The following is a 57,671-nucleotide window of genomic DNA, read 5'->3' on the forward strand; positions in this document are numbered from 1 at the left end:
AGGAGGCCCCCGAGGTCGACGCCGCCGCCGGAGCCACCCGAGCCCGAACCGCCGCCGAGGAGCCCGCCCAGCAGGTCGCCGATGCCGCCGCCGCTCTGCGCCTCGTCGCCGGCCGACTTCTTCGTGAACTGCTGGGCGAGGAAGCTCAGCACGATGGGCGCGAGGATCGGCAGGAGCTTGCCGATGAGGTCACCGGCGCCGCCGCCCTGCTTCTGGTCGAGGGCCTGCACGACCTGGTCGGTGTTCTGGCCGAAGACGTTCTTCACGATCTTCTTGCCGTCCTCCTCGTCGACGTCGGCGAGGTTCACGCCGCCCTCGACGAGCGACGGGTCGTGCTTCGCGACGGCCTTCTGCAGCGAGGCGGCACCGGCCTGGTCCTGGGCGTTCGCGCCCATGCCGGCGAGGAGCGCGGGGAGCGCCTGCTCGACGGCCTGCGTCGCGGTCGCCTCGTCGACGCCGAGCTTCTTCGCGATGTCGCCGATGGGAAGGCTGCTCATGAGCTCGTCGAGTGCTGCCATTGGTGCGTCTCCTTCTGGCGCCCGCGTGCGGGGCGTCCCGCGTTCACGGTAGCCGGACGGATGCCGCGGGCGGAAGGGGACAAACTCCGTCGGAGGACGCCGTCAGCCGCCGGCGAGGCGGGCGAGGCGCACGTGCAGCGAGTCCATCAGCAGCTCCAACCCGACCTCGAACACCCGGTCGCTGCGCGCGGCGCCGGTGGGTCCGGTCTCGACCAGCCGGCCGAGGGTGCGCGTGGGCTGCTGCGGCAGCCAGACCACCTCGGGCCCGGCGAGATCGAGGCCGAACCCCAGGGCGAAGCCGTCGAGCACGGCGACGATCGTGAGCACCTCGTCCTCGGGGAAGCCGGCCTCCAGGAGCGCGGTCGCCACCCGGTCGTACGACGCGATGACCCGGTCGGAGGTGATCGTCTTACCGACGAGCAGCGGGACGATCAGCGGATGCGCCGCATACATGCGGCGCTGGGCGCGCATGACCGAGACCACGACGTCCTCCCAGTCGCCCTCCGGAGGTTCCGCGAGGTATCGCACGGTGAGCCGGTCGCGGACCGCCTCGACGATCGCGTCCTTGCCGTCGACGTGGTTGTAGAGCGACGACGGGGTCACCCCGAGGCGGCGGGCGAGCGCGTTCACGCCGAAGCCGTCGCCGGAGTCGATGAGCTCGATCGCGGCGTCGGCGATGCGGTCCTCGGACAGCAACGGCACTCTGGGGCGGGCCACCTCGCCCTCCTCTCGGCGTCGCGGGCGATCCGAACGAGGCTACACGGTCGGATCGTGGACTCCCCCTTCCCATCGGGGACGTCCATCTGCATAATAAACGAACGCCATTCATTTATGGTCGCGGCCGAGCCGCTCCCCCCACCCAGCACACCGCCGTGCCCGACTCCCCCGGAGACCCAATGTCGAACTCCGACCTCGCCTCGCGAGTCCCGCTCCGCCTGCCCAGCGCCAGCGCGACCTTCGCCATCGCCATCGCCGGCTACCTCGGCGTGAACCTCTCGCCGTACATGATTGGCGCACTGCAGAGCGCTCTCGGCACCGACGTCCTCACCGCGAGCTGGATCGTCACGGGCGCCCTCCTCGCCACCGCCATCGTCGGCCTGGCCATCGCGCCGCTCTGCGCCGGCCCCCGGCGGAGGCTCGTCGCCCGGGCCGGGCTCGCCCTCGGCGTCCTCGGCTTCGGCGCGGCCGCTCTGCTCCCCGTACCCGGGGTCGTCGTCGGCGGACTGCTGCTCGGCGGCGCCGGCGCCGGCGGTGCCGTCGCCGCGGCGGGCGCCGCCCTCGCCGCCTTCCGCAACCCGGACCGGGTGGCCGGCTTCAACGGCCTCGCGAACCGCGGCATCATCACGGTCGTGCTCGCCGTGCTGCCGGTCATCGGGCTCGCCCCGCTCGAGGTGTTCGGCGCGCTGGCGCTGTTCTCGCTGATCGGACTCGTCCTCAGCGCCTGGCTGCCCGCCGCGCCGGTGCATGGTCCGCAGGCCGGTGCCGCCGTCGCCGAGGCAATGCCGGTCGAGATCCCGCCGACCGGCGCGATCCGCGAGGTGCCGCGGCGCACTCCCGCGACCGCGAAGGCGGTCACCATCGCGGGCTTCACGCTCCTCGTCACCTTCGCCCTCTGGGCCGCGAGCGAGGACTCGCTCTGGGCCATGGCCGGGTTCATGGGCACCGAGCAGGCCGGACTCACTCCCGAGGGGCTCGGCATCGCGCTCAGCGGCGCGACCGCGGGCGGCCTCGTCGGTTCCCTCGTGCTCACGATCGTGGGCGACCGGCTCGGCCGTGCGGCCCCCCTCGGCATCCTGCTCGTCGCCGGCGGCGCGCTCAAGATCGCCGAGGGCTTCGCCAGCGACCCGACGACCTTCATCGTGATCTTCGTCGCCTGGAACACGATCTACGCCCTCGCCTTCATGTACTTCGTCTCGACGTCCGCCGCGCTCGACGCCGACGGGCGCTGGTCGGGCCCGCTCCTCGCCGTCTATCTCGTCGGCTCGAGCCTCACCCCCGTGATCGGCGCCGCGCTCGTCGAGCTGCTCGGCTTCCAGGGCTTCGCCGTGGCGCTCGGCATCGCGAGCTTCGTGCTCGCCGTGCCGACCGTCGTCGTCGCCCGCCTGTCCACCCGGCTCCAGCGCGAGGAACGCCTCGCCATCCCCACCGCCACCACCACCGAGGAGGTCCCCGCGTGACTCGCACGCTCTACACCGACGGCCGCATCTTCACCGCCGCAGACGATTCGAACTGGGCGGAGGCCATCGTCGTCGACGGCGACACCATCGCCTACGTCGGCGACGCCGCGACGGCGCGGGCGGAGGCCGGTCCGGACGCGCAGCTCGTCGACCTCGGCGGCCGACTCGTCGTGCCCGGGTTCGTCGACGCGCACACCCACCTCGTGATGATGGGCGACGCGCTCGGCCGGGTCGGGCTCACCGACGCCCGGAGCGTCGCGAGCATCCAGGACCGCCTCCGCTCCGCCCGCGCCGCCGCGCCCGACGCCCCCCGCCTGCTCGGCCGGGGCTGGCTGTTCGACTCGGCGCCCGAGGGAAAGCCGACCGCCGCGATGATCGACGCCGCCGTCGCCGACGTGCCCGTCTACCTCGACGCGAACGACTACCACTCCTGCTGGGTGAACACCGCTGCCCTCGCCGAGCTCGGCATCACCCGGGACACCCCCGACCCGATCGGCGGGCGCATCGGCCGCGACGCCGACGGGGAACCGAACGGCATGCTCTACGAGACCGCCGCCCAGCAGCACGTCTGGTCCTTCCTCGCCGAGGCGACGACGGATGCCGATCGCGACGCGGCCGTCGAACGCACGATCTCCGCCTACCTCGCCGCCGGCGTGACCGCCGCCGTCGACATGGCGTTCGACGAGCTCGGCCTCGCCGCGTTCGAGCGCGCGGCCGCCCGGCGCGGCGGCACCCTCCCGCTCACGGTCATCGGGCACTGGTTCATCGAGAACACCGGCGACGACGAGCAGAACCTCGCCCAGGTGGCGCGCGCGGCCGAGCTCGCGGCCCGGCCGTCGAACCCGACGCTGCGGGTCGGCGGCATCAAGCTCGTGCTCGACGGCGTCATCGACGCCTGCACCGCCGCGCTGCGCCTGCCCTACGCCGACGGCTCGAACGCCGAGCCGATCTGGCCGCTCGAGCGGGCGAAGCCCGTCGTCGCCGCCGCCGACGCCGCCGGCCTGCAGATCGCGCTGCACGCGATCGGGGATGCCGCGAGCGACCTCGCCCTCGACGCGATCGAGCACGCCGTCGCCGTGAACGGCGAGCGCCCGCGGCGGCACCGCATCGAGCACCTGGAGTACGCCGCCCCCGAGACGCCGGCGCGGATGGCGCGACTCGGGGTGACCGCATCGATGCAGCCGGTGCACACCGACCCGGCGATTTGGGACAACTGGGCCGCGATGCTCGGCGACGAGCGGGCCGACCGCGGCTGCGCCTGGCCCGAGTACGTCGCCGCCGGCGTGCGCCTGGCGTTCTCGACCGACGCGCCGACGGCCCCCTACGAGGCGCTGCCGAACATGTACATCGCCGCCACGCGCCGCTCCGCCCTCGACGACTCGTTCCCGCCGAATCATCCGGAGTTCGCGGTGCCGCTCGACGAGGCGATCGTGCACGCCACCCGCGACGCGGCGGCATCCTGTCTCGAGGAGCACCGCCGGGGCACCCTCGCCGCCGGCCTCGCCGCCGACTTCGCGATCGTCGACCGCGACCCGTTCGCCCTCGGCGAGGCCGCCCTGCTCGAGGCCCGCGTCCTGCGCACCGTCGTCGCCGGCCGCACCGAGTTCGAGGCCTGACGCTCCCCTCCCCTCGCACAACTCAGGAACATCCCGGGGTTATGCCCCTCGAGGCATCCGCCGATCCGCGGAATCCCGGGCGTCACCGCGCGGGTGTTCCTGAGTTGTGCGAGTGAGGCGACGACGAGGGCGCCGCCTATCCTGGTATTCCAAGCGAGGGGTTCGTGATGCCAGGCATGCCAGATGGATCTCCCGAACGGACCGCACCAGACGGGCTGCTCGAACGGTTGCTCGACCTGCCACGGCCCGATCGCCTCGTCGCCGATGCCACGTCCCAGTCCGGTTCGACGACGACCTTCTCGCACATCGAACTGGATCGGTCGCATGAGTTCTGGACGCTGAGCGATGCCGATTCCCGGCGACTCATCGCGTCCTACTCGGGCGGGGTCTACCGCTCTCCGGATTCCGCCCGGGCCACCACGCTGACCGGCTCGCTTCCTTCCATCGCGCTGAAGATGCTCTTTATCGAGCACCTTCCCCTGTGGGGCCGGTCATGGGACGACTGGCGGCCGCTCGCGGTGGACGACCACGAGCCCGACGCGCTGCTCATCACCATCGAGCACCGGAACGACCGCGAACTGCGTGGCACAGTCACGATCGACCGATCGCTCGGCATCGCCAGGAGCCTCGTGAGGCCCAGCGGCGTCACCCGGATCGAGGCCCGCGAGTGGTGACCGGATCACCGCACGGGCGCGCCTGAGTCGTCACGAAACGGAACCCGCGCACGAACGGAGCCGCCCCGCCGAGTGTCGTCGGCGGGGCGGCTCCAGTCTGCGGGGCCCTAGCTGTCGCGGGCCGCGACGCCGCGGGCGAGGTGCTCGCTGCGGAAGAACTCCGGCCGCTTCACCCGCTGCCAGATCATCACGATGACGCCGGCGAGCAGGATCACGACGCCGAGGATGAACACGAGGCCCACCCCGCCGATGTTCGAGCCCGAGCCGTAGGAGGGGTCCATGCTGTCGATGAGCGTCGTGAAGAACAGCACCGCGAGGATGCCGCCGCCGACGAGCGGCGCGATGAGGCGGAAGAAGAGGTTCCGGCCGCTGCGGAACCAGGTCTTGCGGAAGTACCAGACGCACGCGAACGCCGTGAGTCCGTAGTAGAAGCAGATCATCATGCCGAGCGTCGTGATCGTGTCCCAGAGCACGTCCTCGCTGACGAAGCGCATCACGGTGTAGAACACCGCAGCGACGATCGCCGAGACGACGGTCGCGTAGCCCGGGGTGAAGAAGCGCGGGCTCACCTTCGAGAACTTCTGCGGCAGCGCCCCGTAGTGCCCCATCGCGAGCAGCGTGCGCGCGGGCGACACGAAGGTCGACTGCAGCGAGGCCGCCGAGCTCGACAGCACCGCGATCGACATCAGGATCGCGAGGGGCCCGAGGATGGGCCCCGCGAGGTAGAAGAACGCGTTCTCCTGGATCGCCGGGTTGCCGAGGCCGACGCCCGACTCGCCCGTCCCGGCGAACGCGAGCGCCCCCATCGCGACGAAGAGGTAGATCGCGACGACGATGGTGACCGTGAGGGTCGCCGCCCGACCCGGGGTCGAGTTCGAGCCCTTCGTCTCCTCGTTCATCGTGAGCGTCACGTCCCAGCCCCAGAACACGAAGAGCGACACCGAGAGCCCCGCGACGATCGCCGAGAACGAGCCGACCTCGAGCGGGTTGAACCAGCTGAGCTCGATCTGCGTCGGGTCGAACGCCGTGCCGTTCGCGACGTGCCAGAACGCGGCGACGCCGAAGCCGATCATCACGAGCAGCTGGAAGCCGACGAGCCAGTACTGCAGCTTCTGCGTCGTCTGCATGTCCCGGTACGAGATGAAAGTCGCGCCCAGGATGAACACGAGGCACGTCGCGACGTTCACGAAGGGGTTGCCGACGAGGTTCGCGATGTCGGGGTTGTTGAACGCCTGCGCGAGCGCCAGGTAGAAGAACTCCACCGCGATTCCCGCGAGGTTCGACAGCACCACGACGGTCGCGGCGATGAGCCCCCAGCCGGCCATCCAGCCGATCCACGGGCCGAAGGCCCGCGTCGCCCAGGTGAAGGAGGTGCCCGAGTCCGGCATCGCGCTGTTCAGCTCACGGTAGCCGAAGGCGACGAGGAGCATCGGGATGAACCCGATGAGGAAGATCGCCGGCAGCTGCGTGCCGACCTCCGCCACGGTCGGCCCGAGCGCGCCCGTCAGCGTGTACGCCGGGGCGATGCAGGAGATGCCGATGACGATCGCGCCGATGAGGCCGACCGATCCGGCCGAGAGGCCCTTCTTGGAGAGGCCGGGGTCGCCGCCGTCGACCGTCGCGCTCGCGGTGGTGAGCGGGGCGTGCGGCTGCGTGTGGGCCTCGTGGGCCTGGTGCTGGTTCGCGGGGTCGTGCGTCATTGCAGAGGTCTTTCGGGTGGGGTCAGGAGGTCTGGGCGGCGCGGGGCACCACGATGAGCGGGACGGGGAGCTCCCGCAGCATCTTCGTGGCGGTGCCGCCGAGGAAGAGCCGCGACGGCGCCGCGAGCCGGCTGGAGCCGACGAGCACGAGCTCGCCCGGCTCCCAGTCGAGCGCGCCGACCGATTCTTCGATCGTCTGGCCGGTGGCGACGACGGCGCTCGCCTCGACGCCGGCGGGCAGCTCGCGGCGGGCGCCCTCGAGCGCCTGCTCGGCGGCGACGGTGCTCGTGAGGTTCACGAGTCCCGTGTCGACGCCCGCTGGCAGATCGATCGGCACGAGCGAGAGCAGCCGCAGCGGCGCGTGCGCGCGGCGGGAGAGGGCGACGGATGCCTCGAGCACCACGCCGGGCGTGCCGCCGACGGCCGCCGTCACCCGGGTGAGCCCCGCCGACACGGGCAGCTTCCGGGCGCCGACGGGCGCGAGCGCGACCGGCACGTCGGCCGAGTGCAGCAGCTCGGATGCGACCGAACCGATGCGGGTGCGACCGAACAGCCCGCCGCGGGCGGGCCCGACGACGACGAGACGCGCGCCGAACTCGTGCGCCGCGGCCACGAGGCCCTCGGCGAAGGAGTCGGCGTAACGGATGTGCAGCGCCTGCGCGACGTCGCCGCCGAGCCCGGCGGAGGCGTCGGCGAGCCAGGCCTGGGCCTGCTCCTTGACCCGGCGCTCGTGGCCCGGGTCGCGGGGCACGACGCCGCCGCGCGCCTCGATCGGCAGCACCATGACGACCTCGAGCGAGGCATCCGTGGCCCCGGCGACCCGGGCGCCGAGCGCGAGCGCGTCGGCGCCCGAGTCGTCCGCCGTGTAGCCGACGACGATCCGGTACGCTGATCCGGTCCGATCGGTCATCGGGGCGCCTCAGCCCTCGAGGATCTGCGCGGCGACGAGGCGTCCCATGCGGATCGCGCCGTCGACGTGCTGGTAGCCCTTGCCGGCCATGTCGGAGCAGGCGAAGGAGATCGGGCCGACCGGCTCGCGGAGGTCGGCGCCGTACCGGGCGAGGCCGCCCATGTCGAAGCTCGCGGCGTAGGCGCCGCGGGTCCACTCCTCGCTGCCCCAGTCGCTCTCGTAGTAGAGCACCGGGTTCTTCGCCTGCTCGCCGTAGTAGTGCGAGAGCGACTCGAGGATCTTCGCCTGGCGCTCCTCGGCGGAGAGCGAGAAGACGCCGTCGGCCTCCTCGTCGGAGACGAAGCCGACGAGGGTGCCGCGGGTGTCGCCGTGGTTCGTGTTGTCGTACGCCTCGTGGCAGAGCTCGTACGGGCTGAACGCGGTGCCCGAGAGCCCCTGCTCGCGCCAGAACGGCGTCTCGTAGACCGCGTGCACCTTGATGACGAAGCCCATGGAGAGGTGCTGGTGCAGCTGGTGCTGGCGGCGCGGCAGCGGCGGGTCGTAGCTGATCCGCGAGTAGAGGATCGGCGCGAGCGCGAGGATGACGCGGTCGGCGGCGACCTCGAGCGAGTCGGTGACGACGGTGACGCCCGCCGCCGGGTCCTCCGGCGACCAGCGGATGGTGCGCACGGGCTGCTCGAGCTTCACGACGTCGTCGCCGAGGCGCTCGGCGAGGCGGAGCGGCACCTGCTGCAGTCCGCCGACGACGCGCTTGTCGAGGATGAAGTCGGCGTCGACGAGGTGCGAGAACGAGCCCGCGGAGGCGGCCATGAGGAGCGCCTGCAGCGCCGAGAAGGCGTGGGTCGGCTTCGTCAGCATCGCGCCGGCGATGAACATGCCGATGTTGAGCTTCGCCTCCTCGTCGTCGGTCTGGGTGCCGAGCCACTCGGCGAAGGAGATCTCGTCGAGCTCCTTCGCGCGGGGGTGCGCCCAGGGGGCGTCGGGGTCGATCTCGGCGACGAGCACGTCGAGCTTCTCGATGAGGCCGAGGATCTCGCCCTCCGTCTTCGCCGGGACCGGGAAGATCTCGCCCTCGAAGAGACGCCGCTCGCCGTCCTCCGCGATGTAGACGTTCTCGCCCTCGCGGTAGCGCGAGTAGGTCTCGAGGCCGAGCTCGGCGAGGGTCTCGATCAGGGCGTCCTGGTCGGGCGAGACCCACTGGCCGCCGATCTCGAGGAGGTGCCCGTCGAAGTCGCCGTTCCAGAGGCGGCCGCCGACGCGGTCGCGCGCCTCGAGCACGACGACGCGCTTGCCCGCGGCCCTCAGCTCGGTCGCGGCGGTGAGGCCGGCCGCGCCGGCTCCGATCACGACGACGTCGGTTTCGATGCGTTCCATGGTCCTGGTTCCTGCTTCTGTTCGTTCGGAGAAACACGAAGGCGGATGCCGCAGGCGTGCGCCCGCGGCATCCGCCCGCGCGCTCAGCTCACCGGGATGAGCGTGTACTTGGTGTCGAGGTACTCGTGGATGCCCTCTGCGCCGCCCTCGCGGCCGATGCCGGACTGCTTGATGCCGCCGAAGGGCGCCGCCGCGTTCGAGACGAGGCCGGTGTTCAGGCCCATCATGCCCGTGGCGAGGCGCTCGATCATGCGGTGGCCGCGCGCCAGGTCCTCGGTGAAGACGTACGAGACGAGCCCGTACTCGGTGTCGTTCGCGAGGCGCACGGCCTCGTCCTCGTCGGCGAAGGTGGTGATGCCGAGGACCGGCCCGAAGATCTCCTCGCGGAGCAGGCGCGCGTCGGGCGACACGTCGCCGAGCACGGTCGGCGCGTAGAACGAGCCGGCGCCGTCGATGACTGTGCCGCCGGTGAGGACCTTCGCGCCCTTCGACACGGCGTCCTGCACGAGCTCGTCGGTCGAGGCCACGGCCTTGGCGTCGATGAGCGGCCCGATGTTCACGTCGTCCGCGGTGCCGCGGCCGACCTTGAACGAGGCGACGCGCTCGGCGACGCGCTTCGAGAACTCGGCGGCGACCTTCTCGTGCACGATGAAGCGGTTCGCCGCGGTGCACGCCTGGCCGATGTTGCGGAACTTCGCGAGCATCGCGCCGTCGACCGCCTTGTCGAGGTCGGCGTCCTCGAACACGACGAAGGGGGCGTTGCCGCCGAGCTCCATCGAGGTGCGCAGGATGCCGGTGGCGGCCTGCTTCATGAGGGCGCGACCGACCTCGGTCGAGCCGGTGAAGCTGAGCTTGCGCAGGCGCGGGTCCTCGATGATCGGGCCCGAGACCTTCGACGAGGTCGAGGTCGGGATGACGTTCACGACGCCCTTGGGCAGGCCGACCTCCTCGAGCAGCTGCACGAAGGCGATCGTCGTGAGCGGCGTGAGGGCCGGGGGCTTGATGACGACGGTGCAGCCGGCGGCGAGCGCGGGCGCGATCTTGCGGGTCGCCATCGCGAGCGGGAAGTTCCACGGCGTGATGAAGAACGACGGGCCGACCGGGCGCTGCGAGACGACCATGTGGCCGGTGCCCTCGGGGTTCAGGCCGTAGCGGCCGGAGATGCGCACGGCCTCCTCGCTGAACCAGCGGAGGAATTCGCCGCCGTAGACGACCTCGCCGCGGGCCTCGGCGATCGGCTTGCCCATCTCGAGCGTCATGAGGAGCGCGAACTCCTCCTTGCGCTCGGTGAGCAGGTCGAAGGCGCGGCGCAGCAGCTCGCCGCGCTGGCGCGGGGCGACCTTGGCCCACTCGTCCTGCGCGGCCACGGCCGCGTCGAGGGCCGCGATGCCGTCGGCCGGCGAGGCGTCGGCGATGACCTTGATGGTCTCGCCCGTCGAGGGGTCGGCGACCTCCAGGGTCTTGCCGCCCTCGGCGTCGACCCAGGCTCCCCCGATGAACAGCCGGCCCTCGACCTTGTCGAGCACCGAGGATTCAAGCGTTGCGTTCGTCATGTGTGACTTCCGTTTCGATGGATGTTCGTGCCGTGCACCCCCGGCTCGCCCGATTCCGACGGAAGTCGGGCGAGCCGGGAGGAAGCGGGCCTGATCAGGGGTACAGGCCGCGCAGCTTGTGCGCCTCGGCGACGCGTTCGACCGCGAGCGCCGTGGCGGCGGTGCGGAGCGAGAGGTCGCGCGACCGGGCGTAGCCCAGGACGTGCTCCCATGCGCTCAGCATCCGCTCCTCCAGTCTGGACTCCACCTCGTCGGCGCGCCACCAGTAGGCCTGGTTCGCCTGCACCCACTCGAAGTAGGAGACGATCACGCCGCCGGCGTTCGCGAGGATGTCGGGGACGACGAGGATGCCGCGTTCGCGGAGGATCCGGTCGGCGTCGGGCGTCGTCGGGCCGTTCGCGCCCTCGACGATCACCTTCGCGCCGACCCGGCCGGCGTTGCCCTCGTGGAGCACGCCCTCGACGGCGGCCGGCACGAGCAGGTCGACGTCGAGCTCGAGCAGGGCGGCGCCGTCGAGCGCCTCGCCGCCGGCGAAGCCGACGACCGCGCCGGTGCGCTGCACGTGGTCGCCGAGCGCCTCGATGTCGAGGCCCGCGGCGTTGAACACGGCGCCGTACTGGTCGCTGACCGCCTGCACCGTGACGCCGGCCTCGGCGAGGAAGCGGGCCGCGTCGGCGCCGACCTTGCCGAAGCCCTGCACGGCCGCGGTGGCCTGCGACTGGGTGATGCCGGCGTGACGGAGCGCCGCGAGCGCGATGTGCGTGACGCCCCGCGAGGTGGCGCTCGCGCGCCCCTGCGAGCCGCCGAGCGCGATCGGCTTGCCGGTGACGATGCCGGGAACGGTGTACCCGGAGTTCACCGAGTAGGTGTCCATGATCCAGGCCATGGTGCGCTCGTCGGTGCCGATGTCGGGCGCGGGGATGTCGCGCTCCGGCCCGATGATCGGCAGGATCTCGCTCGTGTAGCGGCGGGTGACGCGCTCGAGCTCGGCCTGCGAGTGCTCGCGCGGGTCGATCGCGATGCCGCCCTTCGCGCCGCCGTACGGCACGTCGAGCAGGGCGCACTTCCAGGTCATCCACATCGCGAGCGCGCGGACCTCGTCGAGGTTCACGTTCGGCGCGTAGCGGAGGCCGCCCTTGGCCGGGCCGCGGCTGAAGTTGTGCTGCACGCGGTAGCCGGTGAACAGGCGGGTCTCGCCGGCGTCGGTGCGGAGCGGCACGGCGACGGTGAGCTCGCGGCGCGGGGTCGCGAGCATCAGCCGGGTGCCGTCGCTGTAGCCGAGCAGCGCGATGGCCTCGGCGAGCTGCGCCCGGGCGTCCTCGAGGGGCGTCGCGACGGGCGCGGCGATGGTCGCCGCGCCGTCGATCACGGTGCTCATGCCTGCTTGAGCCCCTCGGCCACGACCCCGAGGCCCTCGATGAGGAGCTCGTCGGAGATCGTGAGCGGCGGGAGGAAGCGGATCACGTTGCCGTAGGTGCCGCAGGTGAGGAGGATGACGCCCTGCTCGTGGGCGTACTTCGCGACCTTGCCGGTGAGGGCGGCGTCGGGGGCGCCGGTCTCGGGGTCGACGAGCTCGATCGCGACCATGGCGCCGCGGCCGCGGACGTCGCCGATACGGGCGTCTGCGGTGCGGAGGGCGTTCAGGCGGCCGATGAGGACCGAGCCGATCTCCTTCGCGCGCTCGACGAGGCCGTCCTCGGCGTAGGTCTCGATGGTCGCGAGCGCCGCGGCGCAGGCGAGCGGGCTGCCCGTGTAGGTGCCGCCGAGGCCGCCGACCTGGGCGGCGTCCATGATCTCGGCGCGGCCGGTGACCGCCGAGAGCGGAAGGCCGCCGGCGATGCCCTTCGCGGTGACGATGAGGTCGGGCACGATGCCCTCGTGCTCGCTCGCGAACCAGGCGCCGGTGCGGGCGAAGCCGGTCTGCACCTCGTCGGCGATGAAGACCACGTCGTTCGCGGTCGCCCACTCGACGAGTGCGGCGAGGAAGCCGGGCGCCGGGACGATGAAGCCGCCCTCGCCCTGGATCGGCTCGATGATGATCGCGGCGAGGTTCTCGGCGCCGATCTGCTTCTCGATGCCGAGGATGGCGCGGGCCGCCGCCTCGCGGCCGTCGAGGCCGCCGTCACGGAAGGGGTAGCTGAGCGGGGCGCGGTAGATCTCGGGGGCGAACGGGCCGAAGCCGTTCTTGTACGGCTGGTTCTTCGCCGTGAGGCCCATGGTGAGGTTGGTGCGGCCGTGGTAGGCGTGGTCGAAGGCGACGACGGCCTGCTTCTTCGTGTAGTGGCGCGCGATCTTCACGGCGTTCTCGACCGCCTCGGCGCCCGAGTTGAACAGCGCGGTGCGCTTCACGTGGTCGCCGGGGGTGAGCTCGTTGAGCTTCTCGGCGACGGCGACGTAGCCCTCGTACGGCGCGACGGTGAAGCAGGTGTGGGTGAAGGCGTTCAGTTGCGCGGTGACGGCCTCGACGACGCGGGGGGCCGAGTTGCCGACGCCGGTGACGGCGATGCCGGAGCCGAGGTCGATGAGCGAGTTGCCGTCGGCGTCGACGACGACGCCGCCGCCGGCCGCGACGACCGAGATCGGCAGGGTGTGGCCGACGCCCGCGGCGACGGCGCTCGCCTTGCGGGCGAGGAGCTCCTGCGAGCGGGGGCCGGGGATGGCGGTGACGAGGCGGCGCTCCTGTGCGAGCGCGGGGCCTCCGGTGGCGGTGGCCGGGGTGTCGACGAGGGTCATTGGTTGCTCCGATGCAAGTGACGACGGGGGAGGATGACCGCAATGCTAGGTCGGCTCCCCAGCGCCCCGCGACGCCCTGATGTACATCGGACACCACCGCACTGGCCGCGGTGTACAACGTCGGGGCGGCCGGCATCCCACCGCCCGCCGCCCCGGCGTCGCCCGGTCAGCTCCGGCTGACCGAGCGCGCGCTGCCGGCTGCGTCCGGCGCGCGGCGCTTCTTCTGCGCCCGGTGCTCCTCGTGCTCCTGCGCGGCGATCGAGATGGTGTCCGGCGCCGGCGCCACCGGGGGCCGGCCGCTGCGCCCGCCGCTCCGGCCGCTGCCGGGCAGGCCCGGGCGGCGCTTCGCCCGGCCGATGGCCCGGAGCGACACCGCCCACTGCAGGCCGTAGCCGATGAGGAACACGAGCAGCGTGAAGATGAGGGCCATCGCGGCGCCCTGGTCGGGCGCGTAGAGCTGCGCCGAGCGGGGATTGATCATGGCGTAGACGTACATCGACAGCGGCCGGGACTCGGGCGTCGCGAGGAACGCGGGCAGCGTGAACTCGTTCGTGCCGAGGATGAACACCTGGATCCACACCGCGAGCACAGTCGGCAGCAGCAGCGGCGCGATCACCCGGCGGAAGGTCGCGAGCCGGCTCGCCCCGCTCGTGAGCGCCGCCTCCTCGAGCTCGGTGCGGATCTGCAACGTCGCGCTGTAGGAGGCGCGATAGGCGATCGACACCCGGTACGAGTAGGCGATCACGAGCGCGAGCACCGTGCCGGCGATCGGGATGACGGGGTTGATCACCATGAAGAGGAGGAACATCGCGAAGCCCGCGATCGTCGCCGGGATCGCCACCGAGGAGGAGGCGAAGAGGTCGACCGCGCGCGTCCACCACGTCGAGGGGCTCCGGGCGATGCCGTACGCGAGCACCGTCGCCGCGACGCAGGCGATCGTGGCGCTGCCGCCCGCGATGACCAGCGTGCGGCCGAGCGAGGCCCAGAACTCGCCGTCGGCGAGCACCGCGAGGAACGAGCCGAACTGCGTCTGCTCGGCGAGCGCGGTGAAGCTGAAGGCGATGGGGTACGGCGTGATCGCCGCCCAGAACAGGGCGAAGAGCGGCAGCACCGCCGTGAGCAGGATGAAGATCGCGACGCCGATCGCGACGGGGATGCGCCAGACGCCGAGCTTCATCGTGGTGGGGCGGAAGCCCTTGCCGGAGACGGAGGCGCGGCGCTCGGCGTTCCTGGTGGCCCGGAGGTACACCGCGAACGCGATCGTCGTGATGACGAGGAACACGAGGCCCCACGCGGCGGCGAGCCCGTACTGCGGCAGCTCGCCGGCGTTCGAGCTGATCAGCGTCCACAGTTTCAGCGCGAAGATCGAGCGGCCGGACTCCTGGCCGAAGAGGAGCGGCACCTCGAGGCTGCCGAGGCCGAGGATGAAGGTGAGCACGGCCACACCGAGGAGGCCGGGCCAGAGCATCGGCAGGGTGACCCGGCGGAGCGTCTCGCCCCAGCTCGCGCCCGAGGCGCGGGCGGACTCCTCGAGCGATCCGTCCATGTTCGTGAGGATCGGCACGATCATCAGGTAGGGGAACGTCACGTTGGTGAGCGCCTGGATGAGGATCAGGGTGCCGAAGGCGTAGGGGTCGATCGGCACGTCGCCGGTCCACGGCAGGAGCCGGAGCAACTGGTTCAGCACGCCCGTCTCCGGCGAGACCATGAGCAGGTACGCCTGGGCCTTCACGATCGGCGGGATGATGTACGGCACGATCACGAGCACGCCGATCACCCGTCGGAACGGGAAGTCGGTGCGCACGGTGACCCAGGCCAGTCCGAAGGCCATGAGGAGCGAGAGCAGCGTCGAGCCGCCGACGAAGGCGCCGGTCGCGCCGAGCACCGACCAGAAGTCCTCGCGGAGCTCCCAGAGGGTGATGAAGTTCGTGACGCCCCACTGCGCGGAGGCGACGCCGAACGGCAGGAACGGGCCGCGGAACGCGGTGATCACCTGGACGATGAGCGGCACCGCGAGGAGGAGGAAGATCACGACCCCCGCGACGATCATCGCCGCGGTCATGGTCGTGGGTCGTTGCCTCCCCGGCCGTGCTCCGCCCGGGCGCCGGGCCCGTCCTGCCGTCGACATCGATCAGCCGTTCAGTGCGGCGTCGGCGGCGTTGATGAGCGAGTTCCACTCATCCCGGGTGTCCTGCGTCTCGGTCTCCGCGCCGGACTCGAGGCCCGCGAGGAGCGCGTCGGCGTTCGTCTTCATGAGCCCGGTGGCCTCGTCGAAAAGCGAGGAGGGCAGGCCCGCATAGGGCACCTGCGTGGTCGCGAAGCGCTCGTCCGTCATCCGCAGCTTCAGCCAGTCGGGGTCGTACGCGTTCCAGAGCACCCAGAGCATGGCGCCCGGCTTGTTCTTCGCGTCGGTGTTGACGCCCGAGAACTGCGCCCAGACGCCGGAGTGCTCGAAGGGCTGCGCCGCGAGGCTCGGGTTCGGGTTGAACAGCGTCTGGTTGAGCGCGATCGGCACGTCGCCGCTCGAGAGCGGCGTGTTCTGGTCCTCGAGGAGGGAGAGCGTGCCGCTCGACTTCAGTTCGCCGATGAGGTCGACCATCGCCTGCTCGCCGAGGGCCTTGCCGTAGCCGGCGAAGACGACCGCGTTGTAGGCGGCGACGGAGACCTTGCCCGTGTACTCGGGGGCGAGGAGGCCGTCGAGCGAGTCGGGCGCCTCGATCTTGTCGGTGTTCACCTGCATGAGCGAGCCGTTGATGCTGTCGGGCAGGAGCTCGGGGGCGCCGATCTCGAGGTACTCCTCCGGCACGCCGAACGAGGTCCAGTCGACCTTCTCCCAGAAGCCCTCGTCGTACATCGCGGCCATCGAGGTGATGGAGCCCGAGACGACGTCGGTGTTGCGGGAACCCGTCGCCTTCGCCGAGATGATCGCCGATGACAGGTTGTAGGTGAGCCCGCGGGTCTCGATCGTGAGGTCGGGGAAGCGCTCGTTGAACGCGGCGATGACCTCGGGGCCGAGCTCGTACCAGTCCCAGATGACGAGGCGACCGCCGTCGGTCTCCTTCGCCTGCTCGTACAGCTCGTCGAGCTGGCGGTCGATCTCGGGCCAGTTGGCCTCGTAGAAGTTCTCGCAGCGCGTGATCGCGCCGACCTCGACGGCCTCGCAGGGCGCGATGTCCGCGGCCTCGCCGCTCGGGCCGGCAGCGGTCGGCGCGGCCTGGCCGCCGCCGGTGGCGCAGGAGCTCAGCAGCAGCATGCCTGCTGCCGCGACTGCGACGTATCCCATCCGTGTGCGCATGATCCTCATGTCCTCTCTGACCTGGATCGGGGGGTTCGGTTCAGTGGTGCTGGTCGTGCAGGGCGTGCGTGGTGCTGGTCGTGCGGTGATGCCTGGGTCGTGCGGTGGTGCGGTTCGGGGGCTGCCGGCGGATGCCGGAGCGGATGCCTCGGCTCAGCCGACGGGATCGTCGACGAGCACGCGGCAGGCGTGCGGGGCGAGCTCGAGGAAGACCTCGCCGCCCTCCCGCGGGGACGCCATGGGGGCGCCGCGGGCGGTGAGGCGGCCGACGGTCGTGCCGCCGTGCAGCACCTCGGCCTCGTACTCGACGATCTCGCCGAGGAACTCGACGCGGACCACCCGCGCGGGCAGCACGTTGGGCCGATCGGGCGCGGTCTCGTGCCAGCGCATGCTCTCGGGGCGGAAGGTGATCGTGACCTCCTCGCCGCGGACCACGTTGCCGGGGCAGGGCGTGACCAGGCGGGTGCCGAAGGCCTCGACGATCGCGTCGCCGTGCTCGTCGCGGTCGCGGAGCACGGCGGGGATCATGTTCACCCGCCCGACGAAGTCCGCGACGAAGCGGTCGGCGGGCCGGTCGTAGAGCTCGCGCGGCGAGGCCTCCTGCACGATCCGGCCACCGTTCATGACGGCGACGCGGTCGGACATCGAGAGCGCCTCGGACTGGTCATGGGTGACGTAGAGCGCGCTGATGCCGAGGCTGCGCTGCAGGCTCCGCAGCTCGGTGCGCATGGTGTCGCGGAGCTTCGCATCGAGGTTCGACAGCGGCTCGTCGAGGAGCAGCAGGCGGGGCCGGTGCGCGAGGGCGCGGGCGAGCGCGAGCCGCTGCTGCTGTCCGCCCGAGAGCGCGGTCGCCGGCCGCTCGGCGAGGTGGTCGAGCTGCACGAGCTCGAGCGCCTCCATCGCCCGCTTCCTCGCCTGGGCCTTGGGCAGCCGACCGCCGGAGACCTGGAGCGGGAAGACGGCGTTCTGGTACACCGTCATGTGCGGCCAGATGGCGTAGTTCTGGAACACCATGCCGACGTCGCGCTTGTTCGGCGGCACGTGCCGGTCGCCGGTGGACAGCACGTCGCCGTCGAGGCGGATGCTGCCGCCGTTGCTCGTCTCGAGCCCGGCGACGCAGCGCAGCGTCGTCGTCTTGCCGCAGCCGGAGGGGCCGAGCAGGGAGTAGAACGTGCCGGGTTCGATGGTGAAGTCGACGCCCTTCACGACGGGCACCTCGGTGCCGTCGAGCTCGTAGTGCTTCTGCAGGTTCTCGACGACGAGGAGCCCGCCGCCGCGCTGCGCGTCCATGGTCTGGGTGGTCATCAGGGTCTCAGCTCTCCGTGGGGGCGACGGTGCGCACGGTCGGGGCCTTCGACCAGGCGGTGCGCGGGCGCTCCTGCTCGACGCCGTCGACGATGACGGCGTCCACCTGCTCGTCGTAGAAGCAGACGAGGTTCTCGATCTTCGGGCACTCGGCGATGGGGTGCCGGTACGACCAGGCGATGTCCTTCACGAGCTGGTCGCCGATCTGCAGCGACCAGTACTCGGCATCGCCCTTGTACGGGCAGGTGGAGCGGGTGGTGGACGGCACGAGCAGCTCCTGGCGGACGTCGGCCCACGGCAGGTAGTACCTGGTGGGCAGACGGGTCTCGAAGAGCAGCCGCGGACGCCGCGACTCGGCGACGACCTCGCCGAGCACGACGACCTGCACGTGGCGGGAGGAGTTCAGCACATCGACCCGGTGGTAGGGGTCGCGCGGGTGCTTGTAGACCTCGTCGTCCTCCTCGAACCAGCGGTCCATCTTCGCCCAGTAGAAGGCGACCATGCCGCGCAGCGGGTCGGCGGCGGCCGCGGCGGGCGCCTCGTGGATCCAGGCGCCGTCGGCGACGCGCTTCGTGCCGGTGTCGACGTCGAAGTAGCGGGCGAGCCCCTTGACCGGCGTCTCCTTCGTGCGGCCCGAGGGGCTCAGCAGGTCCATCCGCACGTCCTCGGCCGGGAAGTAGTAGACCGGCATGTGCTTCGACTCGTGCAGCAGCGCGACCCGGCGGCTGCGCGCGACGACCACCCCGCCGAGGACCACGGTCACCTGGCGGCCCGTGGGCTCGACCGAGAACTCGTGGTAGCTCGGGTCGAGCTCCCGCTCGATGAGCTTGTCCTCGATCTGGAAGGCGGGGATGGTCATCTCCCGGCCTCCGCCGGCTCCGGGGCATCCGCGCGCTCCGCGGCGTCGTCGCGCTCGGCGTCGTACTTGTCGGTGTCGACGAAGCGGAGGATGCCGCCGTCCTGGTCGAGCGGCACGACCTGGCGGTACATCTCGTAGTCGTCGCGCACCACGAAGTGCTCGCTGATCTTGAAGTCGCGGAAGCGCAGGATGTGCACCTGCGGCTGGCTGACCTCGACGCCCGTCGCCGGCACGCCGTAGAGCGTGAGGCCCGTGTGCTTCGCCGTGAACACGCCCTCGAGGAAGACGAGGTCGCCGTCGGCGGCGACCTTGTCGATCACGAAGTTCGGGTCGGTGAACAGCTCGAGGAAGGCCTTGCGCACGTAGTACGCGTTCTGGAAGCCGCGGTCCTTGCCGGGCTGCGAGGCGTGGTTCCAGTAGTCCTCGGTGTAGTAGCGATCGAAGTGCTCGCGGAACGAGGGGTCGTCCGGCGAGGTCTTGTGGGAGTCGAGGTCGTTGCCCCAGACCTCGAGGGCGATCTCCTTGTTGCGGGCTGCGACGTCGTCCATGACGCCCTCCTTCGGATTTTGTATTCTGGATCCGATGTCACACCGGAATGCTGGATAGCGAAGCACCCGAACCCGCGCCGGGCGGGACGGCGCGCCGGGATCAGTCGGCCGGGAGGCCCACGACCGGCTCGCCGAGCAGCGGCGTCGAGACGGCGTAGATGCCGTGGTTCGCGAACAGCCAGATGAGGTTGCGGTCCCACTCGACGAAGACGCCGTGCACGGGGGCCGCGAGGTCGTCGTCGTCCTTCAGGCCCATCGGCGGCACGAAGTACGCGCCCACCTTCGGGTCCTCCGGGTCGCGCACGTCGAAGATCTGCAGCCCCGCGGCGTAGAAGGCGTAGGGGATCACGCCGCCGTGCGGGGTGCCGGTGTTCGTGAAGTAGCCCGAGCGCTTGGGCCCGAAGGAGCCGCGGCGCTGCGCCCAGTCGGTGAACGCCGCCGTGGCCGGCGGCACCGGGCGGGGCAGCGTGCGCACGAGGCGCGGGTTCGTCGGGTCGCTCACGTCGATCTGGTAGATCTCCTTGGCGGGCTCGTAGCAGTCGGTGTTCATCGGGTAGCCCGAGACGTAGACGTAGCCGGTCTCCTCGACCTGGGTGGTGTCGACGTTGTCGCCCTCGGTGCCCGCGACGCTCGTCGGCAGCTCGCACCAGCCGACGTGGTGGATGTTCTGGGGGTCGGACACGTCGAGGACGAAGAAGCCCTGCCCGCCCTGCGCGGCGTAGCCGTACTTCCAGCCGGACTCGACCGAGCGCGGCATGAAGATACCCATCCGCGAGCCGAACCAGGAGGTCTTGTTGTTCCACCGGTCGTTGTCGGCGAGGTACTCGGAGTCGGCCTCCTCGCCCGCACGGGTGCCGGGCACCCACCAGGTCGAGAGCAGTTCCGGCTTCGTCGGGTCCGACACGTCGTAGGCGGCGTGGCCGGCGGCCCACAGGGTCGTCTTGTAGGGCTGGTTGGTGAAGGTGTTGTCGGGCGCGGTCGCGACGAACAGGTACTTGTCGCCGTAATACACGGGCAGGTCGAGGACGCCGTTGCCCTCCTGGATCTCGTCGGGGCCGTGGTTCGGGTCGGTGGAGGTCTCGTTGATCAGGGTCCAGTCGCGCGGGCTCGGCCCGTGCATCTCGAAGGTGCGGAAGCCGCGCAGGCCCTCCCACTCCTTCAGCTGGCCCTCGACGGTGTCGTCGATCCACTTGTTGGCGACGCGGCCCTTGAGGAAGTAGCGGGGCGTCTCGCTCGCCTGGATGGCGAGGTGCTTGCCGAGCCGCTCGTTCCACTGCACCGTGGTCGCGCCGAACTGGGGGCGGGGGTCGCCCCAGCCCCACTGCTCCTCGTCGACGATCGTGAGGTTGCGGGGGTCGGTGATGTCGTAGAGCTTCCAGTGGTTGCCGCCGCCGTAGTGCAGCATGTAGCGGGTGCCGTCCCAGTCGTAGATGCACTGCCAGGAGTGGCTCGTGTTCACGACGATCGGGTAGAACGCCTCCGCGGTGGCGTTGAGCGCGTAGGTCTCGGGGTCGCGGTAGTCGAGCTGGCCGGGCCAGTCGACGAAGACGTCGCGCGGCACCGACGGGGTGTGCGCCGGCGGCAGGAACGTGCCGTCGGGCTGCATGCCCCAGCTGCCGGGCTCGGGATCGGCCGGTTCGCCCGGGACGCGCTGGAAATCCTCCGGGCGGTACTTCTTCGCGTCGGGAACGTAGGGAGAGCCGGCCATGTCGCCTCCAGATTCGGCTGGGAACTGCGGCGCCTCGATGCGCCATCCCTCTCAGCGTCGCCAGCCCGAGCGATGCTGTCCAATATCCTTTCGGCTTCGAGCTATGCCCAGAAAGGCATGTCAGCCCTGCGGCCTCGCCTCGCTCCTCGCGAACTCCTCCTCGAGCTCGGCGAGCTTCGCCCCCTCCTCGCGGAGGTGCACGAGCAGCGCGGCCGCGGCCGGCGACGGCGCCCGGTCCTTCGGCATCGTGACGCCCACCGAGCGGCGGATGGAGCTCAGCGGCGTCGGCAGGATGCGGAGCTCGCGATCGTCGACCGCGATGAACATCGGCAGGGCGGCGATCACGTCGGTCGAGACGAGCAGGTTCCGCAGCGTCAGCATCGAGGTGCACTCGACGCGGTCCGCCGGCAGCGGGAGGCCCTCCTGGAAGAACACCGCCTCGAGCTCCGCGCGGAGCGCGGTCTGGGCGACCGGGAAGATCCACGGGTAGGCGATGAGCTCGGCGAGCGAGCCCGCCCGGATCCCGCCGTGCACGGGATGGCCGGCGCGGGCGACGAGCCGGATCGGCTCCTGGTGCAGCCGCTCCTGCTCGAGTCGCACGGGCACGGTCGGCGAGAGCCGGCCGACGGTGAGGTCGAGGTCGCCGGCGAGCAGCCACTGCTGCAGCGCGTCGGGCGTGCCCTCCCGCACGACGACGGTGAGCTTCGGATGCTCGGCCTTGAGGCCGGCGATCGCCCGCGGCAGCAGCAGGTTCGAGCCGGCGAGGTGCGTGCCGACGGTGACCGTGCCGAGCTGGCCGGAGCGGAGCAGCCGCACCTCCTCCCCCGCGGCGCGGAGCTCGGCGAGCACCGATCGGGCCCGTTCGATGAACGCCTGGCCGTAGGGCGTCGGGGCCACCCCGCGCGGCAGCCGCTCGAACAGCGGCGCCCCGAGCACCTCCTCGACCTCGCGGAGCCCGCGTGTGACGACGGGCTGCGTGATGTGCAGCGACTCGGCGGCGCGCACGAGCGTGCCCTCGTCGGCGATGGCGGTGACGAGCACGAGATGCCGGATCTTCAGCCGGCCGTCCAGGAGTCGATCGGTGACCATGCCGGGAACTATAGCCGGATGGGCATGGCAGCGCAGCAAGAGAGTATTTGTCGGCATCCCTGGTCCTTCCTAGCCTGAGGCCATGCCAGCTCAGACGACGTCGCTGCCGACGCCCCCGGCCCCCGAGGCGGGGCCAGCACCGCGCACGATCCGCAACTTCATCGGCGGCGCCGCGGTCGACGGAGTCGCCGGCTTCGACAAGTTCGACCCGGTCGACGGCAGCCGCATCGCGGTCGTGCACGAGGCCGGCGCCGAGCAGGTCGACCGCGCGGTCGCCGCCGCGCGCGCCGCGCTCGACGGCCCGTGGGGGCGGATGTCGGTCGCCGAGCGCGCGCGCATCCTCCGTCGCGTCGCCGACGTCATCGACCGCCGCGCCGAGGAGCTCGTCGCCGCGGAGGTCGGCGACACCGGGAAGCCGGAGACGCTCGCCCGCGAGCTCGACGTCGCCCGGGCCGCCGCGAACTTCCGCTCCTTCGCCGACACCGTCTCCGCCGCGGGCCTCGACTCGTACCTGACCGAGCTGCCCGACGGCCGCAGCGCCCTGAACTACGCGGTGCGCAAGCCCCTCGGCGTCGTCGCCGTGATCGTGCCGTGGAACCTCCCGCTCCTGCTCCTCACCTGGAAGCTCGCCCCCGCCCTCGCGACCGGCAACGCCGTCGTCGTGAAGCCCTCCGAGGAGACGCCGTCCTCGGCCACGCTCCTCGCCGAGATCCTCGTCGAGGCCGGCGTCCCCGCGGGCGTCGTGAACGTCGTGCACGGCTTCGGCGCCGGCTCCGCGGGCGAGGCGCTGACGCGGCATCCCGGCATCGACGGCGTCACCTTCACCGGCGAGTCCGCCACCGGCTCCGCGATCATGCGGGCCGTCGCCCCGCGCGTGCGCCCCGTCTCCTTCGAGCTCGGCGGCAAGAACGCGGCCGTCGTCTTCGCCGACGCCGACCTCGACCACGCGATCGCGGGCCTCGCCCGCTCGACCTACCTGAACACCGGCCAGGTGTGCCTCTGCACCGAGCGCATCTACGTCGAGCGCTCGGTCTTCGACGACGTCGCGGCCGGCCTCGCCGAGCAGTCCCGGCGACTGCGCCTCGGCCGCCCGGAGGACCCGGCGACGACGACCGGTCCGCTCATCTCGCAGGCGCACCGGGAGAAGGTGCGCTCCTACTTCGAGCTCGCCCTGGAGGAGGGCGCCACGCTGCTCGCCGGCGGCGGCATCCCGAGCCTCGGCGCCGAGCTCGACGGGGGCGCCTGGATCGAGCCGACGCTCTGGGCGGGCCTCGACAACTCGCACCGCACGGTGCGCGAGGAGATCTTCGGGCCGGCGGCCGCGCTCATCCCCTTCGACACCGAGGAGGAGGCGATCGCGCTCGCGAACGACACCGACTACGGGCTCGCCGCCGTCACCTGGACGAGCGACCTCGCCCGCGGGCACCGCGTCGCGCAGCGCATGCGGGTGGGCATGTCGTGGGTGAACACCTGGTACCTGCGGGACCTCCGCAGCCCCTTCGGCGGCGTCGGCCTCTCCGGCATCGGCCGCGAGGGCGGCCACCACTCGCTCGAGTTCTACACCGAGCCGACGAACGTGTGCGTGCAGCTGTGAGCGCGGCGGACGAGGCGATCCGCGCGGCCGACGCGCGGCTCACCGCGGCGGCCGCGTCGCGCACGGCGTGCGCGCCCGTGCGCGAGCTCATCGGCGCCGACGATCAGGATGCCGCGTACGCCGTGCAGTCGCTCGGCATCGAGCGGCGGATCGCCGAGGGGCGGCGCGTCGTGGGCCGGAAGATCGGGCTCACCTCGCCCGCGGTGCAGGCGCAGTTCGGCGTGCACACCCCCGACTACGGCGTGCTCCTCGACGACATGGTCGTCGCCGACCGCGAGCCGATGGGGCTCGACCGCTTCCTCCAGCCGCGCGTCGAGGCCGAGGTCGCCTTCGTGCTCGGCCGCGACCTCGACTCCCCCACGACGCACGTCGCCGACGTGCTGCGGGCGACCGAGTTCGTGCTGCCGGCCATCGAGGTCGTCGACTCGCGCATCGCCGACTGGAGCATCCGCATCGCCGACACCATCGCCGACAACGCCTCGAGCGGCGCGGTCGTGCTCGGCACGGTGCCGCGGAAGCTCGACGGCCTCGACCTCGCCGCCGTCGGCATGCGGCTCGACCTCGACGGCGACCCCGTCTCGACGGGCGCGGGCAGCGCCTGCCTCGGCAGCCCGGTCATCGCGGTGGCCTGGCTCGCCCGCGCCGTCGCCCGGCACGGACGTCCGCTCCGCGCGGGCGAGATCGTGCTCTCCGGCGCGCTCGGCCCCATGGTCGCCGCGACGCCCGGCGTCTTCCACGCCCGCCTGGACGGGCTCGGCGAGGTGCGCGCCGACTTCCTCGCACCGATCGACGAGGCGGAGGCGGCGGCATGAGCGCGGACGGCACGCAGCGCAGTGCGCAGGGCGAGACGCAGCGCGGCACGCGGGGCGACGGGGCCACCATCGGAGTCGCCATCATCGGCTCGGGCAACATCGGCACCGACCTGATGATCAAGGTGAAGCGCCTCTCCGAGCGGCTGCACGTCGCCGCCATGGCCGGCATCGACCCCGACTCCGACGGCCTCGCCCGCGCGCGCCGGCTCGGCGTGGCGACGACCCATGAGGGCGTCGACGGGCTCGTCGCGCTCCCCGAGTTCGCCGACGTCGCGCTCGTCTTCGACGCGACCTCGGCCGGGGCGCACCTCCGCAACGACGAGGTGGTCCGCTCGCACGGCCGGCTGATGGTCGACCTCACGCCCGCCGCGATCGGGCCCTACGTCGTGCCCGTCGTGAACCTCGAGCAGGAGCTCGACGCGACGAACGTCAACCTCGTGACCTGCGGCGGACAGGCGACGGTGCCGATGGTGGCCGCCGTCTCCCGGGTCGCGCCGGTCGCCTACGCGGAGATCGTCGCCTCGATCGCCTCGAAGTCGGCGGGCCCCGGCACCCGGGCGAACATCGACGAGTTCACGCAGACCACCGCCCGCGCGATCGAACGGATCGGCGGGGCCGAGCGCGGCAAGGCGATCATCGTGCTGAACCCGGCCGAGCCGCCGCTCATGATGCGCGACACCGTCTACTGCCTCGTCGACGAGGCGGCGGGCCCGCTCGACGAGGACGCGGTGCGCCGCTCGGTCGACGAGATGGTCGCGGCGGTCTCCGGCTACGTCGGCGGCTACCGGCTGAAGCAGCGGGTGCAGTTCGACCCCGTCGAGGAGGCCTTCGTGCCTGCGCTCGGCCGGGCGTTCCGCGGCACCCGGGTGACGATCCTCCTCGAGGTCGCCGGCGCCGGCCACTACCTGCCCGAGTACGCGGGCAACCTCGACATCATGACCTCGGCCGCGCTCCGCACCGCGGAGCGGCTCGTCGCCGAGCGACGCCGGGACGAGCGGACGGAGGTGCCGGCATGAGCGCGAGCACGCCCCGGGTCTACGTGCAGGACGTGACCCTCCGCGACGGCATGCACGCCGTCGCCCACCGCTACTCCGTCGACGAGGTGCGCACGATCGCCGCGGCGCTCGAGGCGGCCGGGGTCGACGCCATCGAGGTCGCCCACGGCGACGGGCTCGGCGGCTCGAGCGTCGCCTACGGCCAGGGCGCGCACAGCGACTGGGACTGGATCGAGGCGGCCGCCTCGGTGCTCGAGCGGGCGCGCCTGACGACGCTGATCCTCCCGGGCATCGGCACCATCGACGACCTGGCCCGGGCCCGCGACCTCGGCGTGCAGAGCGTGCGCGTCGCGACGCACTGCACCGAGGCCGACGTCGCGGCCCAGCACATCGGCTGGGCGCGCGAGCACGGCATGGATGTCTCGGGCTTCCTCATGATGAGCCACCTGAACGATCCGGCCGGCCTCGCCCGCCAGGCGAAGCTCATGGAGTCGTACGGGGCGCACTGCGTCTACGTGACCGACTCGGGCGGCCGGCTCACGATGGGCGACGTGGCCGAGCGGATCGACGCCTACCGCGAGGTGCTCGACCCCGCCACGGGCATCGGCATCCACGCGCACGAGAACCTCTCGCTGAGCGTCGCGAACAGTGTGACGGCCGTCGAGCACGGCGCGACCCGCGTCGACGCCTCCCTCGCGGGCATGGGCGCCGGCGCCGGCAACACGCCGATCGAGGCGTTCGTGGCGGTCGCCGACCTCCTCGGCTGGCAGCACGGCTGCGAGCTGTTCGCCCTGCAGGACGCCGCGGAGGAGCTCGTGCGGCCGCTGCAGCGCCGGCCGGTCCGCGTCGACCGGGAGACCCTCGCCCTCGGCTACGCCGGCGTGTACTCGAGCTTCCTGCTGCACGCCGAGCGCGCCGCCGAGCGCCACGGCCTCGACCCCCGCGACATCCTCGTCGAGCTCGGGCGGCGCCGCATGGTCGGCGGCCAGGAGGACATGATCGTCGACGTCGCCCTCGACCTCGCCGCCGCGCGCGACGCGGCCGCGGCGGGCGGGAGCGCGGCATGACCGCCGCATCCGCCTTCGCCGCGGCGCTCGACAAGGCGCAGCGCACCGTCTCCCCGATCTCGCAGCTCGCCCCCGACGCGCCGATCGGCCTCGATCGGGCCTACGCGACCCAGCACGCGCTCATCGCCCGCCGGCTCGCCCGCGGCGAGCGCGCCGTCGGGGTGAAGCTCGGTTTCACGAGCCGGGCGAAGGCGGTGCAGATGGGGGTCGACGACGTCATCATCGGCACTCTGACCGACGCGATGCGGATCGAGGACGGCGGCGTCTTCGATCCGGGCGGCGCGATCCACGCCCGCGTGGAGCCGGAGCTCGCGTTCCTGCTCGGCGCGGAACTGGATGCCTCGGGCGCGGGCGACCCGATGGCCGCCGTGGCCGGCGTCGCCCCGGCGCTCGAGGTCATCGACTCGCGCTTCCGCGACTTCCGCTTCAGCCTCGACGACGTCGTCGCCGACAACGCCTCGGCCGCCGGCTTCGTCACCGGACCCTGGACCTCGCCCGAGGCGCTCGGCACGGGGCTCGACAACCGGGCGGTCGCGCTCGAGTTCGACGGCCGGCAGGTCGCGATCGGCTCGACCGGGGCCATCCTCGGCGATCCCCGGCGGGCGCTCGTCGCGGCGGCGAGGCTCGCCGCCGCGCACGGCTTCGCGCTCCGCGCGGGCACCGTGCTGCTCGCCGGCGCCGCGACCGCGGCGGTGCCGGTCCCCGCGCGCGGGCTCGTCGAGGCATCCGTCACCGGGCTCGGCCGGGTCTCGCTCCGCATCGGCGCGAACGGCACGAACGATCCGAACGATCCGAAGGGGGAGCACGCATGACCGCAGCAGACCGGGGCATCCTGGCCGAGGGCCGCGCCGTGCCGCGCGGCCGCTTCCCGCACGCGCGCGTCGCGGGCGACTACGTCTTCGTCTCCGGCACCTCGAGCCGCCGCCCCGACAACACGATCGCGGGGGCCGACGCCGACGAGTTCGGCGCGACGCGCCTCGACATCGCCGTGCAGACCCGCGCCGTCATCGAGAATCTCCGTGCGGTGCTCGCCGCAGCCGGCTGCGAGCTCGCCGATCTCGTGCAGGCCACGAGCTACCTCGTCGACATGAACGACTTCGCCGCCTACAACGCGGTCTGGGCCGAGTACTTCGACGAGCAGGGGCCCGCGCGCACCACCGTCGCGGTGCACGCCCTGCCGCACCCGCACCTGCGCATCGAGATCCAGGCGATCGCGCTGCGCCCGACCACCGACCGAAGCACCGCCACTCTCGAGGAGGAGAAATGAGCACCATCCCACCCGTCATCGATTTCGCCGCGTGGATCAAGGAGCACGAGCACCTGCTCCAGCCGCCGGTCAACAACAAGCAGGCCTGGGAGCCGATGGGCGACTTCATCGTGCAGGTCGTCGGCGGCCCGAACCAGCGCACCGACTTCCACTTCGACCCCTACGAGGAGTGGTTCTACCAGTACCGCGGCAACATGCACGTGAACATCCAGACGGAGGACGGCCCCCAGCGGATCGACATCCGCGAGGGCGAGATGTGGCTGCTGCCCGGCAACGTGTTCCACTCGCCGCAGCGCCCTGAGCCCGGCTCGATCGGCATCGTGATCGAGCGCATCCGCGAGGAGGGCACGCTCGAGAAGTTCGCCTGGTTCTGCCCGAACTGCAACACGAAGGTGCACGAGGTGGAGCTGCAGGTGCGCGACATCGTCGAGGACCTGCCGCCCGTCTTCCGCGAGTTCTACGAGAGCGAGGAGGGGCGCACCTGCCCGCAGTGCGGCGCGGTCCACCCGGGCAAGGGCTGACCCCGTTGGGCACGATCGACGTCCACACGCACTCCGTGCCGCGCTCCTGGCCCGACCTGCGCACGCAGGCCGGGCCGGGGGTCTGGCCGTCGCTGCGGGTCGACTCGGAGCGCGAGGCGATGATCCTGCTCGGGGACGTCGAGTTCCGTCGCGTGGGCGCCGACGCCTGGGACGCCGAGACGAGGCTCGCCGACATGGACGCCGACGGCGTCGAGCTGCAGGTCGTCTCGCCGACGCCGGTCTTCTTCTCCTACGACAAGACCGGTGACCAGGCCGCGAAGGTCGCCCGCATCTTCAACGACCTGACGCTCGAGATCTGCGCGCCGGGCGGCGGACGGCTGATCCCGTTCGCCCAGGTGCCGCTGCAGGATCCGGATGCCGCGTGCGCCGAGGCCGAGCGGGCGATCGCCTCCGGGCACGCCGGGGTCGAGATCGGCAACCACGTCGGCGACCGCGACCTCGACGACGCCGGCACCGTCACCTTCCTGCAGCACTGCGCGGAGCGGGGCATCCCCGTCTTCGTGCACCCCTGGGACATGCCGAGCTCGCCGCGCCTCGAGCGCTGGATGGCCCGCTGGCTCACCGGCATGCCGGCCGAGACGCACCTGTCGATCATCGCGATGATCCTCGGCGGCGTGTTCGACCGGGTGCCGCCGTCGCTGCGGATCGCCTTCGCCCACGGCGGCGGCTCCTTCGCCTTCTGGCTCGGCCGCTTCGAGAACGCGTGGCGGCAGCGCCCCGACCTCGTCGGGGTGAGCGAGCAGCCGCCCACGGCGTACCTCGACCGATTCAGCGTCGACTCCGTCGTGTTCGACCCGGCCGCGCTGCAGCTCCTCGTCGACACCCTCGGCGCCGAGCAGGTGATGGTCGGCAGCGACTACCCCTACCCGCTCGGCGAGCGCCCCGTCGGCGCCGTCGTCGACCGCGCCGACTTCCTCGACGAGGGGCAGAAGGCCGCCATCCGGCACGGCAACGCGCGCCGGTTCCTCGGCCGCTGAGCCGCCGGCCGCGTCATCCGTCCGTCCGTCCATTTCACCCCGCACGTCCCACCGAGAGCCCCGGAGCAGCGCATGACCCTCGACACCCAGGCCCGCCCGCCGATCGACCGGAGCACCTGCTCGGCGCTCGACGCGGCCGACCCGCTCGCCGCCTTCCGCGAGCGCTTCGTCCTGCCCGAGGGCGTCGTCTACCTCGACGGCAACTCCCTCGGCGCGCTCCCCCGGGCGACGGCGTCCCACGTCGCCCGGGTGGTCACCGAGGAGTGGGGGCACGGGCTCATCCGCAGCTGGAACGACGCGGGATGGTTCGAGAAGCCGCTCGCGCTCGGCGACCGGATCGCCCCGCTCATCGGCGGGGCGCCGGGCGAGGTGACCCTCGGCGACTCGACCTCGGCGAGCCTGTTCCAGGCGGTCGTCGCGGCGGCGCGGCTCCGGCCCGGGCGGCGCACGATCGTCGCCGAGCGCGGCAACTTCCCGACCGACCTCTACGTGCTCGAATCGGTGCAGGAGCTCCTCGGCGGCGACGCGCCGCTCGAGCGCCGGCTCATCGCCGACGAGGGGCCGACGCTCGCGGACGTGCTCGACGAGGACGTCGCCGTCGTCGTGCTCACCCACGTCGACTACCGCACGGGCCGCATGCACGACCTCGCCGAGGTGACCCGCCAGGTGCACGAGGCCGGCGCGCTCGTCGTCTGGGACCTCTGCCACTCGGTCGGCGCGGTGCCCGTCGAGCTGAACGCCGCGGACGCCGACTTCGCGGTCGGCTGCACCTACAAGTACCTGAACGGCGGACCCGGCTCGCCCTCCTTCATCTGGGTCGCCGAACGGCACCAGGCCGAGGCCCGCCCGGCCCTCACCGGCTGGCACGGGCACGCCCGGCCCTTCGCCTTCGAGCTCGGCTACGCGCCGGCCGAGGGCATCGGCCGGTTCCGGGTGGGCACCCCGCAGCTCCTCGCGCTCGCGGGCCTCGAGGCGAGCCTCGACCTCTGGGCGGAGGTCGACCTCGCGGAGCTCCGGGAGAAGAGCCTGCGGCTCACCGAGCTGTTCATCTCCCTCGTCGACGCCCGGCTCGCGCCGTGGGACGTCGAGGTCGTGACGCCGCGCCAGTCGGCCCGGCGAGGCAGCCAGGTGTCGCTCCGGATCGGCGCCGCCGACGGCTACGCGGTCATGCAGGCGCTCATCGACGGCGGCGTGATCGGCGACTTCCGCGCCCCCGATCTCGTCCGCTTCGGCTTCGCGCCGCTCTACGTCTCGCACGCCGACGTCTGCGACGCGGTCGACGCGCTCGAGGACGTGCTCGCGAGCGAGCGCTGGCGGGAGCCGCGCTTCGCCCGGCGGGGCCTCGTCACGTAGGCCGGATCGGCGGGCGGGATGCGCCACCGGATGCGCGGACCGGCTCTAGTCGGATCGGCGGCCGATCACTAGCGTTGGAGCACGCCGCAACGGCGACGGGATCCGGGGGAACGGCATGACGAAGATCGAACACCGGCTGGCGCGTCCGAGCGGCGACGCCGCGGCCGAGCCGTCGTACGTCACCACGCTGGCGAGGTTCGCCTACGTGTGGGGCTATCCGATGGTGAACATGATGAACCGCCGCGCGCGGTTGAGCGCCGCACCGGAGCCCGGCCGGCTCGGCGGAGTGCTGCCGGCATCGCCGACGGGGCAGATCTCGATGCTGAACGACTACATCGAGCCGGACGAACGGTTCATCGCGTGCCCGAACCAGGACGTCGCCTACGGACTCGGGTTCTTCTCGCTCGACGAGCAGCCGGTCGTCGTGCAGGTCCCCGACTTCGGCGACCGCTTCTACGTCTACGCCTTCTACGACGCCCGCACCGATCAGTTCGGTCGCCTCGGCTCGCTCTACGGCAGTGCGCCGGGCCACTACCTCCTCGCGGGCCCGAACTGGGACGGGGAGGTCCCGGCGGGCATCGTCGAGGTGTTCCGGAGCCCGACGGCGCTCGCGAACGCGATTCCGCGCGTCTTCATGGACGACACGGATGAGGACCGCGCCGCCATCCAGCCGCTGGTGAACCGGATCATGGTGTACCCCCTGTCGGAGTACACCGGCGAGTTCCGGACGACGGACTGGTCGGCGGTTCCGTCCTTCGACGCCGGGCCGAGCTCGGGCGGCGAGACGAGATGGGTGCAGCCGGAGACCTTCTTCGATCAGCTCGGCGACGTCCTCGCCACCGTCCCGCCGCAGGCCGGGGAGGAGGCGCTCTACGCGCAGTTCGCCGCGCTGCGGGAGGCGGGTTCCCGGGATCCGCAGACCCGGACGGTCATCGACGAGGCGTTCCGCGCCGCGGACGAGGAGTTCGTCGCCAACGCGATGCGGTGGCGCTTCAACGGCAAAGACGCCGGGAACGGGTGGAACCGTTCGCTGAACAACTCGCAGTGGGGTCTCGACTACCAGAATCGGGCGACGACGGCGCGATCGAACATGTTCGAGAACCGCCCGAACGAGACCCAGTACTTCTACACCGACACCGATTCCGACGGCGAGCAGCTCACGGGCGGCGGCAGCTACGAGCTCACCTTCGCTGCGGGGAGTCTGCCGCCGGTCGACGGATTCTGGTCGCTGACGCTGTACGACGTCGATCACTTCTTCTTCCCGAACCCGCTCGGACGGTACTCGCTCGGCACGAAGAACACCTCGCTCCGCTTCGACCGCGACGGCTCGCTGACGATCCACGTCGGCCACGCCTCGCCGGGTGCCGAGCTCGAGAGCAATTGGCTGCCTGCGCCCGCCGAGGCGTTCTCCCTGTATCTGCGCGCCTACGGCGGGCAGACGCCGATCACCGACGGCACGTGGGTCCCTCCGATCGTCGCCCGGCGGGGCCTCGTCACGTAGGCCGCGCGCACAGGGCCCGGCTGTACACTCGGGGCTGATCCGCTCGACGCGGCGTACACCAGCACGTGCCCCCGCCCGCGCTCGCGCCGTCGACGGAGGAGCCCTCCGAGGAGCCCCGTGAAGCCCACCGTGCAGACCCTGCTCGATCGACCCGAGCTGACCCTCCGCCTGCTCACGTCGGCGGAGTCCCTGCCCGAGGGCGCGCTCGCCGCGCCGGTGACCTGGGCGCACAGCTCCGACCTCGCCGACCCGACGCCGTTCCTCGACGCCGGGCAGGTGCTCCTCACGACCGGCACCTGGCTCGGCGCGGACGAGGGCGACCCGGTCGACATCGCCGCGTACGTGGCGCGGCTCCGGGAGACCGGCATCGCCGCGCTCGGCTTCGGCACCGAGGTCATCCGCAACGGCACGCCGGCCGCCCTCGTCGAGGCGTGCCTCGCCTCCGGGCTCCCGCTCTTCGAGGTCCCCTACCGCACCCCGTTCATCGCGATCGCCCGCACGGTCGCCGACCTCATCGCCGAGGACGCCTACGCCCGGCAGGCCTGGGCGCTGCAGGCGCAGCGCGCCATCTCGCTCGCCGCGCTCCGGCCCGATGGCCTCTCCGCGACGCTCGCCGAGCTCTCCAAACGGCTCGGCGCCTGGGTCGGCCTCATCGACTCCACCGGCGGCCTGGACCGCGAGTTCCCGCTCGGCGGGCTCGGCCAGCCCGCGCTCGGCGAGGTCGTCGGCGAGGCGCGCACGATGCTCCGCCGGGGGCAGCGGGCGAGCCGCGCCGTCGAGGCCGGCGGCACGGTGGGCCGGCCGCAGCGGATGACGCTGCAGACCCTCGGCTCGGGCGGGGCCCTGCGCGGCGTGCTCGCGATCGGCGACTCCCCCGAGCTCGACCAGGCGGGCCGCGAGGTGGTCACCTCGGTGATCGCGCTCGCCGGACTCGCGCTCGAGCAGAACCGCGACCTCGACCGCGCCCGCGGGCACCTCCGCTCCGGACTGCTGCGCTCGCTCCTCGCGGGCGACGTCGGCCTCGCGGCCGACGTCGCGGGCGAGATGTGGGGGCCGCTGCCGGAGGCGCCGCTCCGGGTGCTCGTGACGAGCGCGCCCGACGACGGCATCGACCGGCTCGTGGAGCTCCTCGAGCTCCGCGTCGACGAGCGCGGCGGACGGCTCTTCTTCGGCCGGGACGGCGAGCACGTGGTGGTGCTCGCCGAGGATCCTGATGCGGCCGACCTCGCCGAGGAGCTCGCCGCGGAGTTCGAGCTCGCCGTCGGCGTCAGCGACCCCGGGTCGCTCGCCCAGCTCGCCGACGCCCACGAGGAGGCCGTGCGCGGCTACGAGCGCGCCCGCGAGGCCGGCTCCGGCGTCGCCTGGTTCGACGACATCAGCCGGCAGGGGGTGCTCGCGTTCCTCGCCCGCACCGACGCCCGCGCGGTCGCCCGCGCGACCCTCGCCCCGCTCACCGAGTACGACCGGGAGAACGGCACGACGCTCGTCGCGACGACCCGCACCTGGCTCGAGAACGGCGGGCAGTTCGACGCCACCGCGCAGGCGCTCGGCGTGCACCGGCACACGGTGCGCAGCCGGGTCGGTCTCGCCGAGCGACTGCTCGGGCGCGACCTGTCCGGCTTCCACGCCCGCGCCGACCTCTGGGCCGCGCTCCTCGCGGTCGAGTAGGCGGCTCAGCCGGTGCGGGCGCGGCTCAACCGGTCCGGGCGCGGCCGGCCCGGCTCAGCCGGCGCGCTGGGCGGCGATCAGCCGGCGGTACCAGTCGAAGGAGTCCTTGCGCGTGCGCTCGCCGCTGTCGAGGTCGAGGTGCACGAGCCCGAAGCGCTGGGTGTAGCCGTCGGCCCACTCGAAGTTGTCGATGAGCGACCAGACGTCGTAGGCCCGGACGTCGACCCCCGCCTCGATCGCCCGGTGCACCGCGCGGAGGTGCCCGTCGAGGTAGGCGATGCGCTCGGCATCCGCGATCCGGCCGTCGACCACCTCGTCGGGGTAGGACGCCCCGTTCTCGGTGATCGCGACCGGCGGCAGCGCGTCGCCGTAGGCGTCGCGGAGACCGACGAGCAGCCGCTCGAGCGCCTCGGGCACGACCGGCCAGCCGAAGCCGGTGACGGGTGCCCCCGGGATCTCGACGGGCTCGAACGGCAGCCCGGCCTCCGCGAAGGGCGAGCCCGGCGCGGCCGCGGCCACACGGGTCGGGTTGTAGAAGTTCACGCCGTAGAAGTCGAGCGGGGCCGACACGAGCTCGAGGTCGCCCTCCTCGACCCCGGGGAACGCGTCGAGCCCGAGCGGCGCGAGATCGGGGTAGCGGCCGAGCAGCACGGGCTCGGCGAAGATGCGGTTGTAGATCGCGTCGAACGCGCCGGCGGCGAGGAGGTCGCCCGGCTCCGCCGAGGCGGGCTCGACGAGCGTGTGGTTGTTCGTGATGCCGAGTTCGGCGTCGGGGCGGGACGCCCGGATCGCCTGCACCGCGAGGCCGTGCCCGAGGAGCTGGTGGTGCACGGTCGGCAGGGCGCCGAGCATGAGCGTGCGGCCGGGGGCGAGCTCGCCGAGCGCGTACCCCTGCAGGGTGGTCATGGCCGGCTCGTTCAGGGTGATCCAGCGGCCGACGCGGTCGCCGAGGGCGTCGACGACGAGCGCCGCGTACTCGGCGAAGCGGGCGGCGGTGTCGCGGGCGAGCCAGCCGCCCTCCTCCTCGAGCGCCTGTGGCAGGTCCCAGTGGTAGAGCGTCACGAGCGGGGCGATGCCGGCGTCCGCGAGCGCGTCGACGACTCGCGAGTAGTGGTCGAGGCCCGCCGGGTTCGCCGGCCCGCGGCCGTCGGCCTGGATGCGCGGCCAGGAGATCGAGAAGCGGTACTCGTCGACGCCGAGCTCCGCGAGGAGGGCGACGTCGTCGCGGTACCGCCGGTAGCTGTCGGCGCTCGTGGTGGCGTCGCGACCGTCGCGGATGCGACCGGGCTCGGCGGCGAAGACGTCCCAAACGGAGGTGCCGCGCCCGTCGGCGTCCGGGGAGCCCTCGATCTGGAAGGCGGCGGTCGCGGCGCCCCAGCGGAATCCGGCCGGGAACACCGGCATCCTCGTCGTCTCGGCCATCGGCATCCTCGCCCTCCGGGTCAGCGGGGCCTCGTCGCCCCCGAGTGGGTCATCTGACCCACTCCGCCCACCCTACGCATCTCCACCCCGAGTTGCCCGACTTTCATGAAACTCGGGCAACTCGGGTGGTGATCCAGAGTTGCCCGACTTTCATGAAAGTCGGGCAACCCTCGGTTGGATGCGCCGCGGCTAGCGCTGGCGACGGCGGCGGATCAGCACGATCGCGAGCACCGCGCCGCCGGCGAGCAGGATGCCTCCGGCGACGAGCGCGATCGGCAGCGGGTCCACGCCCGTCCGCGCCATCGGCGGCGCGGCGTCGAACTCGTTCACGACGTCGATCCGGACGACGTCGCCCGAGCCGACGATGACCGAGGCCGTGCGCGGGTCGTCCACGTGCGGCGTCAGCGTCGTGCGCGCGGCACCGCCGGCATCCGTCTCGACGAGTTCGCACGCGGCGCCCGTCGGCAGCTCCTCGTACACCGTCGTGAGCGAGCTCGCCTTCGAGAGCGTGCGGGTCGCCCCGCCCGGGATCTCGATCTGCACGCCCTCGCCGCCGTCGTCGCGGACGCAGGTGAGCTGCACCGTGAAGCTGCGGTCCGCGGCATCCGCCGCCCCCGAGCCCGTGATGGTCTTCACGACCTCGATCGACCCGAGCTCGAAGACGTTCGTCACCGTGAAGCTGCGCTCGACGCCGGGCTCGACGACGAACGTGGAACCGGGCTCGCCGTCCTCGTCCGTGATCCGCACGTCGTTCGCGCCGCCCGTGCCGGTCTCGCTGAGCTCGCACTCGGCGCGCGCCGGCAGCGGCGCGTAGTCCGCCTCGTACCCGTTGGCCGCGTTCAGCACGCGCTCGGGGCCGCCCGGGATCTCGACCGGCACCGGCCCGCCCTCGAGCGGCAGGGTGCAGGCGAGCGAGACCGTGAACGGTCCGGCCCCGTACCGCTCCGCGCCGTCGCCGGTGCGCTCCTTCACGACGTGCAGGGAGCCCGCCAGGAAGGTGTTCGTCACCGTCACCTCGACCGGCTCGCCGCCGACGAGGAACGGTCCGTCAGGGGAGACCGAGACCTCGTCGGCGAGACCCGGGTCGGGCTCCGTCACGGTACAGGAGGCGCCCGCGGCGATGCCGCCGACCTCGGTAGACCAGTCCCCCTCGGGCGTCGGCAGCACGAGGTCACCGTCCCAGACGGTGCGGATGCCGGAGTCGTCGGAGAGCACGCACTCGAGGTGCAGGGTGAACGGCCCCTGGCCGAAATCCTCAGCGCCCGGCCCGTCGGCGACCTTCTCGATCACGACGCTCGCGACGTCGAAGGCGTTGTCGGCCTCGACGCGCACGGTCGGATCGTCCTCGCCGTCGACCGGCGGCAGGGTGACCTCGACTTCGGCGCCCGGCGTGGTGACCGGGTCGCCGTCGCCCTCGGTCACGGTGAGCGTCGTCCCGCTCGCGCCCTTCGCGTCCGTCTCCTCGACCGTGCACACCGCGCCGGCGGGCAGGCCCGTGAGGACGATCCGCTCGCCGTCGGCGAGCTCGATCGCCATCGGCTGCCCCTCGGGGTACCCGTCCGCGACGACCTCCTCGCCGAGGTACGTGCAGCTCACCTCGAAGTCGAAGGGCCCGTAGGCGACCGGGTCGCCGTCCTGGTCCACGGCGTTCGAGTCGACCCGCTTCTCGAGCACGAGGCCGCCGAGCTCGTAGACGTTCTCGAGCTCGACGAGCCCGATCGGGTCGGTGTCGCGGCCGACGACCGCCGTCGTCGAGGACGAGCTCGTCTCGCCGTTCGCGCCCGGCACGTCGGCGAGCTCGCACTCGGCGCCCCACGGCAGGTCGTCGACCCGCTGCACCTCGTTCGCGACGAGGGTGAGGTCGATCGGCGGCAGCTTCGTCTCGACGGGCGTGCCGATCGCCGAGGTGCACGTGAGCTGCACCTGGAACTCGTCGGGCGCGTAGGCCGCGCCGTCACCGGTGACCCGCTTCACGACCTCGATCGGGCCGGTCGCGAGCGAGACGCCCACGCGGCGCCCTTCGCTCGGCAGGACGCTTCCCGCACCCGAGCTGCCGCCGACCGCCGCGGTGTTCCACGCGATGGTGTCCGGCCCGGCCGTCGGCGAGACGGCAGGGCTGCGGGTCTGGAAGGTGAAGTCGACCTCCTCGCCCGGCTGCAGCTGCGCACTCGTGAAGAGGAACTCGACCTTGATGCTCGTCACCGCCGCCGGATCGAGCGAATCGATCGGCACCCAGGCGCCCGGCGGGCACGTCGCCCCGGGCGAGCTCAGCTCGACGGTGCACGGATCGGCGGCGGTCGTGCCGTACACCAGGAAGGAGTCCGGCATCCGCGAGCCGCCCACCGACTGCGGCGTGACGTTGCCGACCCAGAGCGGCGTCCACTCCGAGCCGCGCGGCAGCGTGGCGTACGCGCCGGTGTCGCCCGGCGTCGGCAGCCGGTCGATCGAGATGACGCGATCCGCGGGGATCGTGCCGGTGTTCTGGCCTGCGACGAGCCAGGTCTCGGTCGTGCCGGGCTTCGTCACCGGCACGCACGGCGCGCGGTAGTAGTCCGCCACGGCCGGGGTGCAGGCGGCGCTCGCAGCGGGGTCGTCGACGTTCCGGACGCCGAGGCCGTCATCGGCCTTGACGAACTTCGCTGCACGCAGCGCGCCGACGTTCGCCGGGTACACGACCGTGGTGTCGGAGCAGTCCTCGTGGGGCCCTGCCGTCCCCTCGCAGAAGTCGAACGGCCGGTCCGCCGTCACGTCCACCGCGTTCGTGACCTCCTGTCCGGCCGAGACGCCGGGGCGGAACATCAGCATGACGGTGATCGTGTACGTCTGACCGGGCTCGAGCACCGTGCCGTCCGGGAAGCGGAACTCGATCGCGCTGCCGTCGGCCGTGACCGTCGTGGTGACGTCGTCGGGGTCCGTCGGCATGGGCGAGCCGTTCGCCGGGTCCGGTGCGTCACCGGCCAGCGTGTACGCGTACGGCGATCCCGAGAGCTCGGGGTCGAAGACGAGCAGGGGCTCGCCGTCCTGCATCGGGATGCGGTCGACGATGACCGGGTTCGAGATCGGGCCGGTCCCGCTGTTCATCACCTCGAGCGTGAACGGGATCACGGCGCCGGGGTCCTGCACGCCGCGCGGCCCCTTCGTCACGACGACGGAGGTCTCGTAGTGCAGATAGCGGGCCTCGGCCTCGGCGTCGTCCGTATCGGTGTACAGCGGGTCGCCCGAGCCGTTCTCGAGGAAGGAGTTCGCGGTGGCCTCCACCCGGTTCGTGAAGGTGCCGAGCTCGGTCTCCCCCGGCGCCGGGGTGTTGCCGTCGATCACGAGGTCGGTGCGCACGTCGCCGCCGCTGCGGTACTCGAGCCGCCGCTGCACGAACAGCGGCATCTGCTGGAGCGGGTTCGCCGGGTTCTCCCACTGGGCGCCGTCGGCGCGGCTGAAGGTGAAGCGGAGGCCCTGCACGTCCTCGGGCTGCACGGTGGCGGGCAGCTGCGGGGTGGTGCCCGGGCTTCCCGTCACCCAGCTGCCGCCCGTGCGGGTGAGCGAGCCGTCGGGCTCCGCCGTGAAGGTGGCGCCGGTGAAGGCATCCACCTGCACCCGCGTGATCGGCGAGGTGAGGGTGAACGTCGGCCCGAAATCGACGAAGTCGAAGGCGTTCCAGAACGTCGCCTCGTCGTCGGTGACGACGAGCTCGGCCGCTCGCGCCGAGCCCGTCGGCCGCGCCGTGAGCGTCATCACGATCGGGTCGCGGTCCGCTTCCACCTGCGCCTGCGGGGAGAACCGCTTGCCGGCGATGACGCCGATCTCCAGCTCGACGAGCCGCATCTGCGCGTCGTCGTCGTCGGTCACGCGGTGCTGGTCGTTCACGCCGCCGAGGTCCTCCACGGCGCTCTGCGCGACGTTGTGCACGGGCGAGTCGGCCGCGGTGACCGGGGCGCCGCCGACGCGGTGCGTGGCGCGGAGCCGCAGGTCCATCACGAGGCGGGTATCGGCGCCCGAGGCGATCCGGCCCTCGTGCACGACGGCGATGCCGACCACGTCGGCGAGTTCGGTCGCGGACATGCCGGTCGCGGTCGCGATGCTGACCTCGTCGACGGCACCGCCTTCACGGGTGAGCTGCACGGTCGCGGTGACCGTGCCGCCGGGCACCGAGATGCTGACGATCCGGCGCAGGTCGAAGGCGTCGAAGGCGCTCGGCCCGGTCTGCGCGGGCGAGGGGTCGCTCACGCTCAGCGTGTCCACCTGGGCGACGGTCGCGTTCGTGCCGATGATCGTGACGCGCCCGCTCGGGTAGTCCTCGGGCGCGGTGCCGGCCGGCGGGATGCCGATCGGCCCGCCCGACCAGCCCTTCGTCACCGTCGTGTTGAGCGGCCGGTCGATGATCGAGATGAGGTCGGCCGCGGTGTCGCGGACGACCTGCTCGTCGTCGGCGTAGCCGGTCGCGGAGGCGGTGTTGTCCACGTCGCCCGGCGTCGCGGTGTTGTAGAGCCGCGTGCCGAGCACCGGGTCGGGGTCGCTCGACGGCACCCTGGCGAGGTCGCGCAGCTCGAACACGAGGTCGAGCGGCCGGTCGTTGCCGCTCGATCGGGCGACGCCGGTGCCGGGCAGCGGCGCGTCGATGGGCGCGTCGGCTGCCTCGCGCGGCGCCGGGTACTCCTCGAAGACGAGGCGGACGCCCGTCGTCGAGGCGCGCTCGGCGTCGCTCAGCCGGTAGCCGGGGAAGGCGCCGTCGCAGGCGCCGCCCGCGCACGGATCGGTCTCGGTGGGCACCCAGGCGGAGCCGTTCCAGAGCTCGACCGCGGCGACGCGGTCGTACTGCAGCCAGGGGTCGGCCGTGATCTCGGGGATCTCGACGAGGTCGAAGGCCTGGAAGACGGATGCCGCGATGGCCGCGTCGTCGGCGGGCGGGTCGGCGGTGTCGGCGACGATCACCCGGTCGAGGTTCGAGTAGCCGCCGGTCGACCAGTGCAGCCTGGCGGTCGCCTGCTCGCCGCTGCGGGCGATGACGACGGCGGGGACGGGATCGACCCACTCCTTGTCGATGAGGTCGCCCTCGCCCGGCGTCGTCGGGATGAGGTCGATCGCGGGGCACGGGTCGGGCGTCGTCGCCGATCCGGGGTCGACGCCGGGCGCGGTGGCCCCGGCCGAGGCGCAGTTCGGCACGGGCTGGTCGCTGCCCGCAGCCGGACCGGAGCCGTCGCGGAGCTCATCGCGGAGCTCGCTCGTGAAGTTCGGCTGCACCGTCGTGCCCGGCGGGAAGCCCGCGGGGTCGTCGAACTGGAACTGGAGGCCGCCGATGTCGTCGCGGAGCTCCGGCGGGATCGTCATCGAGAACGGGTTCGGCGCCGTCACGTGGTCGGCGTCCTCGAACACGATCCAGCGCTGCTCGGACACGCTCCAATAGCTGATGGTGAGGGTCGCCCCGGGCGGGATGTCGGTCTTCGTGATCGCGACGACGTCGAAGCTGTTCCACCAGCCCGGGTCGGGGATCGTCTCGGGGTCCTGCACGACGATCTGCGTCGCCGACGTGGTCGAGTCGGGCTTCAGCAGCTGCGTCGGCAGCTGCACGGTCGCGAGCTCGCCCGGCACGGAGGGGATGCTGCCGGGGTTGATCTTCTTCGTCGTCTCGACGACGAGCTTCTTCTCGAGGATCGTGAGCTCGGCGGTGTCCTCGTCCGTGGCGGTCGAGCCGCCCGCCTCGCCCTCGACGCCGACGGTGTTCGGGATCGTCATCGGTCCGGAGAGCGAGGGGTCGGTGGCGACGTCGAAGCGGATGCCGGCTTCGGCCCCCTCGGTGATGGTGCCGGTGTAGTCCACGGTGAAGCCCGCGACCGTCTTCGCGGGGTCGGGCCCCGGCGGGTCGACGCCCTCCTCGAGGTCGTAGACGGGGCTCGTGGTGCCGTCGCTGTAGCGGTAGACGAGGGTCGCGGCATCCGTCCCGTCCGGCCAGCCGATCGGACCGGTGAAGCCGTCGAAGGCGGCGTCGCTCGTGAAGTCGCCCGAGGCGGGCTCCGTCACCGTCATCCGGTCGAGCTCCGTCTCACCGCTGTTCTTCGCGACGATGCCGACCTCGCTCGTCTCGCCCGGCAGCACCTCGGCCGGGTCGAAGGCCTTCTCGACGTCGACGACGACGGGGTCGAGCACGATGCGGTAGTCGTCGCTCGCGGTGGACGTCTCGGCGTCGTCGCCGCGGCCGACCTCGCTGCTGGCGGTGTTCTGCACGGTGACCGGATCGGCGAGCCCGTCGACCTCCTCGCCCTGCACGAGCGTCGCGACGACGCCCGCCTGCGCGCCCGGCGGGATGGTCGCCCCGCCCGAGGAACTCGTGAACTCGACGCGGAACCCGCCCGCGTCGGCGGCCGCGGGGGCGGCCGGCGGGGCGGGCACGGCGGGCGCGGTCGCGGGCGGGCCGGGCACCCAGCTCGACGTGGCGGGGTCCCAGTAGGACAGCACGGCGGTGTCGGCGCCCTCGGGGTAGCTCACCGAATCGACGGATTGCAGATCGAGCAGGTCGAAGGCCCCCGGCTGGCCGGGGTCGGCCGGGTCGCTGATCACGATCCGGTCGACGGAGCCGTTCGAGGTGTTCGTGCCCCCGAGCGTCGCGGTGAGCTCGGTGCCGGGCGCGGCCACGGCCGAGGGCGGCTCGATCGTCTTGGTGGCCTCGGTCGCGAGCTCGAGCTCGACGACCGGGGTCACCGCGATGCTCCCCTGCGCCTGGTCGGCGTTCACCGCGGTCCCGGTCGCGGTGTTCGTGATCGGGACGCCGTTCAGGTCGTAGGGCATCGGGTCGGGCGCCTGCACGGTGATCGTCACCGTCGCCGTGGTGTTGTCGAGGAGGCCGGTGCGTCCGTCGCCGAGATCCTGCGTGAAGACGACTTCCACGTCACTGCCGTCGATCGTCGGCGTCTGGGCCGCCGCGCCGCTCACCGCGGCAGAGATCGGCACGAACGGCGCGGGCACGGCGTCGCTCAGGGTCGCGCCCTCGCACCCGGTGTCGGTGATCGAGGAGCACGACATCTGCACCGTGTAGCTGAAGGTGTCTCCCGGGTTCACCGCGGTGACCGAGGCCTGCTTGCGCACCTCGAGCACGCTCGTCACCTCGGCGGCCTGCGCGGGCGCGACGCCGAGCGGCAGCGCGAGCGCCGCACCGACGGCGAGCGCGAGCGCTCCCGACAGGATCCTCCGGATGCGACGCGACACGGCCATGGTCCCCCCTCTGTACCGAGGCTCCGGGTCCGGCTCTCGCCGTTCGTCGGCGCCCTCGCTCATTCAACCGGAGTAGCGGGTCCGATGTCGAGTGTTCGGCGAGTACCGTGGGAGGCATGTACACGAGCTACGCCGCCATCGGCGACAGCTTCACCGAGGGCGTCGGCGACGAACTGCCCGACGGCTCGGTGCGGGGCTGGGCCGACTTCGTCGCGCTGGGCCTCGCCGCGCACGCCAGGGAGCCCGTCCGCTACGCGAACCTCGCCATCCGGGGCCGGAAGCTCGGCCCGATCATCGAGGAGCAGGTCGACGCGGCCATCCGCCTCCGCCCCGAGCTGATCAGCTTCAACGGCGGCGGCAACGACATCATGCGCCCGCGGATGGACGAGGGCGCGGTCGCCGATCGCTTCCGCGAGGCGGTGCTGCGGATCCGCGACGCCGGGGTGCACGTCCTCATGCTGAGCGGCGCGAACCCGAGCGACCACCTGCCGATGGGCCGGATGATGGACACCCGCGGCGCCCGCCTCACCCGGGCCCTCGCCGACGTCGGCGAACTCGACGGCGTCACCTTCGTCGACAACTTCTCCGACCGCGGGCTCCGCGACATCCGCTACTGGTCGCCCGACAAGCTGCACCTGAACTCCCTCGGCCACGCCAGGGTCGCGAGCAACGTGCTCACGGCGCTCGGCGTGCCCGTGCCCGTCGAGTGGGGCGTCGAGGAGGTGGCGGCGGCGCCGGCCGGCCCGCGCAGCCGGAACACCGCGGCGTACTACCGCGAGTTCGTGCTGCCCTGGATCGGCCGGCGCCTCACGGGGCGCAGCTCCGGCGACGGCCGCACGGCGAAGCGGCCCGTGCTCGAGCCCTTCTCGCTGCCGTAGCCGGCACGGGCGGGATCAGCGCGCCGGCCCGACGGGCGGATGCCTCAGCCACGCACGTTCGCGACGAACTCGCGGGTGCGCCGGGCGAGCCCCTCGATCCGGCGCAGCGCCTGCCAGCCGTCGCGCACCTCGGCGGGTGCGAGCGGCGCGTGCAGCCGCACGTTCTCCTGGCACGACAGGTCGGCGCAGAGGTAGCTGCCGAGCGAGTCGCCCTTCGCCCCGGCCGGCCCCGCTCGACGCGCCGAGAACAGCGTCACCTGGTCGGCGGGCTGCTGAGTGTGGCAGAGGTTGCAGATCGCCGCGCGGTGGCGCGACATCGTGCTCTCCGCCGCGCGCAGCACGATGCCGACCGGCTCCTCGTCGATGAGCGTCACGAGGTAGCCGAGCCGCCGGTTCGCGCGATCGCGCCAGGCCACCGCATCGAGCCGCTCCCACTCGGCGACGAGCACCTCGATGGGCAGCTCGAAGTGCTCGAGCTCCGCTGGCGTGCCGTTCACGAACGACGCGCGGATCTCCTCCTCGCTGAGCGGACGCATGACTCCCCCTCCGACTCAGCCACCCTACGCCCGGCCCGGGACGCCGGACGACGGGGCGGGCGCGAGGCTCAGCCGGCGCGGTGCAGCAGCGCCGGGCGCGGGCGGTCGTCGGCGACCGGCTTCCACCCCTCCGGCGTGCGCCGGTAGGCGGCGCGCGGCCCCTCGGCCACGAGCTGCTCGAGCGCCGCGAGGAACCGGTCGACCTCGGCCTCCCCCGTGCCGATGCCGATGCTCGCCCGCAGCCCGTTGGAACGGCTCGCGACCCGGTCGAACAGCGGGTGCGCGCAGAAGCGCCCGGCCCGCACCGACACCCCGTGCTCCGCCGAGAGGGCCGCGGCGAGCAGGCCCACCGAGCCGTGCTCCAGCTCGATCGTGACGATGCCGAGCTCGCCCGGGGCATCCGCGAACGCCCGGATGCGGCGCACCCCGGCGATGCGCTCGACGCCCGCGCCGAGCCGCGCGGCGAGCGCCGCCTCGTGCCCCGCCCGCGCCGGCTCGCCGAGCCGTTCGAACTCGGCGAGCGCCGCCGCGATCGCCGCGGCGCCGAGGACGTTCGGCGTCCCCGCCTCGTGGCGCTCCGGCGAGGCGTGCCAGGCGACGGCGTCGAGGGCGACGTCGGCGACCGCGCCGCCGCCGGCGAGGTAGGGCGCCGCCCGGTCGAGCCAGTCGGCCGGGCCGACGAGCGCGCCCGCGCCGTACGGGGCGTAGGCCTTGTGGCCGGAGAACGCCAGGTAGTCGGCGCCGGACTCCGCGAGCGAGATGCGTCGGTGCGGCAGGAGCTGCGCGGCGTCGACCGCGAGCCGGGCGCCGTGCGCGTGGGCGAGGGCGGCGAGCCGCTCGACGGGCAGCAGCTCGCCCGTGACGTTCGAGGCCCCCGTGACCGCGAGGAGGGCGGCGGGACATCGGGCGAGCTCGGCCTCCAGGGCGAGGAGCGTCGCTGCGATGCTCGGCTGCGCGACGACGACGCGGCGGCTCCGCCACGGCAGCAGGTTCGCGTGGTGCTCGAGGTCGAGCACCACGACGTCGCCGGGCACGGCGCTCGCGAGCAGGTTCAGGGCGTCGGTCGTGTTGCGGGTGAAGACCACGACGTCGCCGTCGCGGGCCCCGACGTGGCGCGCGACGGCGGCGCGCGAGCCCTCGACGAGCTCGGTCGCGAGCTCGGAGGCGTAGCCCGTGCCCCGGTGCACGCTCGAGTACCACGGGGTGATCTCGGCGACGTGCTGGGCGACCGCGACGAGCGGCGGCGCGGACGCGGCGAGGTCGAGGTTCGTGTGCGGCACCCGCCCGCCGCCGAGCACGGGGACGACGAGCCCCCGGTCGGCGAGCTCGGCGAGCGGCATCAGCCGGGTCCCCGTCGCCCGCGCCTTCCGCTCCGCCACCGTGCTCGCTCCAGTCATGCGGCGACGCTACGACCGCGGCGGTGCGCCCGCCAGGGCCCCGGTCACACACCGGAACGCGGCGTCACACGGCGTCATGCGGTGCGGCATCCGCCGCTCGGATCGGCCGGCTCAGCCGTGCAGCGCGCCGAGCGAGGCGTGGACGCTGTCGGGGCGGGCGAGCCCCAGGTGCTCCCGCAGCGTCGTGCCCTCGTAGGCGCGCGGCAGCACGCCGCGCCGCTGCAGCTCAGGCGCGACGAGCGAGGTGAACGCCTCGAACTGCGCGGGCTGCACCGCGGAGAGCACGTTGAAGCCGTCGACGGCGCCCGCCTCGCCCCACGCCTCGAACTCGGTCGCGACGTCCTCGGCGGTGCCGACGATGATCGGCGCCGTCACGGACGCCGCGACGACGAGGTGCCGGAGCGCCGGCGGACGGAAGCCGCCGGGCGTCCGACCGGTGCGCTCGGCGACGATCTCGACGAGCTGCTGGCCCGCCGGCCCGAACTGCTCGGCGACCGCGGGGGTCACCGCGAGGTCCGGCGAGACGCCCTGGAGGTCGACGCCGACGAGCGGCGAGAGGCTCGCGAGGGAGCGCTCGGGCGGGAACCCCGGCGGCGGGCCGTCGGGCCAGTCGTCGGCGAGCCGCACGAGCTCCGAGAGCTCGTCGGCGATCGCCTGCGCCCGCGCCCGCGTCTCGGCGACGATCGGCAGCACGGGGGCGATCACCTTGAGCGTGCGGTCGTCGCGGCCGGACTCGAAGGCGAGGGCGCGGAGCTCCTCGCGCACGGCGACGGCGTGGGCGAGGTCGTCGGCGGCGACGAGCGCGAGGTCGGCGCTGCGGGCGGCGATCAGCCGGGACGCCGGGGATGCCCCGGAGCGCACGATCGGCGGATGTCCCTGCACCGGGCGCACGGCGTTCAGGGCGCCGTCGACGCGCAGGTGCTCGCCGCGGAAGCGCGCGTCGTGCAGGCCGTCCGGGTCGAGGAAGTCGCCGCTCGCGGCATCCGCGAGGATCGCGTCGTCGTCGAAGGAGTCCCAGAGCCGCTGCAGCACCGTCTCGAACTCGACGGCGCGCTCGTAGCGGCTCGGGTGCACCTGCTCGGCGTCGAGCCCGTGGTTGCCGGCCGCGCGCGGATCGGCGGTCGTCACGAGGTTGAGCCCGACGCGGCCGCCCGAGAGCAGGTCGACCGAGGCGGTCGCCCGGGCCACCGGATACGGGTCGGCGTAGCTCGAGTCGACGGTGGCGATGAGGCCGATGCGCTCGGTGACGGCGGCGAGGTGCGCGACCGCGGAGAGCGGATCGATCCGGGCGAGGAGGTAGGGGTCGCGGTGCGCGAGCTCCGGCCCGGTGGCGAGCCAGTCGCCGAAGAACAGGTAGTCGAGCCGGGCCTGCTCGGCGAGCCGGGCGGTGAGCCGGAGCACGCCGGCGTCGCCGCGGGGGTCGCGGTGCGCACCCGGGTAGCGCCAGCCGGAGGGGTAGGCGCCGAGCGCCCGCACCATGGCGCCGATGATGAGCCTCGTCATGCAGCGCCTCCCCCGTCGCCCGCCCGGTCGCTGGCGGCGTCTCCGACCCGGGTCCGGGCCGTCCACGACGACGGTAGGGGCGGGCGCCCCGCCCCGCGAGCCCCCGCCGACGCACGGGGTAAGACGGCGCAACACGCGGTCGCACAGGTACCCCCGGCACCGGGGCCGCACGGCATCCGGCATCCGGCACTCGGCACCCAGCGGATTCGCAGGAAGCGCCGCGTCATGTCCGGTGCGCTCGCCCGTCTCTTCTCCGAGGCGGGCGCACACCGGATCCCCCGATCGGGTCGCGTCCGTTCGCCGCGAGAGCCTGCTCCAGCGGCGACCCCCGGGTCCCGAGCCCGGGGGCTCCCTCACCCCGAACACACGGCCCCCGAAACACCGAGTTGCCCGACTTCCAGGAAAGTCGGGCAACTCGAGAACCCGGCGTACGGCGCGGATCAGTCCTGGTCGCGTCGCGAGCTGTGCCTGGGCTTCCGGGCGGGCCGCGCGGCCTGCTCGTCGTCGCGGCGCGGGGCGCGGTCGTCACGGCGCGCACCGCCCCGGTCGTCGTCACGGCGCGGCGCACGATCGCCGTCGCGGCGGCGGTCGCGACCGGAATCGCGGTCGAAGCGCTGCGGGCCGCCGCGATCGGGGCGCAGCTCGATCAGCCGGCCCGAGATGCGCGTGCCCTCGAGGCGGTCGAGCACGTCGCGCGGCAACGTGGCGGGCAGCTCCACGAGCGAGAAGTCGCCGCGGATCTGGATGCGCCCGAAGTCCTCCCGGCGCAGGCCCCCCTCATTCGCGAGGGCGCCGACGATCTGCCGCGGCTCGACCCGGTGCCGGCGGCCGACCGCGATGCGGTAGCTCTGCAGGGCGCCCGAATCCTCGCGCCGGCGCCGATCGGGCCGCTCGCGGTCGTCGTCCCAGCCGCGGCGCTCCCCGCGGCCGCGGTCGTCGCCGTCGCGCTGCCGGCCGCGCCGCTCGTCGTCGCGCTGGCGGCGCTCGAAGCGGGGCTCCGGGTCGGGCTCCAGCAGGAGCGGCGACTCGCCCTGCGCGACCACGGCGAGCGCGGCGGCGACGTCGACCTCCGGCACGTCGTGGTGCCGCACGTAGTGGGCGATGATGTCGCGGAAGCGCTCGATCCGCGGGGCCTCGTCGAGAGCTGCGGTGATGCGGTCGTCGAAGCGGGTGAGACGCGTCTCGTTCACCTCGTCGACGCTCGGCAGCGGCATCTGGGCGATGGGCTGGCGCGTCGCCTTCTCGATCCGGGCGAGGAGGCCGCGCTCGCGCGGGGTGACGAAGCTGATCGCGTCGCCAGTGCGGCCGGCGCGGCCGGTGCGGCCGATGCGGTGCACGTACGGCTCGGAGTCGGTCGGGATGTCGTAGTTCACGACGTGGCTGATGCGGTCGACGTCGAGGCCGCGGGCCGCGACATCCGTCGCCACCAGGATGTCGAGCGCGCCCGACTTCAGCTGCTCGACCGTGCGCTCGCGCTGGGCCTGGGCGAGGTCGCCGTTGATCGCGGCGGCGGAGAACCCGCGGGCCCGCAGCTTCTCGGCGAGCTCCTCGGTCGCGTTCTTCGTGCGGACGAACACGATCATGCCCTCGAAGTTCTCGACCTCGAGGATGCGCGTGAGGGCGTCGAGCTTCTGCGCGTGCGAGACGACGAGGTGGCGCTGGGTGATGTTCGCGGAGGTCTGCGTCTTCGCGGCGACGCGCACCTCCTCCGGGTCGTTCAGGTACTGCTGCGACATCCGCCGGATCGTCGCCGGCATGGTCGCGGAGAACAGCGCGACCTGCTTGTCGTCGGGGGTGTCGGCGAGGATCGACTCGACGTCCTCGGCGAAGCCCATGCGCAGCATCTCGTCGGCCTCGTCGAGCACGAGGTAGCGGATGCCGGAGAGGTCGAGCGTGCCGCGGTCGAGGTGGTCCATGATGCGGCCGGGCGTGCCGACGACGACGTGGACGCCGCGGCGGAGCGCCGACAGCTGCACGCCGTAGCCCTGGCCGCCGTAGACGGGGAGGATGTGCACGCCGGGCAGGTGCGCGGCGTAGCGCTCGAACGCCTCGCAGACCTGGAGCGCGAGCTCCCGGGTGGGGGCGAGCACGAGCGCCTGGGGCTCGCGGACGTCGAGGTCGAGGCGGGCGAGGATCGGCAGCGCGAAGGCGGCCGTCTTGCCGGTGCCGGTCTGGGCGAGGCCGACGACGTCGCGCCCCTCGAGGAGGAGCGGGATGGTCGCGGCCTGGATGGCGGAGGGGGTCTCGTAGCCCACGTCGTCGAGCGCGGCGAGCACCGCGCCGTCGAGCCCGAGGGCGGCGAAGCCGGAGGGCCTCGGCTCGGCGGAGTCCGCTGCCTCAGCGGATTCCGCGGCTCCGGCAGGACCGGCGATGGGCTCTGCTGCGGCCGGGTCGGGCGTCGGGAAGTCGTCTGAAGTCACGCTCCAGGGTAGTCCCCAGAGATGTCCAGCGCCTGTGCAGCTCGGCAGGGTACGGTCGGTGCCAGGCCGTGACCCCGGCCGTCCCCCCACTTATGACGCGCACGCTACCCCCACGCAGAGCCACGTCGGCAGTCCCCCCTGCCCGTGCGCCGCGCCGCACCACACCCCGCCGCGCGGTCGCCGTGCTGGCGCTCGCGTTCACGGCGGTGGTGCTCCTCGGACTCGTGCCCGGCTTCGTGGGATCCGCCGTCTCGACGGCGCTGCCGTGGCTCGGGCTGCTGCTCGTCCCGCTGCTCGTGGGGGCGCTCGTCGTGCGCGGCCGCACCTGGCTCGTGACGCTCGTCCCGGTGCTCGCGTGGGCGTTCGCCGTCGGGCCCTCGCTCGCCTGGCTGCCGGGCGACGGCGACGGTGGCGCGGCGGCTGCGGCGGCCGACACCGCGGACGCCCCGGCCGAGCTCGTCTTCGCGAGCCAGAACGTCGAGGCGCTGTCGGGCACCGCGGACGTGTCGGCCACGACGCTCGCCGCCGCCGGCGCCGACGTGATCGCGCTCACCGAGCTCGAGGGCGACGCCCGCGAGCGCGCGGACGCCGCGCTCGAGGAGTCCCACCCTTACCGCTACGCGGTCGGCACGGTCGGCATCTGGAGCACCTCGCCGATCTCGAACGCCCGGCCGCTCGAGCTCGGGCTCGGCTGGAACCGGGCGCTCACGGTCGACGTGTCCGCCCCCGCCGGCCTCGTGAGCGTCTACGTCGTGCACGCCGCCTCGCTGCGCCCCGGCGCGCAGTCCGACCGCGACACGATGCTCGAGGAGCTCGCCGCGGTGATCGACCGCGACGAGAACGAGCGCGTCGTCGCGCTCGGCGACTTCAACGCCGCATCCACCGATCCGGCGCTCGCCGGGATCCGCGGCACGCTGAGCGAGCCGGGGCAGTCGGAGCCGTCGTTCGGCTTCACCTGGCCTGCCGCCTTCCCCGTCGCGCGGATCGACCACGTGTTCCAGCGAGGGCTCACCCCCGTCGCGAACACCGTGCTCCCCGCGGGCGCGAGCGACCACCTCGCGGTGCTCACCACGCTGCGGTTCTGAGCGGGTCCGGAGCGGCCCCGCGCGGGAGCGCGGCCGCGGACGCACAGCGCCCGCCCAGCCCGCGCGCAGCCTGCGGAGGTACCGTCGGCCCATGAGCGATCGGGGGATGGCGCGGGCGGCGCCAGTCGTGCGGATGCCGCGGGGGCGGCAGTTCGCGGTGACCTGGGCGATTCCGAGCGACTACGGCGGGATGACTCAGGCGATGCTCGCGCGCTGCGCCTCCTTCGCGCGCCTCGGCGGCACGCCCGTCGAGGTGCTGACGTTCGACGCCCACCCCGACGTCCCCGGCCTCGAGGCGGGACTGCGGTCGCGCGGCGCGCTCGCCCACGGGGTGTCGCTCGTGAACCTGTACGAGTGGCTCCGCGAGCACCCGCTGCCGGGCGGCTCGCTCCGCCTCGACCGCGACGCCTTCACGCCCCTCGACGACGCCGGCGCCGACGAGCTGCTGCGGCGCGGCGACCGGGTGGTCGCCCGGCTGCGGCACGACGACGCCGGGCGCCTCCTGCAGATCGACCACCTGCGCGCCGACGGCACGCTCGTGCTCAGCGACCGCCGCGACGCGCGCGAACGGGGCGCGGTCGGCGGTCGTTCGGTCGTGCTCTGCGATGAGTCGGGGGCGCCCGTGCGCTCCTGGGCCCGGGTCTGGCACCTCTACACTGCCTGGCTCGACGCCCTCACCGCGGGCGAGCGGAGCTTCATGATCGTCGACAGCAAGACCATCGCGCCGTTCATGCTCGGCTACCGCCGCAAGCACGTCGTCACCGCCCACGTGGTGCACGCCTCCCACCGTTCCGGGCGCGGCGAGACGCATCCGGTCCGCGCCTCCCGGCGCGAGGTGTTCGACCGCATCGACGAGTTCGACCTCGTGGCGCTGCTGTCGAAGCGCCAGGCGGAGGAGGTCGCCGAGCTCGTCGGCGAGCGGCCGAACGTCGTGGTCATCCCGAACGCCCGGCCGGCGCGCCAGGGCTCGGCGCCGACGATCGTGCGGCCGCGCTCGGGCGGCGTCGTGCTCGCCGCGCTCACCCGCCGCAAGCGCGTGCAGGACGCCGTGCGAGCCATGACGCTCGCGAACGCCGAGCAGGCGCAGCCGGTGCGCCTCGACGTGTACGGCGACGGGGAGTGCCGCGCCGAGGTCGAGGCGCTCGCGGCGAAGGCCCCGGGCGTCCGGCTGCACGGCTACGACCCCACCGCACGGCAGCACCTCGACGGGGCGTCCTTCCTCCTGCTCACCTCCCGTTCGGAGGGCTTCCCGCTCGTGCTCGTCGAGAGCATGGCGGCCGGCTGCCTGCCGATCGCGTACGACATCCGCTACGGCCCCGCCGATCTCATCCGCGACGGGCGCACGGGCTTCCTCGTCCCGGAGGGCGACGTCGAGGGGCTCGCCCGCGCGGTGCGCCGGCTCGAGGCGATGCCGGCGGCGCGGGTCGCGGCGATGCGGCGGCGGGCGATGCAGGCGGCGCGCGACTTCGACGAGGAGCGGGTCGTGGCGAAGTGGTCGCTCGAGCTCACGCGCGCCCTCGAGCGGCGGCAGCACCGGCGGCCCTCCTGGCGGCTGCGCCTCCGCAGGGCCGTGTCGCACTCGCCGCTCGGTCCGGTGCTGCGCACGGTGCTCCGCCCGGTCCGCGCGGTCCGCGCACACCGCTGAACGACGGTCCGGCGGATGTCGGGGGCGCCGCGTACGGTGCAGGGGTGGTCGATCGCTGCGCGCTGACGGATGCCTCGGGCGCGCCGTGCCCGAACGCGGCCGCGGCCGGGGCGCCGGTCGCCCTCTGCGCGGCGCACCTCGCGCTCGCACTCGACTGGGCCGAGGGCGAGTACGGCGCCCGCGGCCTCCTGCTCTCCCCGTGCCTGGCCTGCGGCGGTCGCGTCGGGCTCCGCCTCCCCGACGCGACCCTGTGCGAGCGGTGCGGCTGGCCGGTGGGCGAGGTGCCCGACCGGGAGTTCGGCGCCCCCGTCGTCGACGTCGTCTACTACCTGCGCTTCGACGACCGCATCAAGATCGGCACGAGCGGACGGCTGCGCGCCCGGGTCGCGGCGCTCCCCCACGACGAGCTGCTCGCCCTCGAGCCGGGCGGGCGAGCGAGCGAGCGGCGCCGGCACGAGCAGTTCGCCGGCTCGCGCATCCCCGGCACGGAGTGGTTCGAACGCACTCCCGAGCTCGACGCCCACGTCGCGGCGCTCGCGCTCGGCGTCGACGACCCGTGGGCGCAGTACGACGCGTGGGTCGCGGCCCGCGGCGCGGCGTTCGCCTGAGCGACGGGCCGCCTCGCACCGGGCGGGTGCGGCATCCGGTGGGCTCGCCTCACACCCGGCGGATGCTGACGGCCTTCCAGCCCGTGGGGATCTGCGCCTTCGCCGCGGCGGTCGCGGTCTCCTCGTCGGCGCCGTCGGCCTCGACGACGACCGCCTCGCCCGAGGCCGGGTTCGTCGCGATGATCGTGACCTTCATGCCTTCGACCGTACGTCGCCCGTCCGACGCGCGCACCCCTCGTGGCCGCCGACGACACGGAACAGGCCCGGGTCGCGGTCCAACACCGCCACCCGGGCCACCCCATTCCGTGCGTTGATCGCTCCCTAGTGCGACTCGGTTCATTCCACACCCCCGCGCGCGCCGCGGGAAAGGGGTTGACAGCGGGGGCGCGAGCAGTCCGCACCGGTGGCGGCGGCTCAGCGCTCGAGCACGAGCGCGAGCCCCTGCCCCACGCCGATGCAGATCGCGACGACGGCGACGCCGCCGCCGCGACGCGCGAGCTCGTGCGCCGCGTGCCCGATGATCCGGCCACCGGATGCCCCGAGCGGGTGCCCGATGGCGATCGCGCCGCCGTCGCGGTTCACGAGCTCCGGGTCGAGCTCCGGCCAGCCGGCGAGGCAGGCGAGCGACTGCGAGGCGAACGCCTCGTTGAGTTCGACGAGGTCCACGTCGGCCCAGCTGCGCCCGGCGCGGGCGAGCGCCCGGTTCGCGGCCTCGACGGGGGCGATGCCGAAGACGTCGGGGTCGTTCCCGAACACGCCGCGGCCGGCGATGCGGGCGAGCGGCTCGCCGTCGAGCGCCCCCTCCGCGGCGAGCAGCACCGCCGAGGCCCCGTCGGTGATCGGCGAGGAGTTGCCCGCGGTCACGGTGCCGTCGGCGGCGAAGAGCGCCCGGAGCGCACCGAGCGCACCGAGCGTCGTGTCGTCGCGGATGCCCTCGTCGCGGGCGAGCGGAGCCCCGGGCACCTGCACGATCTCGTCGTCGTACCGTCCGGCGGCCCAGGCGGCGGCCGCGGCCCGGTGGCTGCGGAGCGCGAACCCGTCCTGCGCCTCGCGGGAGATCCCGAAGCGGCCGGCGAGCAGTTCAGCCGACTCGCCGTTGGAGATCGTCCAGCCCGCGGGCAGCGCCGGATTGGTCATCCGCCAGCCGATCGCGGTGTTCCACATGGTCGGGTTACCGATCGCCGGCCAGGGCCGCGCGGTCTTCTCCACGACGTAGGGCGCCCGGCTCATCGACTCGACCCCGCCGGCGAGCACGATCGAGGCATCCCCCGACTCGATCGCCCGCGAGCCCTGGATGACCGCCTCCACCGAGGAGCCGCAGAGCCGGTTCACGGTGACGCCCGGCACCGAGCTCGGGAATCCCGCGAGCAGCGCGCCGAAGCGCGCGACGTCGCGGTTGTCCTCGCCCGCCTGGTTCGCGTCGCCGAAGACGACGTCGTCGATGCGCGCCGGGTCGAGGCCGAGCCGCTCGACGGTCTCGCGCATGACGAGCGCCGCGAGATCGTCGGGACGCACGCCCGCGAGGGCGCCGCCCGCCCGGCCGAACGGCGTGCGGACGGCGTCATGGATCCAGGTGGCGGTCATGCGACGACTCCTGCCGCGGTGCGGAGGGTGAGCCCGGTGAGCTCCTCGAGCTCCGCCACGGTGGCGGAGCCGAACAGCTCGCGCACGGCGAAGCCGCGCTCGGTCACGTCGAAGACGGCGCGGTCGGTGTAGACGCGGGTGACGCAGCGGATGCCGGTGAGCGGGTAGCTGCAGGCGCGGACGAGCTTCGGCTCCCCCGTGCGGGTGAGCAGATCGGTCATGACGTACACCGCCTTCGCCCCGCTCGCGAGGTCCATCGCGCCGCCGACGGCCGGGATCGCGCCCTCCGCCCCGGTCGACCAGTTCGCGAGATCGCCGTTCTCGGCGACCTGGAAGGCGCCGAGCACGCAGACGTCGAGATGACCGCCCCGCATCATCGCGAAGGAGTCGGCGTGGTGGAAGTAGGCCGCCCCGGCGACCGCGGTGACGGCCTGCTTGCCGGCGTTCACCAGGTCGGGATCGATCGCGCCCGCCGCGGGCGCGGGGCCCATGCCGAGCAAGCCGTTCTCGGTGTGCAGCACGATCTCGCGCTCGGCGGGGAGGAAGTCGGCCACGCGCGTCGGTGCGCCGATGCCGAGGTTGACGTACGCGCCGTCCGGGATGTCGGCGGCCACGCGCGCCGCGAGCTCGTCGCGGCTGATCCGGTCGGTCATCGCACTGACTCCTGCTCCTCGTGGGTGATGGGACGGCCGTCGACGTCGACCCCGCCGACGAAGCGCCCGTCCTGCAGCCAGGGGCGCTCGCCGACGGCGACGACGCGGTCGACGTAGATCCCCGGTGTGACGACCGTCTCCGGGTCGAGCGCGCCGAGGGGCACGACGGTGTCGACCTGCGCGATCGTGGTGCGGGCGGCGGCGGCCATGATGGGCCCGAAGTTCCGGGCCGTGCTCCGGTACACGAGGTTGCCCCAGCGGTCGGCGGCGAGCGCCCCGACGAGCGCGACGTCCGCGTGCAGCGGGAGCTGCAGCAGGTAGTCCCGGCCGTCGATCGTGCGCTGTTCGACCCCCTCGGCCAGAAGCGTGCCCACCCCGGTCGGCGTGTAGAAGCCGCCGATCCCGGCGCCGGCCGCCCGGATCCGCTCGGCGAGGTTGCCCTGCGGCACGAGCTCGAGCTCGATCCGCCCGGACCGGTACTGCTCGTCGAACACCCAGGAGTCGGCCTGCCGTGGGAAGGAGCAGACGATCTTCCGCACCCGTCCCGCCGCGATCAGCGCCGCCAGCCCGGTCTCCCCGTTGCCGGCGTTGTTGTTCACGATCGTGAGGTCCGCCGCGCCGTGGGCGATCAGCGCGTCGATGAGTTCGACGGGCTGCCCGGAGCGGCCGAAGCCGCCGATCATGACCGTCGCGCCGTCCTCGACGCACGCGACGGCGCTCGCGGCATCCGGCCAGGTCTTGTCGATCACGCCGCACCCCCGTCCACCGCTGCGCCGTCCCAGACCGCGGCGAGCGCCGTCAGCCGGCGGTCGCGCCAGCGCACCCGCTCGTCCCAGCGCTCGAGCGGCAGGATGGCCCGACGCTGCGCCGCGACCTCGGCGACGAGGTCCGGCGTCCACGGGTCCTGCTGCCCGCGCTCGGCCCCCATTCGGGCGTAGGCGTCGCCCATCCGCTCGGCGTGCGCCGCGATGCCGCCGCGGACGTTGAGATCGCTCGTCTCGAACGGGCCGATCACGCTCCAGCGCCGGCCGAGCCCGCTGCGCACGATCTCGTCCACCCCCGCGACGTCCACGACGCCGTCGCGGACGAGGCAGTAGGCCTCCCGCAGGAGCGCGCCCTGGAGCCGGTTGAAGACGAAGCCCTCCACCTCGCGGCGGAGCTCGACGACGCGCAGCCCCGCCCGCTCGTAGAGCGCGCGGGCGCGGGCGACCGCGGCCGCGCCGGTGCGCGGCGACGGCACGAGCTCGACGACGGGCAGCAGGTACGGCGGGTTCCCGGGGTGCCCGACGACGAGGCGTGCGGCCGCCTCCTCGGCGAGGTCGGCCGCGAGCTCGGACGGCGGGATCGCCGAGCTGGAGCTCGCGAGCACCGCGTCCGGGGGCGCGGCGGCGGCGATCCGCCCGAAGATCTCGCGCTTCAGCTCCCGCTGCTCGGGGGCGCACTCCTGCACGAGCGCGCAGCCGGCCACGGCGTCCTCCAGTGCGGACGACGATCGCACCCGGGCCGCCACCGCGGCGGGTGGCTCCGGCAGCAGCCCGGCCTCCGCCAGCAGGGCGAGCCGCTCGGCGAGCTCGGCCTCGGCGCGGGCGCGAGCGTCGGGGACGGGGTCGTGGAGCGCCACCCGGAAGCCGGCCCGGGCGAAGACGATCGCGAACGCGACGCCGATCGATCCGCTGCCGATGACGGCGACCCGCTCGGCGTCGCGCGGCGCGCTCACAGCGACCACCAGCCGCGGTCGCCCGCGTGGCCCCGTTCGAGGATCTCGAGCACGGCCGCGCGGGTCAGCTCGCGCGGGTTGTTCGCCGTGAGCCTCGTGGCGAGGAGCGCCTGATCCGCCACGAAGCCGAAGTCGGCCGGGTCGAGCCCGAGCGCGGCGAGGTCGGTCGGCGCGCCGAGCACCTCGAGCAGCGACTCGACGCCGACGATGCCCGCCTTCGCGCGCTCGAGCTCCGACGCGCCGGGGTCGGCGACGCCGAGCAGCGAGCCGATCTCCGCGAACTCGGGCACCCGGGCGGGCAGGTTGTAGCGCATCACGTACGGCAGCAGGGCGGAGACCCCGAAGCCGTGGGGCGTGTGCGTGAGGTTGCCGATCGGCGACTGGATGGCGTGGGCGCCCGCCGTCCCGGCGGTGTTGATCGCCATGCCGGCGCAGTACGAGGCGAACATGGTGTCCGTGCGCGCCGCGAGGTCGGCCGGGTCGGCGACGACGGCGGGCAGGGAGCTCGCGAGACGTTCGAGCCCGGCGCGCGCGTAGACGTCGGTCAAGAGGTTCTTGCCGGCGTACAGCGTGCTCGCGAGCTGCTCGGGGCCCGGGTTCTTCGCACGCCCGGTGAACGCCTCGACGAGGTGCGAGAGCGCGTCCGCGCCCGTCGCGGCCGTGAGGCCCGGCGGGCAGCTCAGCGTGAGTTCGGGGTCGATGACGGCGACGGCCGCTTCGAGGTGCGGGCTCGCGACGCCGACCTTCATCCCGCGCTCGGCGTCGTAGATCACCGAGATGCAGGTGACCTCCGCCCCCGTCCCTCCGGTGGTCGGGACCGTCACGACCGGGATGCCGGGCCCGGGCACGAGGAACTCGCCGTAGAGCTCGCGGACGTCGCCGCCCCGCGCGAGGACCACGGCGGAGACCTTCGCGAGGTCGAGGCAGGAGCCCCCGCCGATGCCGATGACGACGTCGATCGGCCGGTCGCGGAACCGCTCGACGAGCTCCATGACGTTCTCGCGGGGCAGCTCGGCGAGCGTCCCGTCGTACACCTCGACCGCGACGCCGGCGTCGCGGAGACCATCGGCGAGCGCGGCGAACTCGGCGCTCGCCGCCATCCGGGCGTCGGTGACGAGGAGCGCATGGCGGGCGAAGCCGGCGACGAGCCGCGGCACCTGACGGCGCTGGCCGGGGCCGAAGAGCACG

The 57,671-nt window shown here is 73.2% G+C and carries 45 protein-coding genes (2 of these 45 cut by a window edge); 18 read left to right on the top strand and 27 right to left on the bottom strand.

Annotation, left to right across the window (positions count from 1 at the left end; translation table 11 throughout):
- Both ROT00_RS13735 and ROT00_RS13740 read right to left on the bottom strand, forming a co-directional pair.
- On the bottom strand, nucleotides 1-518 hold the 5' portion of the coding sequence (locus ROT00_RS13735; RefSeq protein WP_404775592.1) for a DUF937 domain-containing protein. Its footprint begins 109 nt before the window's first position; 518 of the gene's 627 nt are visible here — the first part of the coding sequence; it begins with the start codon at nucleotides 516-518; the stop codon falls past the left edge of the window.
- A gap of 102 nt (nucleotides 519-620) precedes the next feature.
- Nucleotides 621-1,235 carry a TetR/AcrR family transcriptional regulator gene (locus tag ROT00_RS13740; RefSeq protein WP_404775593.1) on the bottom strand — a complete coding sequence of 205 codons (615 nt, stop codon included), beginning with the start codon at nucleotides 1,233-1,235 and terminating at the stop codon, nucleotides 621-623.
- Between the two features lie 179 nt (nucleotides 1,236-1,414).
- Here ROT00_RS13740 and ROT00_RS13745 point away from each other — a divergent pair, with 179 nt between their 5' ends.
- The 3 genes from ROT00_RS13745 to ROT00_RS13755 all read left to right on the top strand — a co-directional run bounded on the left by ROT00_RS13745 (nucleotide 1,415) and on the right by ROT00_RS13755 (nucleotide 4,985).
- On the top strand, nucleotides 1,415-2,695 hold the full coding sequence (locus ROT00_RS13745) for an MFS transporter (RefSeq protein WP_404775594.1): 1,281 nt from the start codon (nucleotides 1,415-1,417) through the stop codon (nucleotides 2,693-2,695).
- Nucleotides 2,692-4,311 (top strand): amidohydrolase, encoded by a 1,620-nt coding sequence (locus tag ROT00_RS13750; protein ID WP_404775595.1) that lies wholly within the window; start codon nucleotides 2,692-2,694, stop codon nucleotides 4,309-4,311. The genes ROT00_RS13745 and ROT00_RS13750 overlap by 4 nt, the downstream gene beginning before the upstream one ends.
- Nucleotides 4,312-4,478: 167 nt before the next feature.
- A complete protein-coding gene (locus ROT00_RS13755; protein WP_404775596.1) occupies nucleotides 4,479-4,985 on the top strand; it encodes a hypothetical protein in 507 nt (168 codons plus the stop codon).
- A gap of 107 nt (nucleotides 4,986-5,092) precedes the next feature.
- Here ROT00_RS13755 and ROT00_RS13760 read toward each other — a convergent pair whose 3' ends face one another.
- The 13 genes from ROT00_RS13760 to ROT00_RS13820 all read right to left on the bottom strand — a co-directional run bounded on the left by ROT00_RS13760 (nucleotide 5,093) and on the right by ROT00_RS13820 (nucleotide 22,059).
- On the bottom strand, nucleotides 5,093-6,685 hold the full coding sequence (locus tag ROT00_RS13760) for an APC family permease (RefSeq protein ID WP_404775597.1): 1,593 nt from the start codon (nucleotides 6,683-6,685) through the stop codon (nucleotides 5,093-5,095).
- Nucleotides 6,686-6,707: 22 nt separating this feature from the next.
- A complete protein-coding gene (locus tag ROT00_RS13765; protein WP_404775598.1) occupies nucleotides 6,708-7,595 on the bottom strand; it encodes a universal stress protein in 888 nt (295 codons plus the stop codon).
- A gap of 9 nt (nucleotides 7,596-7,604) precedes the next feature.
- A complete protein-coding gene (locus tag ROT00_RS13770; protein ID WP_404775599.1) occupies nucleotides 7,605-8,969 on the bottom strand; it encodes a flavin monoamine oxidase family protein in 1,365 nt (454 codons plus the stop codon).
- A gap of 83 nt (nucleotides 8,970-9,052) precedes the next feature.
- Nucleotides 9,053-10,522, bottom strand: coding sequence for an NAD-dependent succinate-semialdehyde dehydrogenase (locus ROT00_RS13775; RefSeq protein WP_404775600.1), 1,470 nt, complete (start codon nucleotides 10,520-10,522; stop codon nucleotides 9,053-9,055).
- Between the two features lie 94 nt (nucleotides 10,523-10,616).
- On the bottom strand, nucleotides 10,617-11,900 hold the full coding sequence (locus tag ROT00_RS13780) for a Glu/Leu/Phe/Val family dehydrogenase (protein ID WP_404775601.1): 1,284 nt from the start codon (nucleotides 11,898-11,900) through the stop codon (nucleotides 10,617-10,619).
- The gene (gene gabT / locus ROT00_RS13785) at nucleotides 11,897-13,255 is read right to left on the bottom strand and encodes a 4-aminobutyrate--2-oxoglutarate transaminase (RefSeq protein WP_404775602.1); all 1,359 of its coding nucleotides are present in this window, start codon (nucleotides 13,253-13,255) and stop codon (nucleotides 11,897-11,899) included. Before gabT ends, ROT00_RS13780 begins: the two co-directional genes overlap by 4 nt.
- Before the next feature lie 166 nt (nucleotides 13,256-13,421).
- Nucleotides 13,422-15,317 carry an ABC transporter permease gene (locus ROT00_RS13790; protein ID WP_404775603.1) on the bottom strand — a complete coding sequence of 632 codons (1,896 nt, stop codon included), beginning with the start codon at nucleotides 15,315-15,317 and terminating at the stop codon, nucleotides 13,422-13,424.
- A gap of 69 nt (nucleotides 15,318-15,386) precedes the next feature.
- The gene (locus ROT00_RS13795) at nucleotides 15,387-16,538 is read right to left on the bottom strand and encodes a hypothetical protein (RefSeq protein WP_404775604.1); all 1,152 of its coding nucleotides are present in this window, start codon (nucleotides 16,536-16,538) and stop codon (nucleotides 15,387-15,389) included.
- A 165-nt stretch (nucleotides 16,539-16,703) separates the two neighbouring features.
- A complete protein-coding gene (locus tag ROT00_RS13800) occupies nucleotides 16,704-17,855 on the bottom strand; it encodes an ABC transporter ATP-binding protein (RefSeq protein WP_404775605.1) in 1,152 nt (383 codons plus the stop codon).
- A 7-nt stretch (nucleotides 17,856-17,862) separates the two neighbouring features.
- On the bottom strand, nucleotides 17,863-18,714 hold the full coding sequence (locus tag ROT00_RS13805; RefSeq protein WP_404775606.1) for a DUF427 domain-containing protein: 852 nt from the start codon (nucleotides 18,712-18,714) through the stop codon (nucleotides 17,863-17,865).
- Nucleotides 18,711-19,262: an ester cyclase gene (locus tag ROT00_RS13810; protein ID WP_404775607.1), complete on the bottom strand. Its 552-nt coding sequence runs from the start codon at nucleotides 19,260-19,262 to the stop codon at nucleotides 18,711-18,713. Before ROT00_RS13810 ends, ROT00_RS13805 begins: the two co-directional genes overlap by 4 nt.
- A 100-nt stretch (nucleotides 19,263-19,362) precedes the next feature.
- The gene (locus ROT00_RS13815; RefSeq protein ID WP_404775608.1) at nucleotides 19,363-20,970 is read right to left on the bottom strand and encodes an LVIVD repeat-containing protein; all 1,608 of its coding nucleotides are present in this window, start codon (nucleotides 20,968-20,970) and stop codon (nucleotides 19,363-19,365) included.
- 120 nt (nucleotides 20,971-21,090) lie between these two features.
- Nucleotides 21,091-22,059, bottom strand: coding sequence for a LysR substrate-binding domain-containing protein (locus ROT00_RS13820; RefSeq protein WP_404775609.1), 969 nt, complete (start codon nucleotides 22,057-22,059; stop codon nucleotides 21,091-21,093).
- A gap of 82 nt (nucleotides 22,060-22,141) precedes the next feature.
- Between ROT00_RS13820 and ROT00_RS13825 the strand changes: the two genes are divergently transcribed.
- From ROT00_RS13825 to ROT00_RS13875, 11 genes are all read left to right on the top strand, one after another.
- Complete coding sequence (locus ROT00_RS13825) at nucleotides 22,142-23,653, top strand: 2-hydroxymuconic semialdehyde dehydrogenase (protein ID WP_404775610.1); 1,512 nt, start codon at nucleotides 22,142-22,144, stop codon at nucleotides 23,651-23,653.
- Complete coding sequence (locus tag ROT00_RS13830) at nucleotides 23,650-24,465, top strand: 2-keto-4-pentenoate hydratase (protein ID WP_404775611.1); 816 nt, start codon at nucleotides 23,650-23,652, stop codon at nucleotides 24,463-24,465. Before ROT00_RS13825 ends, ROT00_RS13830 begins: the two co-directional genes overlap by 4 nt.
- Entirely contained in the window at nucleotides 24,462-25,481 is a 1,020-nt protein-coding gene (locus ROT00_RS13835) for an acetaldehyde dehydrogenase (acetylating) (protein ID WP_404775612.1), read from the top strand. The genes ROT00_RS13830 and ROT00_RS13835 overlap by 4 nt, the downstream gene beginning before the upstream one ends.
- The gene (gene dmpG / locus ROT00_RS13840) at nucleotides 25,478-26,527 is read left to right on the top strand and encodes a 4-hydroxy-2-oxovalerate aldolase (protein WP_404775613.1); all 1,050 of its coding nucleotides are present in this window, start codon (nucleotides 25,478-25,480) and stop codon (nucleotides 26,525-26,527) included. The genes ROT00_RS13835 and dmpG overlap by 4 nt, the downstream gene beginning before the upstream one ends.
- On the top strand, nucleotides 26,524-27,339 hold the full coding sequence (locus tag ROT00_RS13845; RefSeq protein WP_404775614.1) for a 2-keto-4-pentenoate hydratase: 816 nt from the start codon (nucleotides 26,524-26,526) through the stop codon (nucleotides 27,337-27,339). Before dmpG ends, ROT00_RS13845 begins: the two co-directional genes overlap by 4 nt.
- Entirely contained in the window at nucleotides 27,336-27,794 is a 459-nt protein-coding gene (locus ROT00_RS13850) for a RidA family protein (protein ID WP_404775615.1), read from the top strand. Before ROT00_RS13845 ends, ROT00_RS13850 begins: the two co-directional genes overlap by 4 nt.
- Nucleotides 27,791-28,315, top strand: a complete 525-nt coding sequence (locus tag ROT00_RS13855; protein ID WP_404775616.1) for a 3-hydroxyanthranilate 3,4-dioxygenase — start codon at nucleotides 27,791-27,793, stop codon at nucleotides 28,313-28,315. Before ROT00_RS13850 ends, ROT00_RS13855 begins: the two co-directional genes overlap by 4 nt.
- Before the next feature lie 5 nt (nucleotides 28,316-28,320).
- The gene (locus ROT00_RS13860) at nucleotides 28,321-29,313 is read left to right on the top strand and encodes an amidohydrolase family protein (RefSeq protein ID WP_404775617.1); all 993 of its coding nucleotides are present in this window, start codon (nucleotides 28,321-28,323) and stop codon (nucleotides 29,311-29,313) included.
- Nucleotides 29,314-29,385: 72 nt separating this feature from the next.
- Complete coding sequence (gene kynU, locus ROT00_RS13865) at nucleotides 29,386-30,666, top strand: kynureninase (RefSeq protein ID WP_404775618.1); 1,281 nt, start codon at nucleotides 29,386-29,388, stop codon at nucleotides 30,664-30,666.
- Between the two features lie 115 nt (nucleotides 30,667-30,781).
- Nucleotides 30,782-32,167, top strand: coding sequence for a DUF1254 domain-containing protein (locus ROT00_RS13870; RefSeq protein WP_404775619.1), 1,386 nt, complete (start codon nucleotides 30,782-30,784; stop codon nucleotides 32,165-32,167).
- A gap of 117 nt (nucleotides 32,168-32,284) precedes the next feature.
- Nucleotides 32,285-33,835 (top strand): PucR family transcriptional regulator, encoded by a 1,551-nt coding sequence (locus tag ROT00_RS13875; RefSeq protein ID WP_404775620.1) that lies wholly within the window; start codon nucleotides 32,285-32,287, stop codon nucleotides 33,833-33,835.
- Nucleotides 33,836-33,889: 54 nt separating this feature from the next.
- On the opposite strand, the gene ROT00_RS13880 is transcribed toward ROT00_RS13875, so the two are convergent.
- Nucleotides 33,890-35,257, bottom strand: coding sequence for a GH1 family beta-glucosidase (locus tag ROT00_RS13880; protein WP_404775621.1), 1,368 nt, complete (start codon nucleotides 35,255-35,257; stop codon nucleotides 33,890-33,892).
- A 189-nt stretch (nucleotides 35,258-35,446) separates the two neighbouring features.
- Nucleotides 35,447-42,457, bottom strand: coding sequence for a DUF5979 domain-containing protein (locus ROT00_RS13885; protein ID WP_404775622.1), 7,011 nt, complete (start codon nucleotides 42,455-42,457; stop codon nucleotides 35,447-35,449).
- Nucleotides 42,458-42,573: 116 nt separating this feature from the next.
- Between ROT00_RS13885 and ROT00_RS13890 the strand changes: the two genes are divergently transcribed.
- On the top strand, nucleotides 42,574-43,335 hold the full coding sequence (locus ROT00_RS13890) for an SGNH/GDSL hydrolase family protein (protein ID WP_404775623.1): 762 nt from the start codon (nucleotides 42,574-42,576) through the stop codon (nucleotides 43,333-43,335).
- A 44-nt stretch (nucleotides 43,336-43,379) separates the two neighbouring features.
- Here the strand turns inward: ROT00_RS13890 and ROT00_RS13895 are convergent, their stop codons facing one another.
- The 4 genes from ROT00_RS13895 to ROT00_RS13910 all read right to left on the bottom strand — a co-directional run bounded on the left by ROT00_RS13895 (nucleotide 43,380) and on the right by ROT00_RS13910 (nucleotide 49,143).
- Nucleotides 43,380-43,871, bottom strand: a complete 492-nt coding sequence (locus ROT00_RS13895; protein ID WP_404775624.1) for an FBP domain-containing protein — start codon at nucleotides 43,869-43,871, stop codon at nucleotides 43,380-43,382.
- A gap of 68 nt (nucleotides 43,872-43,939) precedes the next feature.
- The gene (locus ROT00_RS13900) at nucleotides 43,940-45,268 is read right to left on the bottom strand and encodes an aminotransferase class V-fold PLP-dependent enzyme (protein ID WP_404775625.1); all 1,329 of its coding nucleotides are present in this window, start codon (nucleotides 45,266-45,268) and stop codon (nucleotides 43,940-43,942) included.
- A gap of 111 nt (nucleotides 45,269-45,379) precedes the next feature.
- Nucleotides 45,380-46,771, bottom strand: a complete 1,392-nt coding sequence (locus ROT00_RS13905) for an NtaA/DmoA family FMN-dependent monooxygenase (RefSeq protein ID WP_404775626.1) — start codon at nucleotides 46,769-46,771, stop codon at nucleotides 45,380-45,382.
- Nucleotides 46,772-47,211: 440 nt separating this feature from the next.
- Nucleotides 47,212-49,143 (bottom strand): DEAD/DEAH box helicase, encoded by a 1,932-nt coding sequence (locus ROT00_RS13910; protein WP_404775651.1) that lies wholly within the window; start codon nucleotides 49,141-49,143, stop codon nucleotides 47,212-47,214.
- A 230-nt stretch (nucleotides 49,144-49,373) separates the two neighbouring features.
- On the opposite strand from ROT00_RS13910, the gene ROT00_RS13915 reads away from it, so the two are divergent.
- The 3 genes from ROT00_RS13915 (at nucleotide 49,374) to ROT00_RS13925 (ending at nucleotide 52,529) form a co-directional block, all read left to right on the top strand.
- Nucleotides 49,374-50,276 (top strand): endonuclease/exonuclease/phosphatase family protein, encoded by a 903-nt coding sequence (locus tag ROT00_RS13915; RefSeq protein WP_404775627.1) that lies wholly within the window; start codon nucleotides 49,374-49,376, stop codon nucleotides 50,274-50,276.
- Nucleotides 50,277-50,367: 91 nt separating this feature from the next.
- Entirely contained in the window at nucleotides 50,368-51,921 is a 1,554-nt protein-coding gene (locus ROT00_RS13920) for a glycosyltransferase (protein ID WP_404775628.1), read from the top strand.
- A gap of 44 nt (nucleotides 51,922-51,965) precedes the next feature.
- Complete coding sequence (locus tag ROT00_RS13925; protein ID WP_404775629.1) at nucleotides 51,966-52,529, top strand: GIY-YIG nuclease family protein; 564 nt, start codon at nucleotides 51,966-51,968, stop codon at nucleotides 52,527-52,529.
- 49 nt (nucleotides 52,530-52,578) lie between these two features.
- Here ROT00_RS13925 and ROT00_RS13930 read toward each other — a convergent pair whose 3' ends face one another.
- The 6 genes from ROT00_RS13930 to ROT00_RS13955 all read right to left on the bottom strand — a co-directional run.
- Nucleotides 52,579-52,725 (bottom strand): hypothetical protein, encoded by a 147-nt coding sequence (locus tag ROT00_RS13930; RefSeq protein ID WP_404775630.1) that lies wholly within the window; start codon nucleotides 52,723-52,725, stop codon nucleotides 52,579-52,581.
- Between the two features lie 218 nt (nucleotides 52,726-52,943).
- Complete coding sequence (locus ROT00_RS13935; protein WP_404775631.1) at nucleotides 52,944-54,113, bottom strand: thiolase family protein; 1,170 nt, start codon at nucleotides 54,111-54,113, stop codon at nucleotides 52,944-52,946.
- Nucleotides 54,110-54,766, bottom strand: coding sequence for a 3-oxoacid CoA-transferase subunit B (locus ROT00_RS13940; protein ID WP_404775632.1), 657 nt, complete (start codon nucleotides 54,764-54,766; stop codon nucleotides 54,110-54,112). The genes ROT00_RS13935 and ROT00_RS13940 overlap by 4 nt, the downstream gene beginning before the upstream one ends.
- Nucleotides 54,763-55,515 carry a 3-oxoacid CoA-transferase subunit A gene (locus tag ROT00_RS13945; RefSeq protein ID WP_404775633.1) on the bottom strand — a complete coding sequence of 251 codons (753 nt, stop codon included), beginning with the start codon at nucleotides 55,513-55,515 and terminating at the stop codon, nucleotides 54,763-54,765. Before ROT00_RS13945 ends, ROT00_RS13940 begins: the two co-directional genes overlap by 4 nt.
- The gene (locus ROT00_RS13950; protein ID WP_404775634.1) at nucleotides 55,512-56,483 is read right to left on the bottom strand and encodes a 3-hydroxyacyl-CoA dehydrogenase; all 972 of its coding nucleotides are present in this window, start codon (nucleotides 56,481-56,483) and stop codon (nucleotides 55,512-55,514) included. The genes ROT00_RS13945 and ROT00_RS13950 overlap by 4 nt, the downstream gene beginning before the upstream one ends.
- Nucleotides 56,480-57,671, bottom strand: partial view of an iron-containing alcohol dehydrogenase gene (locus ROT00_RS13955; RefSeq protein WP_404775635.1) — the 3' portion only. 83 nt of this gene lie beyond the right edge of the window; only the last 1,192 of its 1,275 coding nucleotides appear in the window; its start codon lies beyond the right edge, outside the window; it ends in the stop codon at nucleotides 56,480-56,482. The genes ROT00_RS13950 and ROT00_RS13955 overlap by 4 nt, the downstream gene beginning before the upstream one ends.

The sequence above is a fragment of the Agromyces mediolanus genome (genome assembly GCF_044917495.1).
GTDB lineage: Bacteria > Actinomycetota > Actinomycetes > Actinomycetales > Microbacteriaceae > Agromyces > Agromyces mediolanus_B.

Coding starts and splice junctions, on each gene's coding strand:
- ROT00_RS13765 (WP_404775598.1), bottom strand. CDS start 7,595: ATGACCGATCGGACCGGATCAGCGTACCGGATCGTCGTCGGCTACACG.
- ROT00_RS13940 (WP_404775632.1), bottom strand. CDS start 54,766: ATGACCGACCGGATCAGCCGCGACGAGCTCGCGGCGCGCGTGGCCGCC.
- ROT00_RS13920 (WP_404775628.1), top strand. CDS start 50,368: ATGAGCGATCGGGGGATGGCGCGGGCGGCGCCAGTCGTGCGGATGCCG.
- ROT00_RS13870 (WP_404775619.1), top strand. CDS start 30,782: ATGACGAAGATCGAACACCGGCTGGCGCGTCCGAGCGGCGACGCCGCG.
- ROT00_RS13895 (WP_404775624.1), bottom strand. CDS start 43,871: ATGCGTCCGCTCAGCGAGGAGGAGATCCGCGCGTCGTTCGTGAACGGC.
- ROT00_RS13745 (WP_404775594.1), top strand. CDS start 1,415: ATGTCGAACTCCGACCTCGCCTCGCGAGTCCCGCTCCGCCTGCCCAGC.
- ROT00_RS13905 (WP_404775626.1), bottom strand. CDS start 46,771: ATGACGAGGCTCATCATCGGCGCCATGGTGCGGGCGCTCGGCGCCTAC.
- ROT00_RS13855 (WP_404775616.1), top strand. CDS start 27,791: ATGAGCACCATCCCACCCGTCATCGATTTCGCCGCGTGGATCAAGGAG.
- kynU (WP_404775618.1), top strand. CDS start 29,386: ATGACCCTCGACACCCAGGCCCGCCCGCCGATCGACCGGAGCACCTGC.
- ROT00_RS13935 (WP_404775631.1), bottom strand. CDS start 54,113: ATGACCGCCACCTGGATCCATGACGCCGTCCGCACGCCGTTCGGCCGG.
- ROT00_RS13800 (WP_404775605.1), bottom strand. CDS start 17,855: ATGACCACCCAGACCATGGACGCGCAGCGCGGCGGCGGGCTCCTCGTC.
- ROT00_RS13930 (WP_404775630.1), bottom strand. CDS start 52,725: ATGAAGGTCACGATCATCGCGACGAACCCGGCCTCGGGCGAGGCGGTC.
- ROT00_RS13755 (WP_404775596.1), top strand. CDS start 4,479: ATGCCAGGCATGCCAGATGGATCTCCCGAACGGACCGCACCAGACGGG.
- ROT00_RS13790 (WP_404775603.1), bottom strand. CDS start 15,317: ATGACCGCGGCGATGATCGTCGCGGGGGTCGTGATCTTCCTCCTCCTC.
- ROT00_RS13850 (WP_404775615.1), top strand. CDS start 27,336: ATGACCGCAGCAGACCGGGGCATCCTGGCCGAGGGCCGCGCCGTGCCG.
- ROT00_RS13795 (WP_404775604.1), bottom strand. CDS start 16,538: ATGGGATACGTCGCAGTCGCGGCAGCAGGCATGCTGCTGCTGAGCTCC.
- ROT00_RS13760 (WP_404775597.1), bottom strand. CDS start 6,685: ATGACGCACGACCCCGCGAACCAGCACCAGGCCCACGAGGCCCACACG.
- ROT00_RS13780 (WP_404775601.1), bottom strand. CDS start 11,900: ATGAGCACCGTGATCGACGGCGCGGCGACCATCGCCGCGCCCGTCGCG.
- ROT00_RS13815 (WP_404775608.1), bottom strand. CDS start 20,970: ATGGCCGGCTCTCCCTACGTTCCCGACGCGAAGAAGTACCGCCCGGAG.
- ROT00_RS13885 (WP_404775622.1), bottom strand. CDS start 42,457: ATGGCCGTGTCGCGTCGCATCCGGAGGATCCTGTCGGGAGCGCTCGCG.
- ROT00_RS13825 (WP_404775610.1), top strand. CDS start 22,142: ATGCCAGCTCAGACGACGTCGCTGCCGACGCCCCCGGCCCCCGAGGCG.
- ROT00_RS13890 (WP_404775623.1), top strand. CDS start 42,574: ATGTACACGAGCTACGCCGCCATCGGCGACAGCTTCACCGAGGGCGTC.
- dmpG (WP_404775613.1), top strand. CDS start 25,478: ATGAGCGCGAGCACGCCCCGGGTCTACGTGCAGGACGTGACCCTCCGC.
- ROT00_RS13900 (WP_404775625.1), bottom strand. CDS start 45,268: ATGACTGGAGCGAGCACGGTGGCGGAGCGGAAGGCGCGGGCGACGGGG.
- ROT00_RS13835 (WP_404775612.1), top strand. CDS start 24,462: ATGAGCGCGGACGGCACGCAGCGCAGTGCGCAGGGCGAGACGCAGCGC.
- ROT00_RS13880 (WP_404775621.1), bottom strand. CDS start 35,257: ATGGCCGAGACGACGAGGATGCCGGTGTTCCCGGCCGGATTCCGCTGG.
- ROT00_RS13845 (WP_404775614.1), top strand. CDS start 26,524: ATGACCGCCGCATCCGCCTTCGCCGCGGCGCTCGACAAGGCGCAGCGC.
- ROT00_RS13810 (WP_404775607.1), bottom strand. CDS start 19,262: ATGGACGACGTCGCAGCCCGCAACAAGGAGATCGCCCTCGAGGTCTGG.
- gabT (WP_404775602.1), bottom strand. CDS start 13,255: ATGACCCTCGTCGACACCCCGGCCACCGCCACCGGAGGCCCCGCGCTC.
- ROT00_RS13770 (WP_404775599.1), bottom strand. CDS start 8,969: ATGGAACGCATCGAAACCGACGTCGTCGTGATCGGAGCCGGCGCGGCC.
- ROT00_RS13805 (WP_404775606.1), bottom strand. CDS start 18,714: ATGACCATCCCCGCCTTCCAGATCGAGGACAAGCTCATCGAGCGGGAG.
- ROT00_RS13820 (WP_404775609.1), bottom strand. CDS start 22,059: ATGGTCACCGATCGACTCCTGGACGGCCGGCTGAAGATCCGGCATCTC.
- ROT00_RS13775 (WP_404775600.1), bottom strand. CDS start 10,522: ATGACGAACGCAACGCTTGAATCCTCGGTGCTCGACAAGGTCGAGGGC.